The sequence below is a fragment of the Thermoactinospora rubra genome, from assembly GCF_002093975.1.
In the GTDB taxonomy this organism is placed as follows: Bacteria; Actinomycetota; Actinomycetes; order Streptosporangiales; family Streptosporangiaceae; genus Nonomuraea; species Nonomuraea rubra_A.
Window position 1 is genome coordinate 169,507 of the sequence record NZ_KZ084330.1, and the last position, 55,338, is coordinate 224,844.

Genomic DNA, 55,338 nt, shown 5'->3' on the forward strand with positions numbered 1-55,338 from the left:
CGACACCCGCGGTGCCGTCGACCTGGAACTCGCCGCCCTTGCCGGACTTGGCGGCCCACCACAGCAGGACGTCGTCGCAGTCGATGGGCGTGCCGTCGGACCAGACCGCCTTGTCGCTGATCGTGTACTTGACCGTGAGAGGGTCGTCGGAGGTCTTCTCGTAGGTGCCGAACTCGGTGTTCGGGGTGACCTTGCCGCCCTCGCCGAAGTCCCAGAAGCCACTCAGGACGTTCTGCATGATCATGCGGTTGGTCAGGTTGTTCACAGCGATGGAGTTGTAGCTGTTGAACTCCTGCGCCTCGGCGTAGGCGATCGTGTCGGCCGCCGCAGTGCCGCCCGTGGCCGCGGGAGACCCAGTGGGGGTGCCGGCCTGGTTGTTCGATCCGCAGGCGGCGAGTAGCAGTGCACTCACCGTCAGTCCCGCGATGAACCCGACTTGCTTGCGATTGCTCACAAGAGCGCTCCTTGTTGAGTCCGCCCATGGCGAGCGGTCCTTTAGGGGGATGTGGGGATCTGAGCAGTTCCGGGGCCGTTTCGACAAGGGAATGAGACCCCGAGTTGCAGACTTGTGACAGATTGGTGGCACAACGGGGATATTGGTGATGAATGCCCGATCGATTGGGAAAACTCAATCAACCACTCCGCGATCATCCGCTACGCTCCGTGATGGCCGCCCTGACGTCGCGGGGCTGTCCCAAACCGTCTTCCGGTACGGCGGAGCGCGCCGCGACCAGCGGGCCTGAGAACACCGCCGCGACCTGGAGCGGCGTCCGCGATCGTCTTGCGCGTCGTCACAGAGAGTGGCGCAAGTTGCACGTGATGCGCAATCCGCGCAATGGCTGGTTCGGCGTGTGAGGCATGTCACCGGCGTTCCTGGAATAGCTCCTGTCAAGGTGGCTGTTGTCGGGAACGTGAACGAGGCGAAGGCGACGTGTGCGGGCCCCATGGGCGGCCTGATGCGCCGCACCATGCGCGGAGGCCGAATGCCCTGCGTGTGCACAGCCGGCGAGATGTGTCGCCGCATGTGCCGCTGAATCCCCGTCCCGCCCGTTCTCCCCGAAGGTTCCCCAGCGCCGTGATCCGTCCCAGCTTCGTGCTGCGCAGGCTGTCCCACCTGCCCTTCCACCCCGGCACGCGCTAGCCGTACCCCTCGAAGACCCGACCTCGTCCGTCCGTCCATCCGTGGGGGAACTTCCGTGATCCAGGCTTGCGGCCTGCGCAAGGTGTACGGCTCCACCGTCGCTCTCGACGGCGTCGGCCTGCACGTGCGCCAAGGCGAGATCTTCGGCGTGCTCGGCCAGAGCGGCGCCGGCAAGAGCACCCTGCTGCGCTGCGTCAACCTGCTCGAACGGCCCGACGCCGGCACCGTGACCGTCGACGGCCAGGAGCTGACCGCCCTGGGACAGCGCGAGCTGAACCGGGCCAGGCGCCGCATCGGCATGGTCCACCAGCACTTCGCGCTGCTGTCGTCGCGGACCGTCGCCGGCAACGTCGCCTTCCCCCTGGAGGTGATGGGCGTGCCCCGCGCCGAGCGGCGGCGCCGCGTGGCCGAGCTGCTGGAGCTGGTCGGGCTGGAAGGCCGGGGCAAGGACCATCCGCGTCAGCTGTCGGGCGGGCAGAAGCAGCGCGTCGGCATCGCCAGGGCGCTGGCCGGCAACCCCTCTGTGCTGCTGTCGGACGAGGCCACCTCCGCCCTCGACCCCGGCACCACCGAGTCCGTCCTCGCCCTGCTCAGGCGGCTCAACCGCGAGCTGGGGCTGACCATCCTGCTGATCACCCACGAGATGAACGTCGTCAAGAGCATCTGCGACTCCGTGGCCATCATGGCCCGCGGGCGCATCGAGGAGTCCGGTTCCATCACCGAGCTGCTCAGGACGCCCGGCTCCCGGCTGGCCCGGGAGGTCTTCCCGCTGCCCGAGCCGCGGCCCGGGCAGGTCACCGTCACCTTCGCCGGGCACGCGGAGGAGCCGGTGATCTCGCAGGTCGTGCGCAAGTTCGACGTGGACGTCAACATCCTCGGCGGCGCCGTGGAGCAGCTGGCCGGGGGAGCGGTCGGGCGGCTGCGCGTCGAGCTGGCCGGTGGCGGGCGCGAGGCCGCGCTGGCCTACCTGCGCGAGCGGGGCCTGCTGGTGGAGGTGGCGTCATGACGTGGGAGGAGATCGCGCCGCTGCTGTGGCAGGCGACCGGCGAGACGGTGCACATGGTCGCCTGGTCCACGCTGTTCACCGTCGTGTTCGGCCTGCCTTTGGGTGTGGCGCTGGTGGCCTTCGACAAGGGCGGGCTGCGGCCGGCCCCCGTGCTGCAGAACGCGCTCGCCGCGATCGTCAACGTCGGCCGCTCGCTGCCGTTCCTCGTGCTGATGATCGCGCTCATCCCCTTCACCCGGCTCGTCGTCGGCGTCTCGATCGGCACGACCGCGATGATCGTGCCGCTCACCGTGGGCGCGGTGCCGTTCTTCGCCAGGCTGGTGGAGGCCGCGCTGCGGGAGGTCGGCAGGGACGTCGTCCAGGCCGCCCAGGCGATGGGCGCCGGCCGGCTGACGATCGTCGGCAAGGTGCTGCTGCCCGAGGCCCTGCCCGGCCTGGTGGCCGGGCTGACCGTGACCGTGGTCGCGCTGATCGGCTACTCGGCCATGGCCGGGGTCATCGGCGGCGGCGGGCTCGGCGACCTGGCCAAGCGGTACGGCTACGAGCGCTTCGAGACCGGCGTCATGCTCGCCACGGTCGTCGTGCTGATCGTGATCGTGCAACTGATCCAGAGCCTGGGCGACTTCGCCGCGCGCAGGCTGTCCCACAAGTAGCCATCCCCGAATACCCGCCACCCGAGTAAGGAAAAGATCATGAAGTTGAGGGCCATCCTGGGTGCCGTCGTGCTGTCAGTGTTGCTGACCGCATGCGGCACGTCACAGTCCGCGACGGACGCTGCCAAGCCCGAGGCCGCCGGCCAGACGCTCAAGGTGGGCGCCAGCCCCGTGCCGCATGCCGAGATCCTGACGTTCGTCAAGGACAACCTCGCCGCCAAGGCGGGGCTGAACCTGCAGATCGTGGAGTTCGGCGACTACGTGCAGCCCAACGTGCAGCTGGAGGAGGGCGAGCTCGACGCCAACTTCTTCCAGCACAAGCCGTACCTGGAGGACTTCAACGCCTCCAAGGGCACCAAGCTGAGCTTCCTCGCCCCGGTCCACCTGGAGCCGCTGGGCCTGTACTCCAGGAAGGTGACCGAGCTCGGCGCGCTGCCGAGCGGGGCCACCGTCGCCGTCCCGAGCGACGCCACCAACCTCGGCCGGGCCCTGAAGCTGCTCGCCGACAACGGCGTGGTGACGCTGAAGGAGGGGGTGGGCACCGCCGCCACCGAGCGCGACGTGGTGGGCAACCCGAAGAACCTCACCTTCAAGCCCATCGAGGCCGCGCAGCTGCCGCGCTCCCTGGAGGACGTCGACGCCGCCGTGATCAACGGCAACTACGCCATCGAGGCCGGGCTCAAGCCCGCCACCGAGGCGCTGGTGCTGGAGAAGACCCAGGGCAACCCGTACGTCAACGGGCTGGTCGTGAAGGCCGGCCACGAGCGGGACGCCACCCTGGTCAAGCTGGGCGAGCTGCTGCGGAGCAAGGCCGTGAAGGACTTCATCCAGCAGAAGTACCAGGGTTCGGTGATCGCCGCCGAATAGGACCGAATTTCAGCAAAAATTCGGAAATCATCGTTACCAGGGCGATTATTTTTCGTGATCGTCCGATGTAAGTCCTTTGTAAGCCGATGGCAATCCCCGGGGCATAGGAAGATCCCGATACAACCTCGTCCCGAGGGAGACCCAAATGCGACTCGTTTCGCGAATTCTCATCGGCGCCACGGCGGCCACCATGGTCGCCGTGGCCGCGCCCGGCGCGGCGACCGCCGCGCCGGCGAGCACCCAGACCCCGCCCGCCCACTTCCACGAGGCGGACTGGGGCCCCTACTTCTCCACCAACTACAAGTCCAAGGCGTTCGGCCACGTCACGGTGGACAAGCAGACCGTCAAGGTCAAGGTCTTCAAGAAGAAGTGGAAGAAGGTCCTCGCCTGCAAGAAGAAGGACGGCAAGCTGGTCTGCAAGAAGGTCTGGCGCCTGGTGAAGGTGCCGGTCTGGATCGACAAGACGGTTTACCCGTTCAAGGTCGACAGCACGCTGGCCAACTACAAGTGGTGGGGCAAGAGGCAGCCCTGCGCCTGGGAGACGTTCAAGGTCGTCGGCTTCGACGGCAAGACGTCCTACACCAGCTTCCGCAACTGCTCCAAGCACCCCAAGCACTTCTCCTTCACCGGCAAGGACGCCGCGCACATCTTCGTGAACGTCAGCAGGGGCGACTTCCACAAGCCGCGCAGCCACTTCTCCGGCTGGAAGGACGTCTACCACGCGGCCGCCTGACAGGCCGCAGCGCCGAAGCCGCGACCCTTTCCCTGGGTCGCGGCTTCGCCGTACCCGGGCGAGGCCTTACGCGGGAAGCGCCGAACCGAATACTGTTCGGTCATGTACCCGGGAGCCATCGCCGCCGTCAGCCCGGACAAGCCCGCCGTGATCATGGCGGGTTCCGGGGAGGTCGTCACCTACCGCAAGCTCGATGAGGAGTCCAACCGGCTGGCCCACCTGTTCCGGGCGGCCGGGCTCCGGCCGGGCGACCACGTCGCCTTCATGCTGGAGAACCATCCCCTGTTCCTCGTGGTCGCCTGGGCGGCCCACCGCTCCGGCCTGTACTACACCGCCATCAGTTCCCGCCTGCAGGCCGAGGAGCTGGCCTACATCGTCGAGAACTGCGGGGCGCGCGCCTTCATCACCTCCGCCCGGCTCGCCGAGGTGGCGGCGGCCGCGCCCGAGGTCGAGCTCAGGCTCATGATCGACGGGGTGGCCGACGGCTTCACCTCCTACGAGGAGGCCGTGGCCGCGCAGCCCACGACGCCGATCGAGGACGAGTGCCAGGGCGCGGACATGCTGTACTCCTCCGGCACGACCGGGCGGCCCAAGGGCGTCAAGCCGCCGCTGTCCAAGGCGCCGATGACCGAGCCGGGCGTGCTGCTCCAGCTCATCCAGTTCCTCTTCGCGCCCTCGGCCGACAGCGTCTATCTCTCGCCCGCGCCGCTCTACCACGCCGCCCCGCTGCGCTACAGCATGTGCTTCCAGAAGCTCGGCGCGACCGTCGTGGTGATGGAGAGGTTCGACCCCGAGCAGTACCTGGCGCTGGTCGAGCGCTACCGGGTCACGCACTCGCAGCTGGTGCCGACGATGTTCATCAAGATGCTCAAGCTGCCGGAGGAGGTCAGGACGAAGTACGACCTGTCCAGCCTGCGGTGCGCCATCCACGCCGCAGCGCCCTGCCCGGTGCCCGTCAAGGAGCGGATGATCGAGTGGTGGGGGCCGATCGTCCACGAGTACTACGCCGGCACCGAGGGCAACGGCTTCCTCTACGTCGGCCCGCAGGAGTGGCTGGCCCACAAGGGCACGGTCGGCCGCCCGCTGCTGGGCAAGGTGCACATCCTGGACGAGGAGGGCAACGAGCTGCCGCCGGGCGAGCACGGCACCGTGTACTTCTCCGACGGCCCGCGCTTCGAGTACCACGGCGACCCCGGCAAGACCCGCGCGGTGCAGGACCCGCAGGGCCGCGGCTGGACCACGCTCGGCGACATCGGCTACCTGGACGAGGAGGGCTACCTCTACCTGACCGACCGCCGCTCCTACATGATCATCTCGGGCGGGGTCAACATCTACCCCCAGGAGGCTGAGAACGTGCTGGCCGTCCACCCCAAGGTGGCCGACGTCGCGGTCCTGGGCGTGCCCGACGAGGAGATGGGCGAGCAGGTCAAGGCCGTCGTCCAGCCGGTGGACCCGGCCGAGGCCGGTCCGGCGCTGGAGGCCGAGCTCATCGAGTACTGCCGCTCGCGGCTGGCCCACTACAAGTGCCCCAGGTCGGTGGACTTCCGCGCGGAGCTGCCGCGCCACCCCACGGGCAAGCTGTACAAGCGGCTGCTGCGCGAGGAGTACTGGAAGTGATTCTCCTCACATCCCTACGGCGGGCGATGGGTTGCCGACGTGCGGTGATAAAGCGGCCGTGAGGCGTCTCAGCTTCCCCCGATCAAGGGCTTAACCAGGCTTAACGCTCGGGTTGCCAGCCTTGAGGCATCGGGAGTCGAGGAGATGAGATGAACGCGAACGAGCCTCGGGAGCACGGCGAAGAGCGCACGGAGCAGCTGCCCGCCTCGGGGGGCGGCTGGAGCCAGTTCGGCCCCACGCCGCCGTCGCCTGGGGCTTACGGCCGGGCGGGCGGCGACCCCGGCCAGGGCGCCGGCGGCGGCCCGGTCCAGGGAAGCCCAGCCCAGGGGAGCCCGGTTCAGGAGAGCCCGGCCGAGGGGATCCCGGCCCAGGGGACCGGCAGCCCGGCCCAGGGTGCGGGCGGCACGCCGCCGCCCCCGCCGCGGCCGGGTGACACCCTGATCCAGCCGGCCCTGCCCGGGCCCGGATCGAGGTCCGGCGCGTGGCGGTCGGGCGCGGGACGCAAGGCGATCGCGGGGCTGGCGCTCGCCGCCACGGCGCTGGGCGGCGGCGCGGCCGGCGCCCTCGTCGCCACCTCCGTCACCGCCGCCGGCCGCCCGGCCTCGGTCAGCGCCGGGAGCCCCACGTTCAAGGCCGCCTCCGGCCAGCTCACCGTGGCCGACGTGGCCGAGAGCGTCCAGCCGTCCGTCGTGATGATCCAGGGCAGGACGGGCGAGGGCTCCGGCGTGGTGCTGTCGGAGGACGGGCTGATCCTCACCAACAACCACGTCGTCCAGGGCGCGGGCGGGGAGATGACCGTCAAGTTCAGCGACGGCAAGTCGGCCAAGGCCTCGGTGGTCGGCACCGACCCCGAGACGGACCTGGCCGTCATCCGGGCCGAGGGCGTCTCCGGCCTGACCCCGGCCAAGCTGGGCGACAGCGACAGCCTACGCGTCGGCGACCCCGTGCTGGCCATGGGCAGCCCGCTCGGCCTGGAGGGCTCGGTCACCTCCGGCATCGTCAGCGCGCTGGACCGCACGCTGACCGTGGGCGGCGAGCAGGACCAGTCGCCCTGGGGCCGGCTCCAGCAGCAGAGCCAGGCCACCACCATCGGCGGCGCGATCCAGACCGACGCCGCCATCAACCCCGGCAACTCCGGCGGCGCGCTCGTCAACGCCGCCGGCGAGGTGATCGGCATCAACACGGCCATCGCCACCAACGGCGGCGGCAACGGCAACATCGGGGTCGGCTTCGCCATCCCCATCAACACCGCCAAGCAGGTCGCCGACCAGCTCATCAAATCCGGCAAGGTGAGCCACGCCTACCTGGGCGTGAGCGTCACCGACGCCACCGGCGACGTCCCCGGCGCGCTCATCCGGCAGGTGCAGGCCGGCAGCCCCGCGGCCGAGGCGGGACTGCAGGAAGGGGACCTGATCACCAAAATCGGGGACAAGACAGTTGACGGAGGCGATACCGTTGTCGGCGCGGTCAGAGGTTTCAAACCCGGCGAGAAGGTCAAGATCACGTATATGAGGGGTGGCCAGACCCAGGAAGCAGAGGTCACCCTGAAAGAGAAGACCTCCTAGAAAGAATCCCCCTCGCTGAACGGGTGTGCCGTCGAGATCGCTGCGGACTCGGCGGCACACCCCCTGCTGTCCTGGTCAGCTGAACCGCCGGCCCTCGTCCCGCCGGTAGGCCCAGGCGGCCAGCAGGCCCATCACCACCGTCCAGACGCCCAGCATCACGATCGGCAGCGTCTGCGTCGGCACGTCGGTGGTCGCCAGCCAGATCAGCTGCACCGCGCCCCTGCTCGGCATGTACGGCGCGACCACGTCGATGAAGGCCGGCAGGTCCATCGGATTGCCCAGCAGCCCGCCGAGGATCGCGATGGGGAAGAACAGCAGCTGCGACACGGCGATGGCGGCCTTGGACGGCAGCAGGTAGCCGATGAACAGGCCGATCAGCATGAACGGCACGGTCGTCGCCATCAGCGCGGCCACGCCCAGCAGCATCCGGACCGGCGTGATCGTCGCGTCGGTGAACAGCCACGCGATCACCACGACGGGCACGACCGAGATCAGGGCGATGACCATGAAGGTGAGGATCCGCGCCGCGAACCGCGGGAACGGCCCCGCGGGCAGCGTGCGCAGGTAGGGATCCCAGGGCAGCTCGCGGTCGGCCGCCACCCCGATGCCCAGCCCCATCATCGCCGAGGACATCGTGGCGAACAGGACCATGGAGGCCGTGGCCACCGTCGCGGCGACCGCTCCCTCCACGTTGGGCACGACGAAGGCGAGCATCGCCACGGCGGGGAAGAACGTGCTGGCGACCAGCGCGATCGGGATGCGGCGCTGCTCGGTGAGCTGCACCTTGGTGTGGGCCAGGACGAGCCGGGCGAGGCCGGGATGAGAAAGGCCGGGATCAGACATGAGCCGCCTCCGAAGCGGTCAGGGCCAGGAAGGCCTCCTCCAGTGACGTGGGCGCGATCTCCAGCCCGCCGAACGGCACGCCGCTGCCCACCAGCTCCCGCACCAGCGCGTCGGAATCGCTGACGACCAGGTGGAAGCGGCCGTCCTCCCGCCGCACGTCCAGGACTCCGGGCAGGTCGGGCAGCGTGTCGGCGCCGAAGGAGACCCGCCGCACGCCGACGATCTCCTTGACGGCCTGGACGGTGTCGTCGGCCAGCACCCTGCCACGCCCGATCACCACCACGCGCCTGGCCAGCGCCTCGACCTCCTCCAGGTAGTGGCTGGTCAGCAGCACCGTGCCGCCCTCGGCGTGGAAGGCCCTGATCCCCTCCCACAGCGCCCTGCGCGCCTCCACGTCCAGGCCGGTGGTCGGCTCGTCGAGGAAGACCAGCCGGGGGCGGCCCGCGAACGCCAGCGCCACGCCCAGCCGCCGCCGCTGCCCTCCCGACAGGGAGCCCACCTGGCGCTTGACGAGGTCTTCCAGGCCGAAGCGCGCCAGTAACTCCGCCTTGTCTGTCTTTTCCGGGAAATGTGCGGATACGAAGTCGACGATCTCGCCCACCCGCAACGCCTGCGGCAGGCCCGTCTCCTGGGGCGTGACGCCGATGCCCCGCCGTACCGCCGGATCGGCGGGGGAGCCGCCCAGCAGCTCCACCCGGCCGCTGGTGGGGCGGCGCAGCCCCACCAGCAGGTTGATGAGCGTGGACTTGCCGGCGCCGTTGGGCCCCAGCAGGCCCACCAGCTCGCCCTGGCGGATGTCCAGCGACACCCCGTCCAGCGCCAGCACCTCGCCGTAGCGCCTGGTGACCTCCACCGTCCTGGCCAGGACCGTCATGCCGTTCCTCCCGCCGAGTCGAGCAGTGCGCGCACCGCCGCCTTGTAGTCCTCGAACGCCGCCCGGCCGCGCCTGGTCAGCGCGACGTAGGTGACCGGCGTGCGACCCTTGTGGGTCTTGGTGATCTCGACGTAGCCCGCCTCCTCGAGCTTGCTGAGATGCACCGACAGGTTCCCCGCGGTCATCTCCAGCAGGTCCTTCAGGCTCGGGAAGGACAGGCGGTCGCCCTCGCGCAGGGTGCTGAGCGCCACCACCACGCGCAGCCTGGCCTGGGCGTGGATGACCGGGTCCAGCTCGACGCTCGTCATGCTGCCCGGTGCCTGTACACGATCCCGACGGCCGTGAAGGCGCCGCCCACCAGCACCGCGATCATCAGGTACGCCAGGCCGCCGCCCACCGTGGCCGCCACGCCGTCCACGATCGCCGTCCACGCGCCCAGCAGGAACATCCGCCAGTCCGTCCAGACCGCCGCGCCCGCCATGTAGAGGACGCCGACGACCAGGAGGGACACGGTGGTGAAGAGCAGGGGGATCTCGCTGTCCGGCAGGCGGGTGACGAAGTGTGAGCCGATGGCGCCCATCGCCACCATGCCGACGAACCACGCGAAGCCGTACATCATGCCCTGCTGGCTCGACCTGCCCTTGATCTGGAGGCTCGACCTGCTCAGCCCGGCCCCCATCACGACTCCCGCCAGGACCTGCGCGCCCATGAGGACGGCGAAGCACACCTGCCAGGGGATGGTGACGATCGGGGTGCCGTCGAGCCCGGTGGCCAGGAAGTACGTCACGAAGCCGACGATCCACGCCAGGCCCCACGGGGTGTAGACGACCAGCGGGTTCGGGACGAGCTGGCGGAAGGTGGCGGCCTCCTGGCGCTCGATGATCCGCAGCGTCTCCTCGGGGCTCGGCGTCTGATCCTCGTCCATGTCACCTCCATGCAAACTAGTTTGCAGTGTAAACCTGACTACGTTGCAAACTCAATCCCTCTGTGAAACAGGGGCTCAGGGGCCTCCGCCCGGCCGCAGGCCGCGGAACGGCTGAGCAGATGGTCGCGAGGGTGGCGAGGCGCGACGGGCCGCTTGATGGGCGCGCCGCGACGTCAGGCGACGTGGCGCTTCTCGCGGGGCCGCGTCATGCCGATCGGGTGAGCGCCTCCGACTCCCACAGGTCGCGGTAGTAGCCCGGCCGGTTGACGAGCTCCTCGTGCGTGCCGCGCTGGATCACCTTGCCGCCCTCCAGCACGATGATCTCGTCCACCTGCTCCAGCCCCCTGAGCCGGTGGGTGACCATGAGGGTGGTACGGCCGTGCGTCGCGTCGAGCAGGTCGGCCATGAGCTCGTCGGCCGTGGCCTCGTCCAGCGCCTCGGCGGGCTCGTCGAGCAGGAGGATCGGCGGGTCGTACAGCAGCGCCCGCGCCAGCGCCAGGCGCTGGAGCTGGCCGCCCGACACCGTGCGGGCGTCCTCGCCCAGCTCGGCGTCCCATCCCACGCTCTCCACCCAGGCGTCGAGCCTGGCCTGCCGTACGGCTCGCGCCAGCTCCTCATCATCCGCGTCGGGGCCGGCGAGGCGGAGGTTGTCGCGCAGCGTGGCCTGGAAGACGTACGGGTCCTGGGTCAGGCCGGTCATGAGCGTGCGGACGTCGTCGGAGCGCAGGTCGCGCACGTCGACGCCGTTGACGGTGATCGTCCCGCCCTCGGGCTCCACCAGGCGCATCAGCGTCGCCAGCAGGGTGGATTTGCCCGCTCCGCTGGGGCCGACGAGCACCACCCGCTTGCCGGGCGTGAGGGTGAGGCTGACGCCGTCCAGCGCCGGCCGGGTCATGGAGTCCGTCGCTTCGGGTGCGGCGTCGCCGGAGTCCCGGGGCGCGTGCCGTACCACCAGATCCCGGACCTCCACCGTCAGCGGGCCACGGGGGAGGGGCGCGGGGGCGGCGGGCTCGGTGATGGCCGGGGGAGTGGCGCGCACGTCCCGCAGGCGGCGGACGGCGGCCAGGATCCCGGCGAGCCGCTCACCGGCCGCGGCCAGCGGCAACACCGGCTCGAAGGCCACCAGCGACATCAGAGCGAGCACCGCGGTCCCCACGGTGTCGACGCCCGCGTTCTGCGCGAGCAGTACGATGGCGGCGACGGTCAGGCCCTGCGTCAGCACGCCGAACGACAGGGCGGCGGCATGGACGCGGGCCTGGCGGCGTTCGAGGGCGGCCAGCTGGTCGTCGGCGTCCAGGGCGGAGCGGAGGGCGCGGTCGCCGGCGCCGTAGGCGGCCAGGTCGGCGGCGCCGTGCACCAGGTCGGCGGTGCGGGCCGCCAGCGCCGCGCGGGCGGGGGCGATGCGGGCCGACCAGCGGCGCGTGGCGGCGGCCGTCCCGGCGGGCAGCAGCACTCCCGCGACCGCCAGGCCGGCGAAGAGCACGAGGGCCGCCGACGGCAGGACGCCCAGGCCGATGGCTACGGCCGCGACCGAGGTGATGAGCGCGGCGGCGGCGGGCAGCAGGCAGCGCACGAGCAGGTCCTGGACGGCCTCGGTGTCGTCGACCATCCGGCTCAGCAGGTCCGCGCCGCCCTGGCGGGGGGTGTGGGGCGGGATCAGGGACTCGTAGAGGCGCTCGCGCGTGGTGGCCTGGGCGCGCAGCGCCACGTCGTGGCCGGTGAGGCGCTCGGCGTAGCGGAAGACGCCCCGGCTGGTGGCGAACGCGCGCACGGCGACGATGGCGACGCTCAGCGCGGCGAGCGGCGGCTGCTCGGCGGCGCGTGTGATGAGCCAGGCCGCCGTGGCGATCAGGCCCAGCCCGGTCAGCTCGGCCGCCGCCCCCGCCAGCACGGCGTACGCCAGCCGCACGCCCATCCGCCGCTCTCGCCGCGCCGCCACCCGCTCCTGAGGCGTGTGCGTCATCGCCCGTCCTCCGCGCTCGGCCGCTTCCCGCCCGTGAGCTCCCGGCGCGGCGTGTCCGCGACCACCCGGCCCTCGTGGATCCGCACCACCCGGTCCGCGAGGTCGATCATGGCGGGGCGGTGCGCGACGATCACGGCCGTCCTTCCCTTGCTCAGCTCCGCGGTGGCCGCCACGATGGCCGCCTCGCTGCGCCCGTCCAGCCGCGCCGTCGGCTCATCCAGCACCAGCAGCGACGTGTCCGGGCGGCAGAACGCCCGGGCCAGGGCGATGCGCTGGCGCTGGCCCGCCGACAGGTTCGCCCCGCGCTCGCCCACCTGCGTCGCGTACCCCTCGGGCAGCGCGGCGACGAACTCCTCCGCGTGCGCCTGCCGCGCCGCCCGCCGTACCTCGTCGAGCGAGGCCCCGGGAGCGCCCAGCCTGATGTTGTCGGCGATCGAGACCGCGAACAGGTGGGGCCGCTGCGCCACGAAGGCGGTCTCCGCCCGCCAGGCCTCCAGGTCCAGCTCCCGCAGGTCGACCCCGTCGACGAGCACCCGCCCGTCGCCAGGGGACAGGAAGCCGAGGATGAGGTTGAGCAGCGTGGTCTTGCCGCCCCCGCTCTCGCCCACGAGGGCCACGCGCTCGCCGGGCGCGATGACCAGCGAGACGTCCTCCACCGCGGCGTCGTCGCGGCCGGGGTAGGAGGCCGTCACCCGCTCCAGGCGGATCTCCGGCGGCCGCGCGCCCCGCCCGGGCCGCCGCAGGCCGCCGGAGGGGGAGGGCGCATCCGCCGCGGGCTTCAGGAGCGCGAAGGCCGCGTCGGCCGCCGCCACGCCCTCCATCGAGGCGTGGAAGCGGGTGCCCATGACGCGCAGCGGCAGGTACGCCTCCGGCGCCAGCAGCAGCACCAGCAAGGCCGTGGACAGGTCGAGCGTCCCGCCGAGGAGGCGCAGCCCGATGGGGACGGCCACCAGCGCGAGCGACAGCGACGCGCACAGCTCCAGCACCAGCGCCGACAGGAAGGCCACGCGGAGCGTGCGCATGGTGGCGCCGCGGTGCGCGTCGGCCACGGCGCGCACGACGGTGGCCTGGTGGCGGGCCCGGCCGAAGGCGCGGAGCGTGGGCAGGCCCCGCACCACGTCGAGGAAGTGCCCGCCGAGCCGGGACAGCGCGTGGAACTGCCGCTCGGTGACGGCCTTGGTGTGCATGCCGACCAGCGCGCCGAAGACCGGGATGAGGGGCAGCGTGACCAGGACGATGACCGCGCTGCCCAGGTCGGCGGCGAAGAGCCGGATGAGGACGGCCAGCGGCACGACCCCCGCGACGGCGACCGCGGGCAGGTAGCCGGTCAGGTAGGGGTCGAGCCGGTCCAGGCCCCGGCCGACGAGCGTGACCAGCTCGCCGGAGCGGTGGCCGGCGAGCCGGACCGGGCCGAGGGCGCCGAAGCGCTCCAGCAGGCGGTGGCGCAGGGCGGACTTCAGCCCGGTGGCCATGCGCCCGCCGTACAGGCCCTGGACCCAGCCCAGCAGGCCGCGCAGCGCGAAGACGAGCACGAGCCAGCCCAGGGCCGCGGCGGTGAAGCGGCCCGACAGCACCCCGGCCAGCAGCTCGGCCTGGACCAGCACGAGCAGGCCGGCGAGCACGGCTGCGCCCACGGCGACCGCGAGGTGCGCGCGGACCGTCGCCCGCAGCAGCCGCATGAGGTCCTTGTGCACGTGCCCCCTACAAGCCCCTAGAAGAACGACGGAATGCGGTCGGAGGTGCGGAAGGCGCGCCACACCCACACCTGCGCCCCGACGATGACGGGTGCGAACGGCACCACCATAAGGCCCAGGGTGGTCAGCGTCGCCGAGGGGGCCGAGTGCTCCAGAAGGTATCCTGCGGCGCCGACAAGCACGATGATCGCGGGGGCGGCGGCCACGAGGCCGGACAGCAGCAGGTCGCGCCCGGAGCGGGTGACCCCGGCGAAGCCCTTGAGCCGCCAGCCGAGGAAGGTCCACCCGTGGAAGGCGAAGGCGAGGGCGACGAACGCCCCCACCAGGATGCCGATGGGATGGATCGGGCCGCTGCCGGTGGCCAGGGCGTACAGGGCCATGCCCCAGCCCATCGCCAGCCCCAGCGAGCCCCCCGCGATGGCCAGGTCCCACAGGGCGCGCCAGCCGTCGCCGTCGGCGCGGCGGCGGAACCACAGCCCCGCGTCCCGCAGCACCCAGGACACGAGCATGGCCACGACCAGCGGGTACAGCGAGAACAGGATCTCGCCCTCCAGGGCCGGATACACGCCGATCAGCGTGCCGGCGACGGCCACCAGCCACACCTCGTTGGCCAGCACGAAGGGCGCGACGGCGGCGACCATGCGGTCGCGCCGCTCCTGGGTGCGGCCCAGCACCGGCAGCAGCAGGCCCACCCCCAGGTCGAAGCCCTCCAGCGCGAAGTAGCCGGCGAGCAGCACGGCGAAGACGGCGAACCACAGCGTTTCCATCGAGGTCTCCTAGCGGGTCAGCGCGGGCGCGGCGCCCAGGGTGACGGCGGCGGGCCCGCGCCGCACGACGCGGGCGATGAGGGCGTAGTCGACGACGGCCAGCAGGCCGAGCACGCCGGCGAAGGCGGCGAAGGAGCCGCCGACCATGCCCGGGGTCAGCCCGGGCGACATCGCGTCGGCGACGGTGAGCTTGCCCCAGATCATCCAGGGCTGCCGCCCGATCTCCCTGGCCATCCAGCCGAGGATCACCGCCAGGAACGGCAGCGGCGTCATCAGCATGAGGATCGGATGGATCCAGCGCCAGCGCGGCAGGAAGGCGACCAGCGGCAGCATGACGAACGGCACGACGAGCATGAGCAGCTCGCCGATGAGGATCATGAACCCGAGCCCCAGCGCGGCGCCCGCGTTGCCCTCGAACTTGCCCTCGTGCACCCCGGCGAACTGGGCGAACCCGAAGCCGACGGTCAGCAGGACGCCGATGGCGGCCACCACCACGCCCAGCCTCATCGAGCGGGTGAACAGGGCCTGGTCGGGGGTACGGCGCAGCAGCTGGTAGGCGCTCGCGCCGACCATCACCATGCCGCCGGTGGTCAGGGCGGCCCCGATGATGTGGGGGAAGGCGAAGATGAGCGCCTCGTTCGTCATGAGCGCCCCGAAGTCGGTCAGCTCCAGCCGGTCGCCCAGGTCCCGGACGCCCACCGGGTTCTGCAGGAACGAGTTGCCGATCATGATGTAGAACGCGCTGGCGTAGGCGGTGGCGGTCACGAGCCAGATGCACGCCACGTGCAGCCACTTGGGCAGCCGCTGCCAGCCGAAGATCCACAGGCCGAGGAACGTCGACTCCAGGAAGAAGGCGACGAGCGTCTCCATGGCCAGGGGCGCGCCGAAGACGTCGCCCGCGTAGTGGGTCAGCCCGCTCCAGGTCAGCCCGAACTGGAACTCCATCACCAGCCCGGTGACGATGCCCACGGCGTAGTTGATGAGGTAGATCTGCCCCCAGAAGCGGGTCATCTGCGCGTCCAGGGGGTTGCCCGTGAGCGCCCAGCGGGTGTTCACGATCGCCACGAGCGGGGCCAGGCCCAGGGTGAGCACCACGAACAGGAAGTGCAGGTTTCCCGTGACCGCGAACTGCAGCCGGGCCAGGTCGACGACGTCCATGCGAACTCCGTAGTTATGTCTGCCTACATATAGAGAGTCTACATATAGCGTGCCTACATGAGTACGATGGTCGTGTGAATTCCGACGCCCTCCGCGGCCACATGGACGCGCTGATCCTGTCCGTGCTCGAAGACCGGCCGCTCCACGGCTACGCGATCATCGAGGCGCTCCAGGAACGCAGCGGGGGCGCGCTGAACGTGCCGACGGGCACGCTGTACCCCGCGCTGCGCAGGCTGGAGCGGATCGGCTACCTGACCAGCGAGTGGGCCACGGTCGGGGGACGCAAGCGGCGCACCTACCGGCTGACGGCCGCGGGCCGGCGGCAGCTCGCCGGGGAGCGGTCGGCCTGGCAGGCCTTCACCGCGGCGATCGGCAGCGTGCTCACGCCCAGAGGCGCCGGGTGAGCCGCTGGCACTGCGCCGCGACATAGATCTGGGCCAGCGTGAAGAGCCAGGAGGTCAGCGCCAGCAGCGTGCCGGGCAGGTAGTCGGAGAATCCCTGCGGCCCGTCGGCGCCCGCCGTCAGCGCCAGCGACAGCAGCCCGGAGCAGACCAGGAACGCCCAGCAGTACCACGCCAGGCCACGCGTCACCGGCAGGGCGCGGGAACGCCGCCGCAGCGCGACCAGTGCGGCGGCGCCCAGAGCGCCGGAGAGGATCTGCAGGATGTCCAGCGCGCGCGCCACGGGGACGAACCACTCCGGGCGGTTGGCCCAGTCGTTCACGTCGTAGGGGAAGGCCCGCCAGATCAGGCTCCACAGCAGGCAGATCAGCGGCGTGGACAGGAACATCAGCCACGCCAGCCGCCGTCCCGCGCAGATGACGAGCTCCTCCTGGAAGCCGGGCGCGATCTCGCCGACCGCGCCGAACTCCGCCACCGCCCTGCGCTCGGCCTCGGTCCTGTCGAGCCCGCCGGCCTGGTAGGCCTCCGCCGCGTCCAGCAGGCTGTGCCTGGCCTCGACGACCATATCCCGCTTCGGGCCGTGCGGTCCGCGGAGGGTCCGGGACAGATCGGCCACGTAGTCGTCGATGAGCATGCGGCCAAGTCTAGGAAGCGGCGGGCAGGGGGCGGATCAGGGTTGTCCCGGATTGTGTCCTGGGGGCTTCGCGTCCTGAGGACCCGCCGGTCAGGGGGCGGCCTCGGCGTCGCGGGGCTCCCTCCAGCCGCGCCGGCCGTACTCGTCGGCCAGGGTGGTCCGGCGGCGGGAGAACCACCGCAGCGGCGGCCACCTCAGCCCCAGCCGCAGCCCCCGCGGGGTGAGCGCGAAGACGCAGTCCCGCACGCGCAGCCCGGCCGGATGCGCCAGCTCCGCGAAGCGGCACGTGGACAGGTCCAGCCCGAACAGGGCCAGGTCCGGGGCCTCCACGCCGCGCAGGGAGTCGACGCCCGCCGCGCCGCGCCCGCTCACCGTGGCGCGCCCGCGCAGCACCGCGCCCTCCAGGTCGGCGCGGGCGTCCTGCAGCCGGACGGTCAGCGGGCCGGCCGTCTCCACGCCCCGCAGGCTGAGCGCCCCGCCGGTGACCGACACGTCGAGCGCGCCCTCGGCCCGCGCCCGGGCGGCCGACAGCCGGCCGGTGGCCGACAGGTAGGCGTCGCCGCAGAAGCGGGCGCCCTCGAACACCGCCTGGCCGCCGACCTTGCGAAACGACAGCGTGCGGCCGAACCTCGCGCCCCTGAACTGGGCGGACTCGCCCAGGAGCGCCCCGTCGAAGGACGCGAACCCCTCGAACCTCGCCCGCTCGCACGACAGCCCCCGCCCGAAGACCGCGCCGCTGAACAGCGCGTCGCGGCAGACCACCGCCCGGTCCAGGCAGGCGTGGCCGCCGACGCGGGCGCCGTGGAAGGACAGCTCCCGGGCGAAGCTGGCCCCGGCGAGCGAGACGTTGCCGAGGAAGCGGGTGCCGTAGAAGGAGGCCAGGCGGTCGAAGCGGGCCCCGTCCAGGGTCAGGTCGCCGGCGAACTCCATCTCCGCCAGCCGGGCCTCGCCGGTGAAGTGGGCCAGATCCAGCCGCGTCCGCCCGGGCCGGTAGGCCACGGCGGCCAGCACCCTGGACAGCAGCGCCTCGTCCAGCCGGGTCCCGCGCAGGTCGAGCAGGCGGCCGGGGACGAGCTTGCCGAGCTCCTCGTCGAGGCGCTCGGCTGGGAGGTGGAACAGGCAGAGGCCGTACGGCTGGCGCGCGATCCCCGTGCAGGCCGCCGAATGCGAGCAGGTGACCCAGTCCATGTCCTGGTCATACCCGTCCCAAGCAGCTGTCAAGGTCGTAGCAATTAACGGTCTATCCACCGTTTTGTCAAGAATTGTGAGGTCAATCGACCGTAAAGTGCCGGTCATGCGAGTTTTGTCGCGGGCGCTTGCCGCCCTGACCGCCGTCGGCCTGTCCGCCGCCGGCATGGCGGCGGTCTCCGCCGCGTCGACCCCCGCCGCCCTGGCCTCGGCCGCGCCGGGAACCGTGGTCATCAGCCAGGCCTACGGCGGCGGCGGCAACTCCGGCGCCCCCTTCGGCAACGACTTCGCCGAGCTGTTCAACCGCGGCCCGGCCCCGGTCTCGCTGGAGGGCTGGTCGCTGCAGTACGCCAGCGCCACGGGCACCGGCCACTTCGCGGCCAACGTCGTCACCCTGTCCGGCACGCTCGCGCCGGGACAGTACTACCTGGTCAAGCTCGCCGCGGGCAGCACGCCCGCCGGAGAGCTGCCCGCGCCCGACGCCACGGGCGCCATCGCCATGAGCGCCGGGGCCGGCAAGCTCGCCCTGGTCCGCTCGGCCACCGGCCTGGCCTGCAACGGCTCGGCCACGCCCTGCACCCCCGAGCAGACCGCGCTCATCGCCGACCTGCTGGGATACGGCACCGCGACCTTCCACGAGGGCCCGGCCGCCGCGCCCGGCCTGTCCAACACCACGGCCGCGCTGCGCAAGAACGGTGGCTGCGCCGACACCGACGACAACGCCGCCGACTTCACCGCGGGCGCGCCCACGCCGCGCAACACCGCCACCGCCAAGGCCCCCTGCGGCGGCGAGCCGTCGCCCTCCCCGTCGCCCTCCCCGTCGGTGACCGCCTCGCCCACCCCCACGGCCGACCCCTGCGACACCGCGCCGACCCACCAGATCGCCCAGGTCCAGGGCGCCGGCGAGGCCACCCCGCTGGCCGGCCAGACCGTGCGGGTCGAGGGCGTGGTGACCGGCGACTTCCAAAAGAGCGGCCAGCTGAGCGGCTTCTTCCTCCAGGACCCCACGCCCGACGCCGACCCGCGCACCTCCGAGGGCCTGTTCGCCTTCGCCCGCGACACCTTCAAGGACGTCAAGCCCGGCGACCGCGTGCTCGTCACCGGCCGGGCGACCGAGTTCAACGGCTGGACCGAGCTGTCGCCCGTCACCGCGGTGGACGTGTGCGGCACCGGCGAGGTCGCGGCCCGGCCGTACCCGCTGCCCAGGCCGGAGGGGGTCACCTTCGAGCCGGTGGAGAACATGCTGCTGACCTTCCCCGAGCGGCTGACGGTCACCGAGCACTACAACCTGGGCCGCTTCGGCGAGGTCACCGTGTCCTCCGAGGGCCGGCTGTACCAGCCCACCGACCGGCCCGGCGTGGACGGCGCCCTCAACGTCCGCCGCGCCCTGCTCCTCGACGACGGCTCGACCGCGCAGAACCCGGCGGCCGTGCCGTACACCAGCCCGCACGCGGTGCGGACCGGCGACTCGGCGGCCGGGATCACCGGCGTGCTGGGGTACGGCTTCGGCCTGTACCGCCTGCAGCCCACCGAGCCGATCGCCTTCCAGCGGACCAACCCGCGGCCCGAGCGGCCGGCCAGGGTCGGCGGCAACGTCACCGTGGCCAGCCTCAACACGCTCAACTGGTTCACCACGCTCGGCTCGCGCGGCGCCACCACCGCCGAGGAGCAGCGCCGCCAGCTCGCCAAGCTCGTGGCCACCCTCAAGGGCCTGGACGCCGACGTCGTGGGCCTCATGGAGGTGGAGAACAACGGCCAGACGGCGCTCCAGGCGCTCGTCGACGCCCTCAACGCCGAGGTCGGCGCGGGCACCTACGCCGCGCTGGCCCACCCCAACCCGGGCACCGACGCCATCCAGGTGGCGGCCATCTACAAGCCGGCCGTCGTCAAGCCGGTCGGGCAGGCCCTGTCCTCGCAGGATGAGGTCTTCAGCCGCCCGCCGCTGATCCAGACCTTCCGCCGGACGGGCGGCGGCATGCCGTTCACCGTGCTCGTCAACCACTTCAAGTCCAAGGGCAGCTGCCCCGACGGCGGCGAGGACGCCGACCAGGGCGACGGCCAGGGCTGCTGGAACGCGCTGCGGGTCAGGCAGGCCAAGGCCGTGCTCGGGCTCATCTCCTCCCTGGACCTGCCCCAGCCGCTGGTCCTGGGCGACCTGAACTCCTACGGCGAGGAGGACCCGATCGACACCCTCGAGGCCGGCGGGCTGACCAGCGTGACGAAGAGGTTCGTCCCCGCCGGGCAGCGCTACAGCTACCTGTTCGACGGGCTGGCCGGGGAGCTGGACCACGCCCTGGTGGGCAGGCAGCTGCTCAAGCGCGTCACCGGCGCGACGATCTGGCACGTCAACGCCGACGAGCCGCGCATCCTCGACTACAACACCGAGTTCAACCCGCCCTCGCTCTACCGGCCGGACGCCTTCCGCTCCTCCGACCACGACCCGCTGCTCATCGGCCTGCGGCTGCCGGGGAACTAGTTCCCCGGCGGATCCGGCCCCCTTCTTTGGGAGGGGGCCGGATCGACGCCCGGCCGATGCGCGGCCGGGCCGCCGGCCGCGAGCATGGGCGCATGGGATTCCTCGGCGTCATCCTCATGATCCAGGGCTTCGGCGGCTTCGTCGCCAGGCAGTTCTTCGACCGCGACTTCGGCCTGCTGCACCGCTGGCTGGACGGCGGCGCGCTGACGGCGGCCCACCTGGCGGCCGGGATACTGGGCCTGGTGCTGCTCCTGGCGTCCGGCCGCGAGAGCGGCAAGGGCTGAAGCCAGGCCCGAGCAGGTGCCGGGCCGGGAATGATAGGAATGCCACGGGCGGGTAGGTGGTTGATACCCGTGAACTTGCAGCCACCATGACGAGGAGCCACTTGTGGCGACCATCGAGGTAACCGAGCAGAACTTCAACGAGATCGCCGACAAGGGGATCGTCCTACTCGACTTCTGGGCGGCCTGGTGCGGGCCCTGCCGCATGTTCGCCCCGATCTTCGAGAAGGCTTCGGAGAAGCACGCGGACATCACCTTCGGCAAGATCGACACCGAGGCCCAGCCCGCTCTGTCCCAGGGCTTCGACATCACCTCGATCCCGACCATCATGGCCATCCGCGACGGGATCGTCGTCTACGCGCAGCCGGGCGCGCTGCCCGAGCCCGCGCTGGAGGACCTCATCTCGCAGGTGCGGGCGCTCGACATGGACGCCATCCGCGCCGAGCTGGCCGAGGAGATGAACAAGGCCGCCGAGCGGAACTGACCCGCGCCACCGGCTCCGTCCACCCGACCGGCGCCGCCGCGAGCCGTGCCCCTCGGACAAGGCCCCTCGGACAAGGCCCCTCGGACAAGGCCCCTCGGACAAGGCCCCGCCTTCGTGGGGCCTTCGCCGTGTCGGGAGTCCTGCCGAGCTCTCAGCGCTTCACGCCCACCCCGGCGTAGCCGACGGAGGACTCGCGCTCGGGCGGCGTGTCGGGACGCCAGTCCTTGGGGTAGACCAGCCCCGGCTCCACCAGCGTGTAGCCGTCGAAGAAGCGGGCGATCTCCTCCTTGGTCCGCAGGCTCAGCGAGGCGGTGGCATGCCGGTAGATCTCCAGCGCCTCCGGCGTGGTGTCCGGCCGGGCGTCGATCGCGTGGCTGACGACCAGGTGGCTGCCCGCCACGCCGGCCTCGCGCAGCCGCGCGACGATCTCGTAGGCCCCGGCGCCCTCCTCCGGCTCGTCCGGGATGAAGTGCAGGATCGCGAGCATCAGGAAGGCGACCGGGCGCCGCAGGTCGACCAGCTCGCGCAGGTCCTCCAGCAGCCGGTCCGGCTGCCGCACGTCCGCCTGCAGCACCGCCACGTTCGACCCCGCCAGCAGGGCGCGGGCGTGGGCGCACACCACGGCGTCGTAGTCGACGTAGACCACGCGGGCCTGCGGGGCGATCTCGTGGGTGTTGCCCTGCGTGGGCAGCCCGGAGCCGAGGTCCACGATCTGGTCGACACCCGCCTCGACCAGGTAACGCACCGCCCGGCGGAGGAACTCGCGGTTCTCCAGGGCCGCGGACCGCGTCTCGGGGAACAGCTTGAGGACCTGGTCGGCCGCGGCGCGGTCGGCCTCGAAGTTGTCCTTGCCGCCGAGGTAGTAGTCGTACATCCGGGCGACGTTGGGGATGGACGGGTCCACGCCCTCGGGGATCAGCTGGCTCACGATTTCTCCCGAAATTTCGGCATTTATCGGGGCGATCATAAGCGACATCCCCGGCGATCGACGGGCAATCACCGGGGATGACATGAGCCAGGCTCAGGAAGCCCGGTAGAGCTCGGCCACCCGGAAGGCCAGGTCGAGCGACTGGCTGCGGTTGAGCCGCGGGTCGCAGGCGGTCTCGTACCGCAGGGCCAGGTGGTCCTCGAGGATCTCCTCGGCGCCGCCGATGCACTCGGTCACGTCGTCGCCGGTGAACTCGATGTGGACGCCGCCGGGGTGGGTGCCGAGCGACCGGTGCACCTCGAAGAAGCCCGACACCTCGTCCAGCACGTCGTCCAGCCGCCGCGTCTTGTAGCCGCTGGGCGCCTCGAAGGTGTTGCCGTGCATCGGGTCGCAGATCCACGCCACCTGGGCGCCGCTGCTGGAGACCTTCTCCACCAGCGTCGGCAGCACGTCGCGGATCTTGGTGGCGCCCATGCGGGTGATGAACGTCAGCCGCCCCGGCTCGTTGTGCGGGTTGAGCCTGTCGATCAGCGCCAGCGCCTCCTCCGGCGTGGTCGTGGGGCCGAGCTTGACGCCGATGGGGTTGCGGATGCGCGAGAAGAACTCCACGTGGGCGCCGTCGAGCTGGCGGGTCCGCTCGCCGATCCAGACCATGTGGGCCGAGACGTCGTACGGCAGGCCGGTGCGGGAGTCGATCCTCGTGAGCGCCCTGTCGTAGTCGAGGATGAGCGCCTCGTGGGAGGAGTAGAACTCCACCGTGTGGAACTCCTCCGGGTCGGCGCCGCAGGCGCGCATGAACGCCAGCGCCTGGTCGATCTCCCTGGCCAGCTGCTCGTAGCGGCGCCCGGCGGGCGACTCGGCCACGAAGTCCTGGTTCCAGGCGTGGACCTGGCGCAGGTCCGCGTAGCCGCCCTTGGTGAAGGCCCTGGCCAGGTTCAGCGTCACGGCGCTGGAGTGGTAGGCGCGCAGCAGCCGCTGGGGATCGGGGGTGCGGGCCTCGGCGGTGAACTCGAAGCCGTTGACCATGTCGCCCCGGTAGGCCGGCAGCGTGACGCCGTCGCGCGTCTCCGTGGGCTTGGAGCGGGGCTTGGCGAACTGCCCGGCCAGGCGGCCGATCTTGACGACCGGCACCCGGCCGGCGTAGGTCAGCACGATCGCCATCTGCAGCAGCGTCTTGAGCTTGTTGCGCACGTTGTCGGCGGTCGCGCCGGCGAAGGTCTCGGCGCAGTCGCCGCCCTGCAGGACGAAGGCCTCGCCCCTGCCCACGGCCGCCAGCTCCGCCTTCAGCTGGTCGCACTCGCCGGCGAACACCAGGGGCGGCAGGCTGGACAGCTCGCTCACCACCCGGTCGAGGGCGGCGCGGTCGGGCCAGTCAGGCTGCTGTGCTGCGGGCAGGTCCCGCCAGGAATCGAGGTTGGTCAGTGCGCTCACGACATACGAGGGTATTCCACTGGGGCCGTCCGGCCGTTGTCGATGTCCACACTGTGGATGCGTCTTTAAACGCTGCTACCCCGCGATCGTCTCGAAGTCCCCCTAAAGTCCCACTAAATCGGCAAAGTGACGTGCTCGGGACGCACGCCGAGCCCGATGAAGCGGCGGACGATCCCGCTGAGGACCGGGACGCCCGACATGTCGGGCAGCGTCGGCACCGGGCGCACGCGACCCTCCAGAGCCGGCTTGATCAGCCGGTCCTGCGCCACCTTCTGGGCGAACTGCGTGACCTTGGTGGGCCACATCCGGCGGCGCTGCAGCAGGTGCAGGGTGGACTCGGGGATCGGCGCGCCCGACCGCAACGACCCCGCCAGCAGGTTCGCGGCGGCCACGGCGTCCTGGACGGCCAGGTTGATGCCCACGCCGAACACCGGCGACATGGCGTGCGCGGCGTCGCCGATGCACAGCAGGCCCGGCCGGTGCCAGCGCTCCAGCCGGTTGAGCGCGACCGTCAGCACGCTGACGTCCTCGAACCCGCCCAATTCGCCCAGCCTGGGCCGCAGGTACGGCAGCAGCCCGCCGACGTGCGCGCGCAGCGCCTCGATGCCCCCGGCGCGCAGCTCGTCGAACCCGCCCTTGGGGATGACGTAGGCCAGCTGCCAGTAGGTCTCGCGGTTGATCGCCACCATGAGGCCGCCGGCCGACACGCGCAGGAACGTCTCGTCGGGGTCGGTTCCGTCGCGGGAGATGCGGAACCACACCACGTCCATGGGCGCGCCCAGCTCGCGCGGTGTCAGCCCCGCGGCCCGCCGTACGTCGGAACGGCGGCCGTCGGCGGCGACGGTGAGGGCGGCGCGGATCTCGTGCTCGCCGCTCGGGTCGCGGTAGCGCAGGCCGCGCACCGCTCCGTCCTCCCTGATCACGTCGTAGGCCTCGGCGTTCATCAGCATGCGGAAGGTCGGCAGCTTGGCCGCCGCGGAGGTGATGAGGGTCAGGAAGTCCCACTGCGGGACGAAGGCTATGTAGTCGTACTTGCCCGGCAGGCCCCGCAGGCTGGCCAGCCGTACGGTGCCCCGGTCGGTCCACAGGCTCAGCTGGTGCGCCTTGCGGTGGGGCAGCCGGTGGAACTCCTCGCCCAGGCCCAGCTCGTCGAGGACCTGGAGCGTGGAGGGATGGATGGTGTCGCCGCGGAAGTCACGCAGGAAGTCGGCGTGCTTCTCCAGCAGCGTGACCTCCACGCCCGCCCGGGCGAGGATCAGCCCGAGGACGGCGCCCGCCGGGCCGCCGCCTGCGATGACGCATGTCATAATTCATCACCCGATGAAATTATTGCACGGCCGGCGGCCCGAGGGAAGACCGGGCATGGGTCGGGCACGGTCGGGCATGGGTCGGGCACGGTCAGAGCCGGTCGAGCGCCTCGACCAGCCAGGCGGTGGCCGCCGTCCTGATGCGGGCGTACTCCGCCTCGGGATACTGCCTCGGCCCGTTCTCCACGAGCAGGATCAGCGACAGGTACAGCCGGTAGAGGTCCAGCCGGATCCGCGCGGACGGCGTCAGCTCCAGCGGGCTGACCTCGCGGTAGCCGGCCAGCAGCGGGTCGTCCTCGCGCAGCTCACCGAAGACCGTGGGGGTGACGAACTCGGCCAGCGGATCGCCCCAGAAGGCCCGCTCGTGGTCGATGAGGGCCTGGATACGGGGCGGGCCGGACAGGTCGAGGAAGACGTTGCCCGGCCAGACGTCGAAGTGGACCAGGCGCGGCTCGCGCACCTCCTCCAGCGCCTCGGAGGCGGCCTTGACGGCCGAGCGCAGCTCCGGCACGGGCACCGGCAGCGGCGTGGGATAGCGCACCGTGTCGTCGAGCACCGCCCCGACCATGGCTAAGAACGCCTCCCGCCAGGTGGGCGCGGCCAGGCCGGCGTGCGGGTAGCCGAACTCGCGGCCCGTGACCGCGTTGAGCCGCGCCAGGTGCCGGCCCAGCTCCCGGCGCAGCCCGGCCTCGACGTCCGGATCGAGCCTGGCCTGGTTCCACGGCGTCCCGTCGAGCGCCGACAGGATGAGGAAGTCCCCGCCCAGCACGGGATCGTCGAAGACCGCCTTCAGCAGCCGCGCCACCGGGACCCCGGCGCGGGCCGCCAGCGCGTAGGCCTCGGCCTCCATCCGCAGCAGGTTGCGCTCGTAGGTCAGCTGCTCCAGCTCGGGCGGCGGCGCCAGCTTCAGCACCACCTCCCGGCCGTCGTCGAGGGCCAGCCGCCACACCGCGTTGGCGAACCCGTCGGTCAGCTCGGCGCAGGCCCGCACGCCTGCGCCGAGCACCCTTGCGATCAGCGCGTCGAGTTCGGGCGGCGCCAGGCGCCGCTTGGTCCTGCTGTCCACGGCGCGATCACACCACGCCCAGCGTCCAGCCGGCCCGGTGCCGCTCGCCGGGGGCCAGCCGTACCAGGTCGACGCCGGTGGAGAAGGCGTCGGGCGGGCAGGTCATGGGCTCCACGGCCACGCCCCGGTAGCCCAGCTGAGCGCCGGTGCAGACCTGCACCCACGGCAGCACATCGGGATCCCAGCTGATGCGCACGCCGCCGACCTGCGCCTCGCCCTTGGCCAGGCCGGTGAAGGCGTGGTCGACGTCGCCGGGCGCGCGGGGCTCGCGGAAGTCGTACGGCGTGCCCGCCACCTCCTCCAGTCGCAGGGGCAGCAGCGACTCGTCGGTGAGCAGCACCTGCGAGGCCGGCACCCACAGCTCCTCGCCCAGCAGCCACGGGTGGACGCCGCAGCCGTAGGGCGCGGTGCGCTCGCCGGTGTTCGCAGCCGTCAGCGTCGTGGTCAGCCCCTGCTCGCCGAGCCGGTGCGTGACCCGCAGCTCCAGCGTGAACGGGTAGCCCCGCACCGGCGTGATCGTGTGCGCGAGCTCCACGGCGTCGGCCGTCTGCTCCACCACCTCCCAGTCCACGCCGGCGACCAGGCCGTGGAGAGCGTGCCCCCGCTCGGGCTCGGTGACCGCGAGCCGGTGCTCCTCCCCGTCGAAGCGGTAGCGGGCGTGCCCGACGCGGTTGGGCCACGGCGCCAGGACGGTCCCGGCGTAGTAGGGGACGGGACCGCCCTCCGGCCAGCTGGTGATCAGGTCTCGGCCGCGGTGCCTGAGGGAGCGGACGGCGGCGCCACGGGGGCTGATCTCGGCAGAGTAACCGGCCGCGAGGAGGGGAGGCAGCTGCACCATGAAAGGATACCGGGAACACTCCGGCCCAGCTCAAGGCCGCAATCGACGTTTCTTCACAGGGTCTGCAGACGGGCCGTCGCGGTGGCGGTGGCCACGATCCTGCCGTCGGCGTCGGTGAGCGTGCCGGACAGGAAGCAGATCTCCCTGCCGCGTTTGACGACCTGGCCGTGGCCGTGGAGGCGGCCGGGGCGGGCCGGGCGGAGGAACTGGACGGTGAGCGCGAGCGTCGAGGCGAACCGGCCGGGCGGCAGGGTGGCGACCAGCGCGGGCCCCAGCGTGTCGTCCAGCATCGCCGCCAGGAACCCGCCCTGGATCACCCCGGCCGGGTTGAGGAACCGCTCCCCGGCCTCGAACGCCACCTCGATCGTGCCGGCCTCGGGGTCGGCGTGGACCAGCTCCCAGCCCAGCGTGACGGCGGCCGGGGGCGGCGGCATCCGCCCGGCCTGGATCTCCCAGAACATCCCCTGACGCGCTTCCATGCCCGGCAGTGAACCAGGCGGCACCGACAAAACCGCACCGACAAACAGCGTCGGCGGGATCAGGCGGACTCGCGGATCACCAGGTGGGTGTCGAGGATGACGACGGGATGCTGCAGCTGCTCGCCGTTGATGCGGGCGACCAGCAGGTTGGCCATCTGGCGGCCCTGCGCCTCCGACGGGTTGTGGACGGTCGTCAGCGCGGGGGAGGTGTGGGCGCCGGCGGGGGCGTCGTCGAAGCCGATCACCGCGACGTCGCCGGGGATGGCGCGGCCCCGGTCTTTCAGCACCCGCATCGCGCCCAGCGCCAGCGGGTCGGAGGCGGTGAAGACCGCGTCGAGGTCGGGGTGCTCCTCCAGCAGCCGCAGCATGGCGACCATCCCGCTCTCCTCGCTGAAGTCCTGGGCGACGACCACGATCTCGCTCAGTCCCTCCGACAGCACGACGTCGCGGTAGCCGGCCAGCCGGTCGACGCCCACGCCCATGTCCTGCGGGCCGGCGATGGTGGCGATGCGCCTCCTGCCCTTGCCGACCAGGTACTTCACCGCCTGCCGGGCGCCGCCGCGGTTGTCCATGTCGACGAAGCTGTAGGGCGTGATCCCGACCGGCCGGCCGCCCAGCACGGTCGGGACGCCCATGGCCTCCAGGCGCTCGGGCAGCGGGTCGGCGCCGTGCACCGAGGTCAGCAGCGCCCCGTCCACGTGCTGGCTGGTCAGGTATTGCTCCAGCCGCTTGTGCTGCTCCTTGGTCTGGGCCATGACGAGGATGAGCTGCAGGCCGGTCTCGGAGAGCACCGAGCTGATGCCGCGGATGATGCCGGCGAAGTACGGCTCGTCGAACAGCCGTTGCTGGGTCTCCGACACCACGAGGGCGACCGTGTCGGTGCGGCGCGTCACCAGCGTGCGCGCCGCCCTGTTGGGCACATAACCCAGCTCGTCGATGGCGCGCAGCACGGCCTGCCTGGCCTTCTCGCTCACCATCGGCGAGCCGTTGATCACCCTCGACACGGTGCCCCTGCCGACGCCCGCGAGGGCCGCGACGGCCTCCAGGGTCGGCCGGGCCGAGGCTTGGCGCTCCCCGCTCATGCGCTTATTCTGCCGCAACGCGCAGGCCGCCCCGCCTGATCGTCTCGGCGTACCAGCGCGCGCTGTCCTTGGGGACGCGGCGCATGGTGGCGCGGTCGACGTAGACCAGCCCGAACTTCTTGCCGTAGCCCCAGGCCCACTCGAAGTTGTCCATCAGCGTCCAGGCGAAGTAGCCCTGGAGCGGCACCCCGGCCGCGATGGCCTCGTGGCAGGCCCGCAGGTGCGCCTCGAAGTACGCGGTCCGCTCGGCGTCGTGGACCGCGTCGTCGGCGGTCAGCTCGTCGTCGAAGGCGGCGCCGTTCTCGGAGATCACCATGGGGATGCTGGGGTACTCCCTGGCCACCCGGGTGAGGATCTCCACCAGGCCCGGCTCGTCGATCTCCCAGCCCATGGCGGTGACCGGCCGGCCGCCGTTGACGAACGAGACGTGCTCGCTGCCCACCCAGGGCGAGCCGGTCTCCACGGGGGCCGCCGCCGCCGAGGCGCGCCCGCCCGGCCGGCCCGACACGGTGAAGCGGCTGTAGTAGTTCACCATGAGCAGGTCGATGGGCGAGGAGATGGTGCGCAGGTCGCCCTCGGCGATGAAGTCCAGGGCGGTGACCGCGCCGAGGTCGTCCAGGACGTCCTGCGGGTAGGCGCCCTTGAGCAGCGCGTCGAGGAAGAAGCGGTTCTGCAGCCCGTCGATGCGCCGCGCCGCGTCCAGGTCGGCCTCGCTGCCGGTCTGCGGGGAGACGGCGTAGAGGTTCACGGTCCCGGCGATCCGCGAGTCGTGCCCCTGCGCCCGCATCGCCTGCACGGCCAGGCCGTGGGCGAGGTTGAGGTGGTGGGCGGCCCGGACGGCGTTGGCCGGCTCCCGGCGGCCGGGGGCGTGCTCGCCGGAGGCGTAGCCGAGGAACGCGGCGCACCACGGCTCGTTGACGGTGCTCCAGTTGCGCACGCGGTCGCCCAGGGCGCCGTGGACGGCCTGCGCGTAGTCGGCGAAGCAGTAGGCGGTCTCGCGCGCGGGCCAGCCGCCGCGCTCCTCCAGTTCCTGGGGCAGGTCCCAGTGGTAGAGCGTCACCCACGGCTCGATGCCGTGGGCGAGCAGCTCGTCCACCAGCCGCCGGTAGAAGTCCAGGCCGCGCTGGTTGACGGGCCCCGATCCGGTGGGCTGGACGCGCGGCCAAGCGACGGAGAACCGGTAGGCGGTCAGCCCCAGCTCCGCCATGATCTTGACGTCTTCCCGGTAGCGGTTGTAGTGGTCGACCGCCACGGTGGCGTCGTCGCCGCCGATCACACGCCCCGGCTTGGTGACGAACACGTCCCAGATCGAGGTGCCGCGCCCGTCGGCGGTGACCGCGCCCTCGATCTGGTAGGCGGAGGTGGCCGCGCCCCAGACGAAGTCGGTGGGGAACCTGAGAAGGGTCGTGGCTTCAGTCTCCTGCGAGGTCACGCTTTGACCGCACCTTCCATGATGCCGCCGACGATCTGCCGGCCGAACGCGATGAATACGAGGACAAGCGGAATGATCGACAGCGCCGTGCCGGCGAAGATCAGCACATAGTTGGTGGAGAACCGCTCGTTGAGCGACTGGATCGCGATCTGCACGGTCGGGTTGTCCGGCGTCAGCACGATCATCGGCCACATGTAGTCGTTCCACATCAGCATGAAGGTGTTGATGCCGAGGACCGCCATGCCGGGCCGTACGGCGGGCAGCACCACGTTCCACCAGATGCGCAGGGTGGAGGCCCCGTCCACGCGGGCCGCCTCCACCAGCTCGTCGGGCACGGCCTGCTTGGTGTACTGCGTCATGAGGAAGACGCCGAACCCGTTGAGCAGGTAGGGGAGGATGACCGCCTTCAGCGTGCCGGTCCACTCCAGGCTGACCATCAGGCGGTACAGCGGGACCACGCCCATCTGCTGCAGCGGCACCATCATCGTCAGCAGGATGGTGAGCAGCAGCAGCGAGCTGCCCCTGAAGCGCAGCCGGGCGAAGGCAAAGCCGGCCAGCGTCGAGATGATCACCACGGAGACGGTCACGATGCCGGCCACGACGAAGGAGTTCGTCAGGCCGGTGAGGAAGTGGGCGTCCGGGTTGTTGATGACGGCCATGATGTTCTCGCCCAGCCTGCCGCCGGGCAGGAAGGGCGGCGGGACCGCGACGGCGTCGCTGTTGGTGCGCGAGGCGATGACGATCATCCAGTAGAGCGGGAAGATCGACAGCAGGATGGCGACGGCCAGCATCACCTTGGTCATCACGCTCGGGTGCCACAGACCCGGCGCGGACGGCTGCCGGCCGCGGCGCGCGGCGGTGGTCAGGACGGTCACTTGGTGCCCCCGATCCGGCGGATGAGCAGGAAGTTCACGAGCGCGCCGATGAGGATCAGCAGGAACAGCAGCCAGGCCGCCGCCGCGGCGTAGCCGTAGTCGAACTCGCGGAAGCCCTGCTTGACGATGAACATCGCCACGGTCTGGAACTGGCCGACCGAGCCGCCGTCGACGTTGCCCGAGTAGAAGGTGGTGGGCTCGGCGAAGAGCGTGAGCCCGCCGATCGTGGAGTTGAGCACCACGAAGATCATGGTGGGCCGCAGCATGGGCAGGGTGATCTGCCAGAACTGCCGCCGCTGGGAGGCGCCGTCGATGGCGGCCGCCTCGTACAGGTCGCGGGGGATCGTCTGCATGCCGGCCAGGAAGATGATCGCGTTGTAGCCGGTCCAGCGCCAGTCCACCATGGTGGCGATGGCCAGCCAGGACGGCAGCCGCTCGGCCCGCCAGTTGATCGGGTCGACGCCGAACAGGCCCAGGAACCAGTTCACCAGGCCCCAGTCGCGGGCGAACAGCTGGGTGAAGACCACCGCCACGGCGACCACGGAGGTCACCAGCGGCAGCAGCACGCTCAGGCGGATGGCCAGCCGGAAGCGCAGCCGCTTGTTGAGCGCGTTGGCCAGCATCAGAGCCAGGAGCATCTGCGGAACGGTGGCCAGCACGAACATGCCGACCGTGTTGACCACGGCGTTCCAGAACTTCTCGTCCGCCAGCAGCCCGGCGTAGTTGCCCAGGCCCGTCCACTCGATCGTGCCGGCCAGGTCGTAGTCGTACAGCGAGTAGTAGAGCGTGAAGGCCAGAGGGAACAGCCCGAAAGCCGCGAACAAGATGAAATACGGAGAGACCAGGACGTACGGCATGACCCGCAGGTCGAACACGGTACGCCAGCGGGAGGGCCGCTGGCGCCGCCGTGTCCTGGCCCCGGGAGCCGCCCGGCGCGTCGGCGGCGTGCCCCGGGTGTCGAGGTGGAGGCTCATAGCAGACCTTTCGTGGCGAAGGCAGGCGACCGGCCCGCCGGCGATGTGCCGCAGCGGCGGGCCGGTGCCGGCAGAGGGTCGGGCGCGTTAACCCGCGGCCTTCACCGCGTCGTCGACGAGCTGCTGCCAGGCCTTGTCCTGCGGGATGGAGCCGTCGTCCATGCCCTGGATCACAGACTCGACCGCGTTCTTGACCTGCGCGTGCTTGACGCCCAGGAAGACCGGCTGGAGCTGCTGGGCGGACTTGGCGAAGATCTGCCCGACGGGGGCGTCGTTGAAGTACTCGTTCTTCGCGTTCTGCACCGCCGGGTCCTGCAGCGCCTTCAGGTTGCTCGGCATGTTGCCGAAGTCGGTGAAGATGCTGACCTGGGTGGCGGCCTGGGTCAGGTAGTCGGCCACCATGGCCGCTTCCTTCGGGTGCTGGGTCTGCTTGGGCACGGCCAGCCACGAGCCGCCCCAGTTGCCGCCGCCGCCGTTGGGCGCCGAGGCGACGTCCCAGTTGCCCTTGTTCTCCTCACCGGCGCCGCCCGCGACCACGCCGAGCATCCAGGACGGGCAGCCCAGGGTGGCGAAGGCGTTCTTCTTCATGCCCGTCGTCCACTCCTCGGTGAAGTTGCGCAGCTTGGCGGTCAGGCCCAGCTGGGACATCTTCTGCGCGAAGTCGAAACCGGTCTTGATGGCCGGGTTCTTGTCGACGATGAGCTGGTTGCTCTGGTCGAAGTACAGGACGTTGCCGGCCTTGGCCGCCTCCTGGTAGGCCACCACCTGGTAGAGGGTGTTGGTGCCGTCGGTGAACTTGGCGTCCTTGACCTTGCTCTGGAACCGCTGGCCCACCTTGATGAAGTCGTCCCACGTGGGCCACAGGGCGCTGACCTCGTCGCGGCCGGTGGGCAGGCCCGCCTCCTTGAACAGCTTGGTGTTGTAGCAGATGCTCATGCCGCCGATGTCGGTGCCCAGGCCGAAGACCTTGCCGTCGGCCGCGACGCCGTTCTCCCACTTCCACGCCGGATAGTCGGCCTTGCGGGACTCCAGGCCGTGCTCCTTCAGGTCGACCCACCACTCCGAGCGCGCCTTGGCCAGACCCATGCCGCCCTCGTCGATGCCGACGACGTCGCCCGCGCCCTTGCCGGCCTGCAGCCACTGGATCATCTGCGGCCAGTAGACCTGCTCGAACTGGTCGGTGAGGACCTCCAGCTTGATCTGGATGTCCTTGTGCTCGGCGTTCCACTTCTGGACGGCGTTCTTGTAACCGAAGTTCTCGCCGCCGCCGAACACCTGCACCCGGATGGTGACGGGCTGGGCCGGCTGGGACGCCGCCTGCGAGCCGCCGGTCGACGGCGTGCCTCCGCCGGACCCGCAGGCGGTCAGGGCCAGGGTGGCGGCGGCGAGGAGCGCGGCGGCTCCGCCGTACTTGCTGATCGTCATGGGGGGACCTCTTTCGATGGGAGCTCTTTGGGAGCGCTCCCATGCAGAGTGGCCAGAATGCCGCCTCACGTCAACATGCCGAAATCCAATCGTGACAGTGAGAGCGTTTTCCGGTTTCTCAACGTGATGAAAGGGGGCAAAGATGCTAGATGGGATTTTGGGAGCGCTCCCAACCCTCTCGGTCATGAAACGGACCGGAGGGACTGTCAGAGGACGGCTTCGAGCAGCAGCGCCCCCGCGCCCAGCAGCGCCGCGTCCCGGCCGGCCCGGGCCGCCGCGATCTCCAGGTCGCGGGTGGCCAGCGGCAGGCACCGCTCGTACACCGCGGCCCGGATCGAGGTGATCAGCGGCTCGGCCGCCGACAGGCTGCCCCCGACGGCCACGACGTCGGGGTTGAAGAAGTTGACCAGGACCGTGAGAACCTCGCCGATGAGCCGCCCGGCGGCGCGCACCAGGCTGGTGGCCTCCGGTACGGCGTCGCCGACCAGCCCGACGATGCCGGCGGGGCGGTCCACGTGGATCCCCGCCTCGGCGAGCGCGGCCATGAGGGCGGCCCCGCTGGCGTAGGCCTCCAGGCAGTCGGGATGGCCGCAGGAGCACATCACCGAGGAGTCCGTGCGCACCCTGACGTGGCTGATGTCGCCCGCCGCGCCCCGGCCCCTGTGCAGCCGGCCGCCCACGATCACGCCGCACCCTATGCCGGTGCCCGCCTTGACCACCATGAGGTTGTCGGCCTCCGGCCAGTGGCGGGCCTCGCCCACGGCCATGAGGTTGGCGTCGTTCTCCACGAGCACGGGCAGGTCGAAGCGCCCGGCCAGGTGGTCGGCGACGGGGTAGTTGTTCCAGCCGGGCATCCGCGAGGGGCTGACCACGCGCCCCGTCGCGGGGTCGACGGGGCCCGGGATGCCGGTGCCCACCCCGCGCAGCGGCACGCCGGGCGGCGCGTGGGCGGCGACCAGGTCCTCGAACGCGCCGGCCAGCCAGTCCAGCACCGTCTCCGGCCCGGCCGCGATGTCGGTGACGTGCTCCTCGACGGCCAGCGGCGTGCCGCTGAGGTCCAGCAGGCCGAGCCTGGCGTGGTGGGCGCCCAGGTCGGCCACGGCCAGCACGCCGGCGCCGGGGGCCAGGCGCAGCCGGCGGGGCCGCCGCCCGCCGCGCGAGGTGCCGGGGCCCTCCTCCACCAGCAGGCGGGCCTCCAGTAGCTCCTCCACGCGCAGCGACACGCTGGAGGCGGCCAGGCCGGACAGCCGCGCCAGGTCGGCGCGGGACTCGGCCTGGCCGGTGGCCACGAGCCGCAGCAGTTCGCCCTGCGCCCCCGTCACGGGCAGCCGCTGAGTGCCAGACATGTGGAGATGAATACCACGGCCAAGCTTCGTACGACAACGTGTTGACTTATCCCGAAATCATCAAATACGGTCCCGCTTGTCTTCGATATCGAAGGAAGTTGCGATGATTCGGGTACGAGGGCTGAACAAATGGTTCGGCGACCACCACGTGCTGCGCGACATCGACCTGGACGTGGACCGGGGCGAGGTGGTCGTGGTGATCGGCCCGTCGGGATCGGGCAAGTCCACGCTGTGCCGCTGCCTGAACCGGCTGGAGGCGGCGCAGCAGGGCGAGATCGTCATCGACGGGACGCCCGCGCCGCTGGAGGGCCGGGCGCTGGCGCGGCTGCGCGCCGACGTCGGCATGGTCTTCCAGTCGTTCAACCTCTTCCAGCACAAGAGCGTGCTGGACAACGTCACGCTCGCGCCGATGAAGGTGCGCGGCGTCGGCCGGGCCGAGGCCGAGCGCACCGCCCGCGAGCTGCTGGAGCGGGTGGGCATCGCCGACCAGGCCGGCAAGCTGCCCGCGCAGCTGTCCGGTGGCCAGCAGCAACGCGCCGCCATCGCCCGGGCCCTGGCCATGCGGCCCAAGGTCATGCTCTTCGACGAGCCCACCTCGGCCCTGGACCCGGAGATGGTCGGCGAGGTGCTCGACGTGATGACCGGCCTGGCCGCCGACGGCATGACGATGCTCGTGGTCACCCACGAGATGGGCTTCGCTCGCCGGGCCGCCGACCGGGTGGTCTTCATGGCCGACGGCCGCGTCGTCGAGCAGGGCCCGCCCGCCGCCTTCTTCGACGGACCGCAGACGGACCGGGCCAGGGACTTCCTGGCCAAGGTGCTCACTCACTGAAAGCAAGGGATGGTGCCCATGAAGAAGATGGTCGCTGTCGTCGCCCTGTCCCTCCTCGGCCTGGCCGCCTGCGGCGGCACCGGCTCCACCGGCGGCTCGGCCGTACCTCCCGGTGACGCCCAGCCGGCGGCGAGCGACCTGCTGGCCAAGGCGCCGGTCGCCGACCCGGCCGCGATCCCGCCCGGCTCGACGATGGACAAGATCAGGAAGCGGGGCGAGCTCATCGTCGGCGGCTCGCTCGACGCGCCCCTGCTGTCGCAGCAGAACCCGGCCACCGGCCAGGTCGAGGGCTTCGACGCCGACCTGGGCAAGGCGCTGGCCAAGTACATCATCGGCGAGCCCAAGGTCAAGATCGTCAACTCGGCGTCGGAGACCCGGGAGGCGCTGCTCGCCAACGGCACGGTCGACGTGGTCTTCCAGACCTACACGATCACGCCCGAGCGGGCCGAGCAGGTCTCCTTCGCCGGGCCGTACTACGTCTCCGGCCTGTCCATCGCCGTCAAGAAGGGCACCACCGGCATCGCCAGGCCGCAGGACCTCAACGGCAAGAAGGTCATCGCCGGCGCCAACACCCCGGCCATCCCGGCGATCAAGAAGGTCGCGCCGCAGGCGGAGATCATCACCTTCGGCAGCGACCCCGAGTGCGTCCAGGCCCTCAAGCAGGACCGCGGCGTCGCCTACGTCCAGGACGAGACCCTGCTCGTCGCCAACGCCAAGAAGGACCCCGCCATCCAGGTGGTCGGCAACCCCTTCACCCAGGACCCCTACGGCATCGGCCTCAAGCACGGCGACGAGCAGTTCAAGGCGTTCGTCAACGACTGGCTGAAGAAGATCCAGGCCGCCGGGGTGTGGCAGCAGGCGTGGAAGAACTCCCTGGGCACCGTCGTCCAGGGCGAGGCACCCGCGCCGCCGCAGATCGGCTCGGTGCCGGGCTCCTGATGTCCGCCCTGCTGGATCACCTGCCCGAGCTGTGGCAGGGGTTGCTCGTGACGCTCCAGCTGACCGTCGCGTCCTTCGCGGGCGCGGCGGTCGCGGGGACGGTGATCACCGCCCTGCGGGTGAGCCCCGTCGCGGTGCTGCGCCTGCTCGGCACCGCCTACGTCGAGACCTTCCAGAACCTGCCGCTGCTGGTCCTGCTCGTGCTGGCGTTCTTCGGGCTGCCGGAGATCGGGATCAAGGCCGAGCCGCTGACCACCGCGATCGTGGTCATCGCGCTGTACGAGGCCGCCTACGTCGCCGAGGCGCTGCGCTCCGGCGTCAACGCCGTCGCCCGCGGGCAGGGCGAGGCCGCCCGGGCGCTCGGGCTGACCTTCGGCCAGTCGCTGCGGCACGTGATCCTGCCGCAGGCGCTGCGCACGGTCGTCCAGCCCCTCGGCAACATCTTCATCGCCACCACCATGAACACCGCGCTGGCGGGCGCGGTGAGCGTGGTGGAGCTGACCACCGCGGCCAACCGCGTCAACCTCGTGGAGGCCCAGCCCATCCCGATCTTCGTGGGCGCGGGGCTCGCCTACGCCCTCATCGCCGCCTGCGCGGGCTTCGTGACCGGGCGGCTGGAGCGACGGCTGGTGATGGTGCGATGAGCCTGCTGTTCGACGAGCCGGGACCGCGGGCCAGGCGGCGCATCAGGATCGCCACGGTCGCCGGCACGCTGGCCGCGCTCGCGCTGACGGCGCTGGCGATCCGGCAGTTCGGCGCCAACGGCCAGCTGGCCACCGAGCGGTGGGAGCCGTACGCGACCTGGCCCATGTGGCGCTACCTGCTCACCGGCCTGTGGTCCACCGCCCTGGCCGCGGTCGCCACCGCCGCGCTGTCCATGGCCCTCGGCCTGCTGCTGGCCCTCGGCCGGCTGTCGGACCGCCGGTGGGTGCGGGCCCCCTCGGCCGCCTACGTCGAGGTCGTCCGCGTGGTCCCCGCGCTGCTGCTGGTGTACGTGGTGCTGTTCGCCCTGCCCCGCTACGGGCTGGACCTGCCGCTGTTCTGGAAGCTCGTGGTGCCGCTGACGGTCTCCAACGCGGCGGCGTTCGCCGAGATCTTCCGCGCGGGCATCCTGTCGGTGGAGCGCGGCCAGAGCGAGGCGGGCCTCGCGGTCGGCCTCACCCGCGCGCAGACCATGCGGCTCATCGTGCTGCCGCAGGCCGCCCGCCGGGTGCTCCCGTCGATCGTCAGCCAGTCGGTGGGCCTGCTCAAGGACACCTCGCTGGGCTTCGTGGTCAGCTACGGCGAGCTGCTGTACTCGGGCCGGGTGCTGGCCAACTACAACGGCCTGCTCATCCAGACCTTCGTCGTCGTGGCGCTGATCTACCTGGCGGTCAACGCCTCGCTGTCCAAGCTGGCCAGGACCCTGGAGCGAAGGAGCGCCGCCCGTGCCTGACCATGCCCTGCTCGCCGAGGTCGTCCGCTCGGGATTCACCGAGAGCCTCCACTACGGCAGCGCCGTGGGCCTGGCTTCCGACGGCCGCGCCGAGGTCGCCGCAGGGCCGGTCGACGCGCCGGTCCTGCCGCGCTCGGCCGCCAAGCCGCTGCAGGCGCTGGCCTGCCTGGACGCCGGGGCGTCGCTGGCGGGCCCGGCGCTGGCCCTGGCCGCCGGCAGCCACACCGGCGAGGACTTCCACGTCCGGCTGGTGCTGTCGCTGCTGGAGCAGTACGGCCTGCGCCCGCAGGACCTGCGCTGCCCGCCGGACTGGCCGGAGGACGAGGCGACCCGGCACGGCCTCATCCGGCAGGGGCTGGGCAGGACGCGCGAGCGCATGAACTGCTCCGGCAAGCACGCCGCGATGCTCGCCGCCTGCGCCGCCTCCGGCTGGGACACCGGCTCCTACCTCGACGCCGCCCACCCGCTCCAGCGGCGGGTGCGGGAGGTCGTGGAGGAGCTGGCGGGGGAGAAGGCGGCGGCGGTGGCCGTCGACGGCTGCGGCGCGCCGCTGTTCGGCCTGTCGCTCACCGGCCTGGCCAGGGCCGTGCGGGCGCTGGTGCTGGCTTCGCCGGGCACGCGGCCCCGGCTGGTGGCCGATGCGATGCGGCGGCATCCGCAGTACGTCGGGGGGAGCGGGCACCAGAACACCGAGCTCATGCGGGCGCTGCCCGGGGCCGTGGTGAAGGGCGGCGCGGAAGGGGTGCTGGTGGCGGCGCTCGCGTCGGGCCACGCGGTGGCCGTCAAGGTCGTCGACGGCAGTCCCCGGGCCACGACCGCGGTGGCGCTGGCCGTGCTGGCGCGGATGGGCTGCGACGTGTCGGCCGCGTCGGCCTTCACGCGGGTGCCCGTCCTGGGCGGCGGCGCACCCGTCGGGGAGATCCGCGCCACCCTGTGACGCGCTTCCCGTGACGCCGTCTCCTGTGACGCCGTCTCCTGTGACGCCGTCTCCTGTGACGCCGTCTCCTGTGACGCCGGAGGGCGGCCTTCCGTGGGGAAGGCCGCCCTGGGGAGGCGTCAGGAGGCGCGCACGTCAGCCGGCGTACTGCGGGTAGCCGTAGCCGACGACGGTGCTCTTCGACCGCACCCGGCGCTCGACGGCGCCGTTGCCGGTGTTGCCCTCGATCGTGGTGATCGTGCCGTTGCCGTTGTCCTTCTCGACGAAGCCGACGTGCCTGATCGAGCTGAGGCTCTTGCTGCCGGACCAGCTGAAGAACACCACGGCGCCGGGCTTGGGGGTGTAGCCCCAGCGCTTGTTGGCCTTGAACCAGCGGGCGTAGGCGATCGTCCAGGCGTCCCAGCCGACGGTGTGCCGGGCGCCGGCCTGCTCGCCCACCCAGGAGACGAACATCGCGCACCAGGCGGCGTTGATGTAGGCGCGGGGGTTGCCGCCGTCCCGCTTGACGGTCTCCCAGGCGCGCCGGGAGGAGGCGTACCACTTCTGGAACTTGGTGCCGCCGCCGTAGGAGTTCTCCCGGACGCCGATCTGCTTGCGGGCCAGCTCCAGCACCTGGGCGGCGGTGACCTTGGCCGGGACGGACGGGTGGGCCCAGATGTTCTTGGACGCCGCGTTCCCGGGGGTGGCGTTCTTGGGGGCGGCGGCCGGCTTGACGGCGGCCTGCGCCTTCTGCGCCTTCTGCGCGGCCGGCTTGGCGGTGCGGGCTTCGGCCTTGGCGGCCTTGGCGCCGGGCTGGGCCGAGACGTTCTTGACCTGCTCGCTCTGCGGCGGGTTCGCCTGGGCGGCGTGGACGCCGAGAGCGGCGGTGAGGAGGGCGGTGCCGAGAGCGACCGAGTACTTGCGGGGCTGGGGGATGCGAACGCTACGGTGCTTGGGCATGGGTAAGGGGAGACTCCTTGCTTCATGCCGCTTACCGGGTTAGCTGACGGGTTCGGACGTGAAGCTGTCCTACGGGCGCGAAGGCCCGATACACCCCAAGGTTGGTGGGTCCCCGGTTCCGCACGAGGCGGATTCAGCGGTCACAGGACGGTCCTGTGATAAGGCGGTCATGGCAACGCCCGGGTTGGCCAGGCGTTTGCCAGAGATGGACAAAAGGTAATACACCCGGCAAGAGGCTTACAAATGGGTAAACGGTAAAAAGTCGGCTGACAGCGGTGACGGGCCCTGTCACGCGCGGCCCGCAGGCCCTCCCACCAGGGCGTGAACCTCCAGGTGAGGGCCATGACAGGCCGCTGCGCGCGATCTTGACGAGCCGGATGGGTAGATCTTTACGTCTTTACCGAAATCCGGGTTTCCCCGCCCGGTACGGTGCAGCGGCGACCACGCCCGCGTGGCCACCGCGCGCGGCGCGTCCTCGCTGGTGAAGCCGAAGTTCAGCCCCTTGCCCTCCGGCCAGCCGCCGGGACGATCCCGGTCTCGGTCATGAGCCGCCGGAGGTTCTCGACGGTGAGGTTCGACACACCGGTCGCCCGCACCCGCCCGCTCCACCGCCCATTGTTCACGCGCCGTTACCGGCCGCTTCAGGCACCCGGGCTACTGTCGGGCAGCGGTGAACAGCAAGCGGGAGCCGGCCTGGGTGGAATCGCCGCTCCAGATGATCTGCGTCGTCGAGGCCCACCACGCCGGAGTGCTGGGGCCCTCGACCCTCGTGGTGCCGCGCGCCGGGCTGAAGGCCCTGAAGGCCACGCGCCGCGAGCTGGCGCGCCTGGACCTGCCCGAGGGCCTGGAGCTCGACGGCCCCCGCCCCCGCATGCCCCGCCACGTCCGCGCCGTCGGCGACGCCTTCTCCGGCCGTGTCCAGCTGCGCTGGCTCACCGCCCGGCAGCCGCACATCGTCGTCGTCGACGACGGGCTGGCCACGATCCGGCTGCTGGAGCTGATCGCCGAGGGGCCCTTCCGCCCGCTCCTGCGCGCCCGCGCCACCCCCGGCCCGCTGCGCAAGGTGCTCGGCCTGGCCGCCGCGCTGCGGCTGCGCACCACCGAGGTGTCGGTCTTCACCGCCCTGGAGGTGCCCGACAAGCTGGCGCAAGCCGTACGGGAGGCCGGAGTCGAGCTCATCAGGCACGACTTCGCCTGGCTGCGCGCCCAGCCGCTGAGCGAGCCGCGGCCGCCGGAGCGGACCGTCGTGCTCGGCACCTCCCTGGTCAGGAACGGCCTGGTGCACCGCGAGCGCTACCTGAAGTGGATCGCCTCGCTGGCCGAGCAGGAGCCGCTGGCGTACTTCCCGCACCGCCGCGAGGATCCCGTCGACCTGGCCCTCATCCGCGAGCGCCCCGGGATCACCGTGCACGAGCCCGGCGTCCCGGCCGAGCTCAGCCTGCGCGGCCTGGCCGCCGGCCAGCGCGTCCTCAGCCTGCCGTCGACGGCGATCACCTCCCTGCGCGTGCTGCTGGGCCCGCGCGGGGTGGCCGTCGAGCCGGTCGAGGTGCCCGACGACTGGTGGACCAGCCGCGCGGCACCCTCCCTGCGATCCCACCTCACCGGAGCCGCCCGCACATGAAGATCCTGGCCGTCGCCGACTCCGACTCCTACCTGAAGTGGGCGGCCTGCCTGCTCGACGACCTGCCCTCCGGCTGCCGGACCGAGCTCGCCGTCGTGCGCACGCCCATCGCGCCCTCGCCCGCGCAGATCGCCGCCGCCGTGGGGGACCGGCCCGCGCCGCCGGTGCTGTCCGCCCGCGCGCTGCGGCGTACGGCGGAGCGGATGCGGCCCGACGCGATCCTCGTGGCCTGCACCGGCCCGGTCGTGGACGTGCTGGTGTCGCAGACGTTCAAGGACCTGCGCACGGTGTTCGTCACCGGCCTGCCGGGCATCGCGGTGCCCGCCTCCGAGCCGGCCTGGCGCTACCGCAGCGGCTGCCACCTGTTCGTCGCCCACAGCGGCAGGGAGGTGGCCGAGTTCCAGGCGCTGGCCGAGCGGCTGGGTGGGGGCGGCGCGGTGGGCCTGGCCCGGCTGCCGTTCCTGCGCCGGGCGGGCGAGCGGGTGGCCAAGGACCGGGTCGTGTTCGCCACCCAGGCCAAGGTGCCCAGGCGGCGCGAGGAGCGCGAGCGCATCCTGCTGGCGCTGGCCCGGCTCGCCGAGGCCCGCCCCGAGCTGGACGTCGTGGTCAAGCTGCGCGCGCTGGAGGGCGAGCGGCAGACCCACAACGAGCGCCTGCCGTACCCGCGGCTGTGGCGGGAGCTGGGCGAGCCGGGCCGGCTGCGGTTCGCGGCCGGGCCGATGGGCGAGCACCTCGCGTCGGCGGCGGGCCTGGTCACGGTCAGCTCCACGGCGGCGCTGGAGGCCATCGCCTGGGGCGTGCCGGTGCTGGTGCTGGAGGACTTCGGCGTGAGCGCCGAGATGATCAACCTGGTGTTCGAGGGCAGCGGGCTGCTCGGCACGCTGGAGGACCTGGCCGAGGGCGACTTCCGGCACCCCGACGCGGCCTGGTGCGAGGCCAACTACTTCCAGCAGGGCAGCGACTGGGTGGCGCTGCTGACCGCGCTGGTGACCGGGCCGCGCGGCCGGGCCCGCTCGCTGCTGGACGGGCCCGGCCACGCGGCGGCCCGCCGCCGGGCCCGGCTGCGGGTGGAGGTGCCGCCGCGCCTGCTGCGGGCCGGCTACCGCGCCAAGCGGAACGCCACTCGCCTGTTCAGGTGATCGCCCTGGCCAGGCGGCGGCGGATGCGCGCCAGCGTGCCCGGCCGGGGCGCCAGCTCCACCGCCGCCAGCCGCTGCCGCTTGAAGTACCTGTCCTGGCCGTGCCGCCGCAGGTAGGCGGCGGCGTCCGCCCGCAGGCCGGGATGGGCCTCCGGCTGCATGCAGTACCCGACGGCCCGCACCAGCGCGCCGAGGTCGGCCTGCGGCGGGTCGGCGAGCGAGCCGTCCTCCGCCAGCCGCGGGAACAGCGCGTCGGCGATCGTGGCCGGGATCCGGTTGCTGTTCTCGTACGGCTTGAGCCGCTCCAGCACCAGGCCGGTCCCGCAGGTGGCGACCGGCAGGCCGTAGAAGGTCCGCGCGGTCGCCAGGCCGGTGGAGAAGCAGCCCGTCACCAGCTTGGGCGGCGCCACGGCGAAGCACACCTCGGCGGGCACGGTCTCGTCCGGCACCACCAGGTGCGTCCCGGCCTCCTCGGCGGCGCGCCGCATCAGCCGGATCTGCCGCCGCCCCGAGGAGGGATGCGGCTTGAACGCCACGCTCCGGCAGCCGCGCGCCGCCAGCCCGCGCAGCAGGGCGAGGCAGATCCCGGCCTCCTCCTCGTCGGTGAGCAGGTCCAGGGCCGACAGGTACTGGCCCAGGATCATCGCCTCGGCCGCGGGCGGCTCGGGCAGCGTGTCGGCCACCTGCTCGACCACCCGCAGGAACGCCGGGCCCGACAGGCTCTCGGCGGCCACGCCGTACTCGGTCAGCAGCAGCGGCTCCAGCCCCGGCACCAGGTCCAGGTGGAGCAGGCGGGTGATGCGGCGGAAGATGTCGGCCGGCAGCGGGTCGCGGGTGGGGCCGTAGCTCATCAGGCCGTCGGCGTAGACGGTGATCGGGCAGTCGCGGATCAGCCCGGCGATCGTCCGCGCGGGCGGCACGGCGATCGACTCCAGGACCAGCTCCTCGACCCCGTCCAGGCGCAGGCGCGCCGCCAGCAGCCGCTCCAGCATGGGCACCTCGATCACGCGGGCCCGCCAGTCGGAGGGGTGCAGCGGGGCGATCAGCTCGTTCCAGGAGACCACCTCGTCGAAGCGCGACCGCAGCGCCGCGAACCCGGGCGCCTGGTCGACCGGCAGCACCGTTTCGGGGACGGCGGCGTTGGTCGAGACGATCAGCAGGCTCCGCCCGGAGCCGAAGCGGCCCTCGTCGATGCCCGCGGCCAGCGTCATGGCCCCGAACAGCGAGGAGGCGTAGTAGACGGTCGTCACAGCGGGTCCTCCCGGTCGCGCCTGACGCGGGGGCTCGGCGGGAGCTCCGGCACCAGCGTCCGCAGCGCCGCCTCGCGCTCGGGCGCCATCCCCGCCGCCGAGGCCGCCACCAGGTCCGGCGGTAGCCTCCTGACCATGTCGGCGCCGCGCTCGCGGAAACGGGCCCGCAGCGCGGGGGTGAAGCGCTCCTCCAGCGTCAGATGGTGGGCCAGCAGCGCGCAGAAGTTGCGCACCGCCTTGGGCAGGTAGACGTCCTCGACGTCCTTGAACACCAGCTCGAAGGCGTCGAAGAAGTGCAGCTGGCGCTCGTCGCCCACCTGGGTCAGCGACCCGGCCACCTGGCGGCGGTAGAACAGCCCGGCCAGGGGGACGGCGGCGAAGGAGACGGCCTCCCGGTGCAGCCGCCAGATCCACGGCCGGTCCTCGGCGGTGTGCAGCGAGCCGGGGAAGCGCAGCAGGTCGCCCAGGGACCTGCGGTAGATCCCCGCCCAGGCGTAGGGGTAGTCGACCATCGTTTTCACGCCCGCGGGCAGGATGTGGTCGCGCGGGTCGAGCACCACGCCCCGCCGCGCCACCGGGGCGCGGTGCACGACCCGCTTGCGTCCCTCGGCCTGCACGTGGTCGACGCGCACGAAGTCGCAGCCGAGGGCGTCGATGGCCTCGACCAGCCGCGCCAGGTAGCCGGGCGCGAGCCAGTCGTCGCCGTCCATGTACGTCACGTACTGCCCGCCGGCCAGGGCCAGCCCGGCGTTGCGGGCGTCGGCCAGCCCCACGGGCGTGTCGTGGTTGAGCAGGTGCAGCCCCGGCAGGCCGCAGTCCTCGACGATCTCCCGCGTGGCGTCGGCGGAGCCGTCGTTGACCACGATGACCTCGAAGTCGCCGCGGGCGTTGCGGGCCAGCGAGGCGAGCGCGTCGGGCAGGTAGCGCTCGCCGTCGCGGACGGGCACGATCACCGACAGCTTGACCATCAGACGGTGACGCGGCGCAGCCGGGCCTTGGGGGCCTCCTCGCCGGGGAAGACGCGCTTGATGCCGTCGCCCAGCGCCTGCTCGATGATCCGGATGTCGCGCACCAGGTGCTCCAGGCCGTTCGGCTCCAGCGAGGCGGCGTGGTCGGAGCCCCACATGGTCCGGTCCAGCGTGATGTGCCGCTCCACCGCGACCGCGCCCAGCGTCACCGCGGCCAGCGAGATCTGCAGGCCGCGCTCGTGACCCGAGTAGCCGACCGGCACGCCGTACCTCTCCTTGAGCGTGATGATCGCGCGGAGGTTGGCCTCCTCGGGCGGCAGCGGGTAGGTGGACGTGGCGTGCATCATGATCAGCCGGTCGGTGCCGAGGATCTCCACGGCCCGGTCGATCTCCTGGAGCGTGGACATGCCGGTCGACAGGATGACCGGCTTGCCGGTCGCCGCCAGCGCCCGCAGCAGCTCGTGGTCGGCGACGCTGGCCGAGGCGACCTTGTGCACGGGCACGTCCAGCCGCTCCAGGAACTCCACCGACGGCACGTCCCACGGCGAGGCGAACCACTGCAGCCCGCGCTTGTAGGCGTGCGTGGCGATCTGCTCGTACTCCTCCCGGCCGAACTCGGTCCGGATCTTGTACTCCAGGTAGGTCATCTCGCCCCAGGGCGTCTGCCGGATCTGGTCGCGCTGCTCGGCCGGCACGCAGATCTCGGGCGTGCGCTTCTGGAACTTCACCGCCTGGCAGCCCGCCTCGGCCGCCACATCGATCAGCCGCTTGGCGATCTCGACGTCGCCGTTGTGGTTGATGCCGATCTCGGCGATCACGTACACCGGCTGGCCGTCGCCGACGAGCACGTCGCCGATGGCCACCGGGCCCAGGTGCGGCCTGCTGACGGCGACGGGCGCCAGCGGCCGCTCCGGCCGCGCCGCCAGGATCCGGTCGCACAGCTCGCGTACGGCTCCCGCCCCGCCCGGCCGCGACAGCACCACCCGCGCCGCCGCCCTGACCTTGGGGTGCGCGTCCGGCACCGCGACCGGCCAGCCCACCAGCCCCATCGGCCCCAGGTCGTTGACGTCGTTGCCGACGTAGGCCACCCGCGCCGGGTCCAGCTTCTCGATGGCCAGCCAGTCGCGCAGCACCGTCCGCTTGTCGGTGAGCCCCTGCAGCACCGGCACGCCCAGCTTGCGCGCCCTGGCCGACACCACCGGGTTCTGCTCGGTCGACATGACCAGCACCTTCACCCCGGCCCGCTTCAGCAGCGACACGCCCATCCCGTCCGAGCGGCTCACCAGCACCATCTCGCGGCCCTCGGAGTCGACGTAGGCGCGGTCGTCGGTGTGCACGCCGTCGAAGTCGGTGATCACCGCGTCCACGTCGATCGGTTCCGGCACCGCCGCGAACGGCGCCAGCGCGCGGGCCATCTCCAGGTCCTCGGGCGTGTCGATCTCCAGCGCGTGCCTGGCCGGGACCTCCTGCACGGCCACCTCGCCGAAGAAGCGGTGCCCGTGCTCGCGCAGCCCCGCCGTCCGCATGACGTAGAAGGCGCCGGTCTCGCGGAACTGCGGCTCGCGGTCCTGGCGGCGCGGCCGGTCGGCCGGGTCGTGGTTGACGCCCGCGCCCGCCGTCGTCCACAGGAACTCGTGCGTCGGCGTGCCGGAGAACACCACGTCCGCCTCGCCGTCCAGCACCCTGCGCACGGCCGCGTCCAGGTCGCCCGGGTCGATGAACGCGCTGGTGCACTGGACCAGCAGCACCACGCCGGGATCGTCGCCGAGCTGGTCGAGCGCGTGCAGCACCGCCGACTCGCTGCTCGCCTCTGGCCCGCTCAGCTCGGTGGGCCGCTCGATCACCGCCGCCCCCTCCTCGCGCGCGACCTGGGCGATGCCGGCGTGGTCGGTGCTCACCACCACCTCGTCGATCAGCTTGGCACGCAGGCACGACCGCACCGCGCGGGCGACGAGCGGCACGCCGCCCACCGGGGCGAGGTTCTTCAGAGGAACGCCCGCCGAACCTCCGCGGGCGGGAATGACGGCCAGGACCTTCACAGTGGCTCCCTTCGAGGTGCCCCCTTACGAGGTGCCACGGAAACCTAGCCTCGCAATCCGACCGGCCCGCGTGTCCGGGCTGAACGACCCGTTAACTCTCCGTGGTGATCCGGTAGAGCAGCTCGGGCCTGCCCACCCCGCCGTACTGCGGCACGCGCGCCGCCACCCCGGTCTCCACCAGGTGCTCCAGGTATCGCCTGGCCGTCACCCGCGACACCCCCACCGCCTGCCCCACGGCCTGCGCGGACAGCCCCCCGGGGGTACGGCGCAGCCGCGCGGTCACGGCGTCGAGCGTGTCCTGCGTCATGCCCTTGGGCAGGGCCGTCGCGCTCGCGCCGCGCAGCCCCGCCAGCGCCCTGTCCACCTCGCCCTGCCCGGCGACCTGGCCTTCCGTCGCCCTGAACGCGGCATAGCGGGTGAGCTTCTCGTTCAGTGTCGCGAACGTGAACGGCTTGAGCAGGTACTGGGCGACGCCCATCGACACGGCCGAGCGCACCATCGCCAGGTCGCGCGCCGAGGTCACCGCGATCACGTCGCAGGCCAGCCCGGCGGCCTTGATGGCGCGGCAGACGTCCAGGCCGTGCATGTCGGGCAGGTAGAAGTCCAGCAGGACCAGGTCGACGGGGGTGTGCCGGAGGAAGCGCAGCGCCTCGCGCCCGGACCGCGCAACGCCGGCGACCCGGAAGCCCGGCACGCGCTCGACGTAGATCCGGTTGGCCTCGGCGGTGATCTCCTCGTCCTCGACGACCAGCACCGCGATCGTCTGCTCAGGCACGAGGTCACCCTACCCGCGCTGGGGTGAACCGTTCAGGGCCCGCGCTCCGTCACAGGAGCATGCGATGTCGCGTGCTTGCGCCGGTGGTCCTGTGCGTCCTGCTGTCCGGCTGTGAGAAGGACTGCACGCTCGTGGGCGCGCCCGCCGGCGTCTCCCTGCATGTCGAGGCTCCCGTCGCCGCGCGGGCGGACACGGCCGAGCTGACCGTGTGCTGGGACGGCGCCTGCCGTACACCGCAGGTCGTCCTGACGCCGGGCAGCGCGCCGGTCTCCTCCGGCTGCACGGGCGAGGCCTGCGCGGCTTCCATGCGGCCCACCGGGGACAAGCACGGGTTCGGAGATGTCGCCGGGCTGCCGAAGAAGCCGGTCGAGGTCCGGCTGCGCCTCCGCGACGCCGAAGGCCGTGCCGTGGTGGACACGCGGCTGGAGGTGACGCCCGAGGCGGTCTACCCCAACGGGCGCGACTGCGGCGAGGCGGGGCCGCAGGCCAAGGTGATCGTCGAGGGGGACGGGCGCGTCCACGGCTGACCGGAGGCTCAGGACGACCGCCGTCGCGGGAGCCGTACGGTGAACACCGCTCCCCGGCCGGAGGTCACCTCGATCGTGCCGCCCAGCCTGCGCACCGCGCGGCCGACCATCGCCAGCCCCAGGCCGCGGCCGTCGCCCTTGGTCGTCCAGCCCTTCTCGAACGCCTCCGGCGAGGGCAGGCCGGGGCCGTCGTCGGCGACGCGGATGAGCAGCGAGTCGCCCTCGGCCCGCACCAGCACCTCCACCTTGGCCGTCGCCGCCTCGATGGCGTTGTCCACCAGGTTGCCGACGATCGTGACGAGGTCGCTCGCGCCCTCGACCGTGTCGGGCAGTTCGCTGTCCTCGCTGATCGACAGCTCCACGCCCCGCTCGGCCGCCTCGGCGCTCTTGCCCAGCAGCAGCGCGGCCAGCACGGGTTCGCGGACCGAGCCCATGACCCGGTCGGTGAGCTCCTGGGCGGCCTTGAGCTCGGCGGTGGCGAAGGCCACGGCCTGCTCGGTACGGCCCAGCTCGACCAGCGTGATCACGGTGTGCAGGCGGTTGGCGGCCTCGTGGGCGGCGGCGCGCAGGGAGTCGGCGAAGCCGCGCTCCAGGTCCAGCTGGCCGGCCAGCGCCTGCAGCTCCGTGTGGTCCCGCAGCGTGAGGACCGTGCCCAGGCGGCTGGGCGCCCTGGTGACGGCGAGCACGCGGTCGCCGGCCAGGCGGATCTCGTCCTCCCGCGCCGGTTCGACGGCCCAGGGCAGCCCCAGCTCGGCGACCTGCCGGCCCTCGGCGTCGGCCGGCAGGCCGAGCAGCGCGCGGGCCGCGTCGTTGCACAGAATGAGCCTGCCGTCCTCGCCCACCAGCAGCAGGCCCTCCCGCACGGTGTGCAGGATCGCGTCGTGGTGGTCGTGGATGCGGGCCAGCTCCACCGGGCCCAGGCCGTGGGTCTGGCGGCGCAGCCGCGCACCCACCAGCCACGTCCCGCCCGCGCCCACCGCCAGGCCCAGCGCGGCGATCAGGCCCGTCCAGGCGATCTGCTCGCGCAGCCGGGCGGTGATCTTCTCGACCGTGATGCCGGCGCTGACCAGCGCGACGATCCGCCCTCCCGACCACACGGGCGTCACCGCGCGCACCGAGGGGCCGAGCGTGCCGGTGTAGGTCTCGGTGAACGTCTCCCCGCGCAGCGCGGGCTCGATGTGGCCGAGGAACCGCCTGCCGATCTGGGCGGGGTTGGGGTGGGTGTACCGGCGGCCCGAGGTGTCCATGATGGTGATGAAGTCGACGCCCGTGGCCCTTCTGATCCCCTCCGCGTACGGCTGGAGCCGCACGCTCGGGTCGGGCAGCCCGAGCGCGTCGAGCACGTCGGGCGAGGCGGCCACGCTGGTGGCCACGGCGCGAGCCGTACCCGCCGCCTCCTCATCCAGCACGTCGTGCACCTGGGCCAGCGCGAGCACCGCGCCGCCGGTCACGGTCACCGCCACGACCAGCAGCTGGAGGGCCAGCATCTGGGCGGCGAGGCTCCAGCGTCTCACAGCCGACCCCTCCCTCCGGTGAACGAAACTTACGCAATAGTGACCTGCGTCACGCTCGCGGCGCACTATCCCGAATCATCCACTAGCAGCGGGAGTGCCCATGCGTGACAAGACGCGCTACCTCTATCTGGCCGTGATCGTCGCGGTCCTGGCCGGCGTCGCCGTCGGCCTCCTGTGGCCCGACCTGGGCAAGGAACTCAAGCCGCTCGGCACCGGCTTCGTCAACCTCATCAAGATGATGATCAGCCCGATCATCTTCTGCACGATCGTGCTGGGCGTCGGCTCGGTGACCAAGGCCGCCAAGGTCGGCAAGGTCGGCGGGCTCGCGCTCGGCTACTTCCTGACCATGTCCACGGTCGCGCTGGTCATCGGCCTGGTGGTCGGCAACCTCCTCGACCCGGGCGCCGGGCTCCAGCTCACCGACGCCGCCAAGCAGGCGGCCGCCGCCGAGGCGGCCAAGGGCGGCGAGAGCGACACCGTCGCCTTCCTGCTCGGGATCATCCCCACCACGCTGGTCTCCGCCTTCACCGAGGGCCAGGTCCTGCAGACGCTGCTGGTGGCGCTGCTGGCCGGGTTCGCGTTGCAGGCCATGGGCTCGCGCGGCACGCCCGTCCTCAACGGCATCGCGCACATCCAGCGGCTCGTCTTCCGCGTCCTCGCGATGATCATGTGGGTGGCGCCCGTCGGCGCGTTCGGCGCCATGGCCGCCGTCGTCGGCTCCACCGGCGTCAAGGCCCTGCAGTCGCTCGCGGTGATCATGCTCGGCTTCTACGCGACCTGCGTGCTGTTCGTCGCCGTGGTGCTCGGGCCGCTGCTGTGGGCGGTCGCGCGGATCAACCTGTGGTCGCTGTTCCGCTACCTGGGCCGGGAGTTCCTGCTCATCCTGTCCACCTCCTCCTCGGAGTCGGCGCTGCCCCGGCTCATCGCCAAGATGGAGCACCTGGGCGTCAGCCGCCCCGTCGTCGGCATCACCGTGCCCACCGGGTACTCCTTCAACCTCGACGGCACGGCCATCTACCTGACCATGGCCACGCTGTTCGTCGCCTCGGCCACGGGCGCGCCGCTGTCGCTGGGAGAGCAGATCTCGCTCCTGCTCTTCATGATCATCGCGTCGAAGGGCGCCGCCGGGGTGACCGGCGCGGGCCTGGCCACGCTGGCCGGCGGCCTCCAGTCGCACCGCCCCGACCTGGTCGACGGCGTCGGCCTCATCGTCGGCATCGACCGCTTCATGTCCGAGGCGCGGGCGCTGACCAACTTCGCCGGCAACGCCGTGGCCACCGTGCTGATCGGCACGTGGACGGGCGGCTTCGACCGGGAGCGCGCGGCCGGGGTGCTGGCCGGACGGGACCCGTTCGACGAGGCGACGCTCGTGGACGAGCACGACGCCCCCGCCCCGGCGGAGGCGCCCGCGGCCACGCCGGCGCGCAAGGACCCGCAGCCCGTCGGGTGACCTCCGCGGGAAGGCGCGCCGCCGTGTCCGGCCGGGCACGGTAGCGTGCTGCGCACGCCGTCGCAGGGAGGTCTCGTCATGGGTGGGTTCACATCGCCGGTCGTCAGGGTACGGCCGGACCTGGCGGCGGGGGAGCGGGAAGCGCTCACCCGGCGGCTCGACTACGAGCGCGCGACGCTGCTGACCAAGCTGGAGGGGCTCGACGACGAGCGGCTGCGGCGGATCGGCACGCCTTCGGGCCTCAGCCTGCTCGGCCTGGTCAAGCACCTGACGGAGACCGAGCACGGCTGGTTCGTGCAGGACTTCGCCGGGATCGCCGAGCCCGACCCGTACTCCACGCCCGAGGACCGGGGCGCGGCCTTCCGCGTCCAGCCGCACGAGACCACGCGGGACATCGTGGAAGCCTACCTGGCGGTGTGCGAGCGAGCCCGCGAGATCGTCGCGCGGGCGCAGCTCGACGACCGGTGCGTCACCCCGTGGGGCGAGCAGGCGAGCCTGCGCGGCGTCCTGCTGCACATGATCGAGGAGACCGCCCGCCACAACGGGCACGCGGACGTGATCCGGGAGGCGATCGACGGGGTCACGGGTCTCTAGGCGCGCGCAGGGCCGTCGGTCAGGGCGTGGGCGTGGCCGAAGACTTCGGGGCCGACGCGGGCGAGGAAGTCGCCGGGGAAGCCGAGGGCGAAGCCGGTGGCGGCCTCCAGGCGCTCCATGGCCTCCTGCGGGAGGGCGACGTCGAGGGCGCCCAGGGTGTCGCGGAGCTGGCCGGCGGTTCGCGCGCCGACGACGGGGTGGACGGCGGGGGAGCGGTGCAGGGTCCACGCGATCGCCACCTGGGCCGGGGTGGCCCCGAGCGAGGCGGCGACCTCGCGGACCTCCCGCGCGACGGCATGCTGCTCGGGGCGGACGGACCGCAGGTCCAGGCGCGCGGGTGGCACAGCGGCCTGGGGCGAAGAGCCGCCGGAGCCGCGATGCGGGGTGTACTTGCCGGTCAGCACGCCGTGCCCCAAGGGGCCCCAGGCGGCCACCGTCATGCCGAGCGCCTCGGCCATGGGCAGCAGCTCGCGTTCGACGTCGCGCGTGAGCAGGCTGTAGGGCGCCTGGAGAGCCGCCAAGGGGGTCAGGCCGCGCCACTCGGCCAGCGTGGCGGCGCGGGCGGTGAGCCAGGCCGGGGCGTCGGAGATGCCGATGGCCAGCACCTTGCCCGACCGGACGGCGTCGTCCAGGGCCCGCAGCGTCTCCTCGATCGGGGTGTGCGGGTCGCGGAGGTGTACCCAGTACAGGTCGACATGGTCGGTGCGGAGCCGGCGCAGGCTCGCCTCCAGGGCGGCGCGGAGGTTCTTGCGGTGCGCCCCGGCCGCGTTGGGGTCGGCCGGGTCGCGTGTGACGCCGAACTTGGTGGCCACCACGAACCGGTCGCGCCGTCCTCGCAGGAGCTCGCCGAGGACCGACTCGCTGCGGCCGTCGCCGTAGAAGTCCGCCGTGTCGATCACGTTGCCGCCCGCCTCGCCGTACACGTCCAGCACGCGGCGCGCCTCCTCCGGGGAGCCGAACGTCATCGCGCCGAGGAACAGCCGGGAGACTCGCAAGCCGGTGCCGCCCAGCGGCCGGTACCGCATCAGCGCTCCCCGCGGTAGCCGTACAGGAAGACCCGGACGGCGGCGGCGACCAGTTCGGCCGTCCGCGACGACGACGGCGGCGGGTCGTGCGGCGACGGCGCCGCGGTGGCGATCAGCGCCATGAGGTGGCGGGCCGCCAGCTCTGGATCGGAGAGCGGGAGGAGCTCGCCGAGCCGCCGGGCCAGCTCCCGCTTGACGCGCCGCGGCCCGGCCTCCTGCCAGGCCTCGATGGCCTCCGGCGGGATGTGGCCGGCTTCGGCGTTGATCTGCCGGACCAGCGCGAAATGCGCCTCGTCGCCCGGCGAGGGAGCGGCCATGGCCACGCCGAAGTCGGTCAGGTCGGCCTCCAGGTCGGTGACCTTGCGCAGGAAGCGGTCGATGGCCGCCAGCTGGGTCTCGGCCGCGCGGGCGCCGCTGTCGCGGATGACGGCCTGGAAGAGCCCGGCCTTGTCGGTGAAGTGCTTGTAGATCGTGCGCGTGGACACGCCGGCCTCGGCGGCGATCGCGTCGATGCTCGCGCGGGTGTAGCCGTCGCGTGCGAACACCGTCAGCGCCCCGGTGAGGATCGCGCGGCGCTTGCCGGCGGTGCGGGTGGTCATCCGGCCTCCAGAAGTACAAGGATCGTTTTACAAACTACCACGATCGTTGTACTTTTGGGGCCATGACGATTCACATTGCCATCGTGGTGGGCAGCACCCGCCGTCCTCGGAGCCGTACGGCTGTCGCCGCCGAGTGGGTCCGCCAGGTCGCCGAGCGGCATCCCGACGTGGTGTCGGGCCGGGTCGCCCTCGGCCTGGTCGACCTGGCCGAGCACGACCTCCCGCCGCTGGACGAGCCCCTGCCCGCGCTGTTCGGCGACTACCGCCACGAGCACACCCGCCGGTGGGCGGCGACGGTCGCCTCCTACGACGGGTTCGTGTTCGTGACGCCGGAGTACAACCACTCCATGCCGGCCGCGCTGAAGAACGCCGTCGACTACCTGTTCGCCGAGTGGAACGACAAGGCGGCCGGGTTCGTGAGCCACGGCGTGGCCGGGGGAGTGCGCGCCGTGGAGCACCTGCGGCAGGTGCTGGCCGAGGTCAAGGTGGCGACGGTGCGCAGCCAGGTGGCGCTGTCGGCCTTCGCCGACTTCCAGGTCGCCGACCCGGCCGAGCCGGGGGTGATCGCGCCGGGGCCGCACCAGGAGCCGACGCTCATGGAGCTGCTGGAGGAGCTGTTCGCCTGGGCCGGGGCGCTGAAGGCGCTCAGGGAGACCGGCGCGGGGGCCCTGGCCGGCTGAGCGGCCGTCAGGACTCCGGCGGCGCGGTCACGGTGCGCAGCCGCAGCACGAAGCGGGCGTCGCGGTCGACGACGAGGGTCCCGTGGTGCGCCTCGGCCACCTCCCGTGCTATCGCCAGGCCCAGCCCGGTGCCGCCGCAGTCGCGGCTGCGCGCGCTGTCCAGACGGGTGAAGCGCTCGAAGATGCGCTCGCGGAAGTCCTCGGGAATCGGCGGCCCGTCGTTCTCGACGGCCAGCTCCGCCATGTCGCCGTCCAGGCGCAGCGTCACCTCGATCCGCGAGCGCGCGTGCCGCTCGGCGTTGTCCAGGACGTTGCCGACCAGGCGCTCGATCTGGAAACGCACCCCGTGGATCAGCACGCCGTCGGCGAGGGAGGCGCTGACCGGCACGCGGCTGTCGCGGTCCGACAGCAGCTTGCCCACCAGCATGCCCAGGTCCATGGTCTCCTTGACGACGTCCATGCGCGAGCCGATGCGGGCCAGCAGCAGCAGGTCGGTGATGATGGCCTCGACCCGGTCGGTGTCGCGCAGGGCGCTGCCGACGAGCTGCAGCAGGTCGGTGTCCTCCGGGTAGAGCTGGGCGCTCTCCAGCTGGGCGCGCAGCCCGGCGATGGGTGTGCGCAGCTCGTGCGAGGCGTCGGAGGCGAACTGGCGCTGCTGGTCGGCCGAGCGTTCCAGCCGGTCCAGCGTGCCGTTGATGGACCTGGCCAGCTGGGCGATCTCGTCGTCGCCCGGCGGCTGGGTGACCCGCTGGCTGAGGTCGGTGGCGTTGACGGTGTCGAGCTCGTCGCGCATCTGGCGCACCGGCCGCATGGCCCGGCCGATGCCGTGCCACATGAGCCAGGCGATCAGCGCGACGACGGCGACCACGTTGACCGCCATGACGACGTCCGCGATCGGCGTGGTGAGCAGCGGCGGGGTGTGCTGGGCGGCGTAGACCACGACGGAGTCGGGCGCGGGAGTAGCGCGGATGGCGCTGACGTGCAGGCATCCGATGCTCAGGCATTCTGTCGTGTCGGCGATCCGCTGGTCCGGCCGGGGCACGATGTCGCTCAACGGCGGCAGGCGTTCCGCGCCGTGGCTGGCTGCCACGACCCGGCGCTGCGCGGTGACGACCTGGATCAGGTCGGCCCGCGAGCTCACGGGAAGCACGCCGCCCTCCAGCTCCCCCGCGCGCACCCGGGCCGTGACCTGGGCGGCTGCGATCCGGGTCTCCGCCCAGACGTTCCCGGCCACGACATGGCGAGTGACGTGGACGGCGCCGATGCCGATGGGGATGAGCACGAAGGCGGCGATGCCTGCTGCGATGAGCGTGACCCGTGCACGGACGGTCTTCGCCCATGTGCGTGCCACGTGGCGACCTTACTGACGGGATCATCAAGGAAGGTTATTTATTAGGAAAAATCACCTCATTTCTTGAAACCGATCCCCGAATAGATCATCTTCGCCAGGTCCGGATCCCAGAACGGCGTGTCGGTCTCGTCGCCGAAGGGCCACACCGTCACCACGCCGTTGACCAGGCCCGGCGGGGTGAGCTCGAAGTCACCGAAGAAGCGCCGGACCTCGGCTTCCGATCGCGGGTTCATCGACGTGCCGGCGTGGCGGTACAGCTCCACGATCCGGTC

General features: G+C 72.0%; 54 protein-coding genes and 1 riboswitch (2 of these 55 cut by a window edge). Of the genes, 21 read left to right on the top strand and 33 right to left on the bottom strand.

Features of this window, described 5'->3' with window-relative positions:
- Positions 1-454 carry the 5' portion of an ABC transporter family substrate-binding protein gene (locus tag BSB02_RS10595; RefSeq protein WP_084958539.1) on the bottom strand. The gene continues 1,286 nt to the left of window position 1, outside the view, so 454 of the gene's 1,740 nt are visible here — the first part of the coding sequence; its start codon is at positions 452-454; its stop codon lies beyond the left edge, outside the window.
- A gap of 742 nt (positions 455-1,196) precedes the next feature.
- On the opposite strand from BSB02_RS10595, the gene BSB02_RS10600 reads away from it, so the two are divergent.
- From BSB02_RS10600 to BSB02_RS10625, 6 genes are all read left to right on the top strand, one after another.
- Entirely contained in the window at positions 1,197-2,147 is a 951-nt protein-coding gene (locus tag BSB02_RS10600; RefSeq protein WP_084958540.1) for a methionine ABC transporter ATP-binding protein, read from the top strand.
- Positions 2,144-2,800, top strand: a complete 657-nt coding sequence (locus BSB02_RS10605; protein WP_084958541.1) for a methionine ABC transporter permease — start codon at positions 2,144-2,146, stop codon at positions 2,798-2,800. Before BSB02_RS10600 ends, BSB02_RS10605 begins: the two co-directional genes overlap by 4 nt.
- A 39-nt stretch (positions 2,801-2,839) precedes the next feature.
- Positions 2,840-3,667 carry a MetQ/NlpA family ABC transporter substrate-binding protein gene (locus tag BSB02_RS10610; protein WP_084958542.1) on the top strand — a complete coding sequence of 276 codons (828 nt, stop codon included), beginning with the start codon at positions 2,840-2,842 and terminating at the stop codon, positions 3,665-3,667.
- A gap of 145 nt (positions 3,668-3,812) precedes the next feature.
- Positions 3,813-4,400, top strand: a complete 588-nt coding sequence (locus BSB02_RS10615) for a hypothetical protein (protein WP_084958543.1) — start codon at positions 3,813-3,815, stop codon at positions 4,398-4,400.
- 102 nt (positions 4,401-4,502) lie between these two features.
- Positions 4,503-6,017 carry an acyl-CoA synthetase gene (locus BSB02_RS10620; RefSeq protein WP_084958544.1) on the top strand — a complete coding sequence of 505 codons (1,515 nt, stop codon included), beginning with the start codon at positions 4,503-4,505 and terminating at the stop codon, positions 6,015-6,017.
- Between the two features lie 149 nt (positions 6,018-6,166).
- Entirely contained in the window at positions 6,167-7,582 is a 1,416-nt protein-coding gene (locus tag BSB02_RS10625) for a S1C family serine protease (protein ID WP_084958545.1), read from the top strand.
- A 75-nt stretch (positions 7,583-7,657) separates the two neighbouring features.
- Here BSB02_RS10625 and BSB02_RS10630 read toward each other — a convergent pair whose 3' ends face one another.
- From BSB02_RS10630 to BSB02_RS10665, 8 genes are all read right to left on the bottom strand, one after another.
- A complete protein-coding gene (locus tag BSB02_RS10630; RefSeq protein WP_084958546.1) occupies positions 7,658-8,425 on the bottom strand; it encodes an ABC transporter permease in 768 nt (255 codons plus the stop codon).
- On the bottom strand, positions 8,418-9,299 hold the full coding sequence (locus BSB02_RS10635) for an ABC transporter ATP-binding protein (RefSeq protein ID WP_084958547.1): 882 nt from the start codon (positions 9,297-9,299) through the stop codon (positions 8,418-8,420). The genes BSB02_RS10630 and BSB02_RS10635 overlap by 8 nt, the downstream gene beginning before the upstream one ends.
- Complete coding sequence (locus BSB02_RS10640; protein WP_084958548.1) at positions 9,296-9,607, bottom strand: winged helix-turn-helix domain-containing protein; 312 nt, start codon at positions 9,605-9,607, stop codon at positions 9,296-9,298. The genes BSB02_RS10635 and BSB02_RS10640 overlap by 4 nt, the downstream gene beginning before the upstream one ends.
- The gene (locus BSB02_RS10645) at positions 9,604-10,224 is read right to left on the bottom strand and encodes a hypothetical protein (protein ID WP_084958549.1); all 621 of its coding nucleotides are present in this window, start codon (positions 10,222-10,224) and stop codon (positions 9,604-9,606) included. Before BSB02_RS10645 ends, BSB02_RS10640 begins: the two co-directional genes overlap by 4 nt.
- Positions 10,225-10,429: 205 nt before the next feature.
- Complete coding sequence (gene cydC / locus BSB02_RS10650; RefSeq protein WP_240506336.1) at positions 10,430-12,187, bottom strand: thiol reductant ABC exporter subunit CydC; 1,758 nt, start codon at positions 12,185-12,187, stop codon at positions 10,430-10,432.
- Entirely contained in the window at positions 12,184-13,881 is a 1,698-nt protein-coding gene (cydD, locus tag BSB02_RS10655) for a thiol reductant ABC exporter subunit CydD (RefSeq protein WP_206184616.1), read from the bottom strand. The genes cydC and cydD overlap by 4 nt, the downstream gene beginning before the upstream one ends.
- A gap of 17 nt (positions 13,882-13,898) precedes the next feature.
- Positions 13,899-14,648 carry a cytochrome d ubiquinol oxidase subunit II gene (locus tag BSB02_RS10660; protein ID WP_084958551.1) on the bottom strand — a complete coding sequence of 250 codons (750 nt, stop codon included), beginning with the start codon at positions 14,646-14,648 and terminating at the stop codon, positions 13,899-13,901.
- A gap of 9 nt (positions 14,649-14,657) precedes the next feature.
- Positions 14,658-15,806 (bottom strand): cytochrome ubiquinol oxidase subunit I, encoded by a 1,149-nt coding sequence (locus BSB02_RS10665; RefSeq protein ID WP_084958552.1) that lies wholly within the window; start codon positions 15,804-15,806, stop codon positions 14,658-14,660.
- Positions 15,807-15,880: 74 nt separating this feature from the next.
- Between BSB02_RS10665 and BSB02_RS10670 the strand changes: the two genes are divergently transcribed.
- Positions 15,881-16,210 (top strand): PadR family transcriptional regulator, encoded by a 330-nt coding sequence (locus tag BSB02_RS10670; protein WP_084958553.1) that lies wholly within the window; start codon positions 15,881-15,883, stop codon positions 16,208-16,210.
- On the opposite strand, the gene BSB02_RS10675 is transcribed toward BSB02_RS10670, so the two are convergent.
- The gene (locus BSB02_RS10675) at positions 16,188-16,841 is read right to left on the bottom strand and encodes a permease prefix domain 1-containing protein (protein ID WP_084958554.1); all 654 of its coding nucleotides are present in this window, start codon (positions 16,839-16,841) and stop codon (positions 16,188-16,190) included. The two genes, BSB02_RS10670 and BSB02_RS10675, sit on opposite strands and share 23 nt — an antisense overlap.
- A gap of 90 nt (positions 16,842-16,931) precedes the next feature.
- Positions 16,932-18,029 carry a pentapeptide repeat-containing protein gene (locus BSB02_RS10680; protein WP_158088601.1) on the bottom strand — a complete coding sequence of 366 codons (1,098 nt, stop codon included), beginning with the start codon at positions 18,027-18,029 and terminating at the stop codon, positions 16,932-16,934.
- Positions 18,030-18,135: 106 nt separating this feature from the next.
- Between BSB02_RS10680 and BSB02_RS10685 the strand changes: the two genes are divergently transcribed.
- From BSB02_RS10685 to trxA, 3 genes are all read left to right on the top strand, one after another.
- Positions 18,136-20,505, top strand: a complete 2,370-nt coding sequence (locus BSB02_RS10685) for an ExeM/NucH family extracellular endonuclease (protein ID WP_084958649.1) — start codon at positions 18,136-18,138, stop codon at positions 20,503-20,505.
- 92 nt (positions 20,506-20,597) lie between these two features.
- Positions 20,598-20,789 (top strand): hypothetical protein, encoded by a 192-nt coding sequence (locus BSB02_RS10690; RefSeq protein ID WP_143590462.1) that lies wholly within the window; start codon positions 20,598-20,600, stop codon positions 20,787-20,789.
- A gap of 103 nt (positions 20,790-20,892) precedes the next feature.
- A complete protein-coding gene (gene trxA / locus BSB02_RS10695; RefSeq protein WP_084958557.1) occupies positions 20,893-21,270 on the top strand; it encodes a thioredoxin in 378 nt (125 codons plus the stop codon).
- 151 nt (positions 21,271-21,421) lie between these two features.
- Here the strand turns inward: trxA and BSB02_RS10700 are convergent, their stop codons facing one another.
- From BSB02_RS10700 to BSB02_RS10755, 12 genes are all read right to left on the bottom strand, one after another.
- Complete coding sequence (locus BSB02_RS10700; RefSeq protein ID WP_240506337.1) at positions 21,422-22,198, bottom strand: SAM-dependent methyltransferase; 777 nt, start codon at positions 22,196-22,198, stop codon at positions 21,422-21,424.
- A gap of 93 nt (positions 22,199-22,291) precedes the next feature.
- The gene (locus BSB02_RS10705; protein ID WP_084958559.1) at positions 22,292-23,629 is read right to left on the bottom strand and encodes a class II 3-deoxy-7-phosphoheptulonate synthase; all 1,338 of its coding nucleotides are present in this window, start codon (positions 23,627-23,629) and stop codon (positions 22,292-22,294) included.
- A gap of 113 nt (positions 23,630-23,742) precedes the next feature.
- Positions 23,743-24,936 carry an FAD-dependent oxidoreductase gene (locus BSB02_RS10710; protein ID WP_206184617.1) on the bottom strand — a complete coding sequence of 398 codons (1,194 nt, stop codon included), beginning with the start codon at positions 24,934-24,936 and terminating at the stop codon, positions 23,743-23,745.
- Positions 24,937-25,027: 91 nt separating this feature from the next.
- Positions 25,028-26,002 (bottom strand): phosphotransferase family protein, encoded by a 975-nt coding sequence (locus BSB02_RS10715; protein ID WP_084958561.1) that lies wholly within the window; start codon positions 26,000-26,002, stop codon positions 25,028-25,030.
- A gap of 7 nt (positions 26,003-26,009) precedes the next feature.
- Entirely contained in the window at positions 26,010-26,840 is an 831-nt protein-coding gene (locus BSB02_RS10720) for an aldose 1-epimerase family protein (RefSeq protein WP_084958562.1), read from the bottom strand.
- A 53-nt stretch (positions 26,841-26,893) separates the two neighbouring features.
- Entirely contained in the window at positions 26,894-27,319 is a 426-nt protein-coding gene (locus tag BSB02_RS10725; protein WP_084958563.1) for a PaaI family thioesterase, read from the bottom strand.
- 59 nt (positions 27,320-27,378) lie between these two features.
- The gene (locus BSB02_RS10730) at positions 27,379-28,401 is read right to left on the bottom strand and encodes a LacI family DNA-binding transcriptional regulator (protein WP_084958564.1); all 1,023 of its coding nucleotides are present in this window, start codon (positions 28,399-28,401) and stop codon (positions 27,379-27,381) included.
- A gap of 4 nt (positions 28,402-28,405) precedes the next feature.
- Positions 28,406-29,833, bottom strand: a complete 1,428-nt coding sequence (locus tag BSB02_RS10735; RefSeq protein ID WP_084958565.1) for a GH1 family beta-glucosidase — start codon at positions 29,831-29,833, stop codon at positions 28,406-28,408.
- Positions 29,830-30,708 carry a carbohydrate ABC transporter permease gene (locus BSB02_RS10740; protein ID WP_084958566.1) on the bottom strand — a complete coding sequence of 293 codons (879 nt, stop codon included), beginning with the start codon at positions 30,706-30,708 and terminating at the stop codon, positions 29,830-29,832. Before BSB02_RS10740 ends, BSB02_RS10735 begins: the two co-directional genes overlap by 4 nt.
- Positions 30,705-31,682: a carbohydrate ABC transporter permease gene (locus tag BSB02_RS10745; protein WP_084958567.1), complete on the bottom strand. Its 978-nt coding sequence runs from the start codon at positions 31,680-31,682 to the stop codon at positions 30,705-30,707. Before BSB02_RS10745 ends, BSB02_RS10740 begins: the two co-directional genes overlap by 4 nt.
- Positions 31,683-31,769: 87 nt before the next feature.
- Positions 31,770-33,107, bottom strand: coding sequence for an ABC transporter substrate-binding protein (locus tag BSB02_RS10750; RefSeq protein WP_084958568.1), 1,338 nt, complete (start codon positions 33,105-33,107; stop codon positions 31,770-31,772).
- Positions 33,108-33,313: 206 nt separating this feature from the next.
- A complete protein-coding gene (locus tag BSB02_RS10755; protein WP_240506339.1) occupies positions 33,314-34,453 on the bottom strand; it encodes an ROK family protein in 1,140 nt (379 codons plus the stop codon).
- 103 nt (positions 34,454-34,556) lie between these two features.
- Between BSB02_RS10755 and BSB02_RS10760 the strand changes: the two genes are divergently transcribed.
- From BSB02_RS10760 to BSB02_RS10780, 5 genes are read left to right on the top strand one after another with little or no spacing between them, the layout of a single operon-like run.
- Complete coding sequence (locus BSB02_RS10760; RefSeq protein WP_084958569.1) at positions 34,557-35,285, top strand: amino acid ABC transporter ATP-binding protein; 729 nt, start codon at positions 34,557-34,559, stop codon at positions 35,283-35,285.
- 18 nt (positions 35,286-35,303) lie between these two features.
- Positions 35,304-36,224, top strand: coding sequence for a glutamate ABC transporter substrate-binding protein (locus BSB02_RS10765; protein ID WP_240506340.1), 921 nt, complete (start codon positions 35,304-35,306; stop codon positions 36,222-36,224).
- Complete coding sequence (locus BSB02_RS10770; RefSeq protein WP_084958571.1) at positions 36,224-36,868, top strand: amino acid ABC transporter permease; 645 nt, start codon at positions 36,224-36,226, stop codon at positions 36,866-36,868. Before BSB02_RS10765 ends, BSB02_RS10770 begins: the two co-directional genes overlap by 1 nt.
- Positions 36,865-37,659 (top strand): amino acid ABC transporter permease, encoded by a 795-nt coding sequence (locus BSB02_RS10775; protein WP_084958572.1) that lies wholly within the window; start codon positions 36,865-36,867, stop codon positions 37,657-37,659. Before BSB02_RS10770 ends, BSB02_RS10775 begins: the two co-directional genes overlap by 4 nt.
- Positions 37,652-38,596: an asparaginase gene (locus BSB02_RS10780; RefSeq protein WP_084958573.1), complete on the top strand. Its 945-nt coding sequence runs from the start codon at positions 37,652-37,654 to the stop codon at positions 38,594-38,596. Before BSB02_RS10775 ends, BSB02_RS10780 begins: the two co-directional genes overlap by 8 nt.
- Positions 38,597-38,731: 135 nt before the next feature.
- On the opposite strand, the gene BSB02_RS41345 is transcribed toward BSB02_RS10780, so the two are convergent.
- The gene (locus BSB02_RS41345) at positions 38,732-39,535 is read right to left on the bottom strand and encodes a CHAP domain-containing protein (protein ID WP_084958574.1); all 804 of its coding nucleotides are present in this window, start codon (positions 39,533-39,535) and stop codon (positions 38,732-38,734) included.
- Positions 39,536-39,548: 13 nt separating this feature from the next.
- Positions 39,549-39,684, bottom strand: a riboswitch (cyclic di-AMP (ydaO/yuaA leader).
- 521 nt (positions 39,685-40,205) lie between these two features.
- Here BSB02_RS41345 and BSB02_RS10795 point away from each other — a divergent pair.
- A complete protein-coding gene (locus tag BSB02_RS10795) occupies positions 40,206-41,156 on the top strand; it encodes a hypothetical protein (protein ID WP_240506341.1) in 951 nt (316 codons plus the stop codon).
- Positions 41,153-42,295, top strand: coding sequence for a DUF6716 putative glycosyltransferase (locus BSB02_RS10800; RefSeq protein WP_084958575.1), 1,143 nt, complete (start codon positions 41,153-41,155; stop codon positions 42,293-42,295). The genes BSB02_RS10795 and BSB02_RS10800 overlap by 4 nt, the downstream gene beginning before the upstream one ends.
- On the opposite strand, the gene BSB02_RS10805 is transcribed toward BSB02_RS10800, so the two are convergent.
- From BSB02_RS10805 to BSB02_RS10820, 4 genes are all read right to left on the bottom strand, one after another.
- Positions 42,288-43,544: an alpha-2,8-polysialyltransferase family protein gene (locus BSB02_RS10805; protein ID WP_206184618.1), complete on the bottom strand. Its 1,257-nt coding sequence runs from the start codon at positions 43,542-43,544 to the stop codon at positions 42,288-42,290. The genes BSB02_RS10800 and BSB02_RS10805 overlap by 8 nt on opposite strands.
- Complete coding sequence (locus BSB02_RS10810) at positions 43,541-44,512, bottom strand: glycosyltransferase family 2 protein (protein ID WP_084958576.1); 972 nt, start codon at positions 44,510-44,512, stop codon at positions 43,541-43,543. The genes BSB02_RS10805 and BSB02_RS10810 overlap by 4 nt, the downstream gene beginning before the upstream one ends.
- Positions 44,512-46,551 (bottom strand): N-acetylneuraminate synthase family protein, encoded by a 2,040-nt coding sequence (locus BSB02_RS10815; RefSeq protein WP_084958577.1) that lies wholly within the window; start codon positions 46,549-46,551, stop codon positions 44,512-44,514. Before BSB02_RS10815 ends, BSB02_RS10810 begins: the two co-directional genes overlap by 1 nt.
- Before the next feature lie 91 nt (positions 46,552-46,642).
- A complete protein-coding gene (locus tag BSB02_RS10820; RefSeq protein ID WP_240506342.1) occupies positions 46,643-47,326 on the bottom strand; it encodes a response regulator in 684 nt (227 codons plus the stop codon).
- Positions 47,327-47,397: 71 nt separating this feature from the next.
- Between BSB02_RS10820 and BSB02_RS10825 the strand changes: the two genes are divergently transcribed.
- Entirely contained in the window at positions 47,398-47,853 is a 456-nt protein-coding gene (locus tag BSB02_RS10825) for a hypothetical protein (protein ID WP_143590464.1), read from the top strand.
- 8 nt (positions 47,854-47,861) lie between these two features.
- Here the strand turns inward: BSB02_RS10825 and BSB02_RS10830 are convergent, their stop codons facing one another.
- Entirely contained in the window at positions 47,862-49,367 is a 1,506-nt protein-coding gene (locus BSB02_RS10830) for an ATP-binding protein (RefSeq protein WP_240506343.1), read from the bottom strand.
- A 100-nt stretch (positions 49,368-49,467) separates the two neighbouring features.
- On the opposite strand from BSB02_RS10830, the gene BSB02_RS10835 reads away from it, so the two are divergent.
- Together BSB02_RS10835 and BSB02_RS10840 are read left to right on the top strand one after the other, a co-directional pair.
- On the top strand, positions 49,468-50,817 hold the full coding sequence (locus BSB02_RS10835; RefSeq protein ID WP_084958580.1) for a cation:dicarboxylate symporter family transporter: 1,350 nt from the start codon (positions 49,468-49,470) through the stop codon (positions 50,815-50,817).
- A gap of 78 nt (positions 50,818-50,895) precedes the next feature.
- Positions 50,896-51,411 (top strand): DinB family protein, encoded by a 516-nt coding sequence (locus BSB02_RS10840; protein ID WP_084958581.1) that lies wholly within the window; start codon positions 50,896-50,898, stop codon positions 51,409-51,411.
- Here the strand turns inward: BSB02_RS10840 and BSB02_RS10845 are convergent.
- Together BSB02_RS10845 and BSB02_RS10850 are read right to left on the bottom strand one after the other, a co-directional pair.
- The gene (locus BSB02_RS10845; protein WP_084958582.1) at positions 51,408-52,436 is read right to left on the bottom strand and encodes an aldo/keto reductase; all 1,029 of its coding nucleotides are present in this window, start codon (positions 52,434-52,436) and stop codon (positions 51,408-51,410) included. The genes BSB02_RS10840 and BSB02_RS10845 overlap by 4 nt on opposite strands.
- The gene (locus BSB02_RS10850) at positions 52,436-53,035 is read right to left on the bottom strand and encodes a TetR/AcrR family transcriptional regulator (RefSeq protein WP_084958583.1); all 600 of its coding nucleotides are present in this window, start codon (positions 53,033-53,035) and stop codon (positions 52,436-52,438) included. The genes BSB02_RS10845 and BSB02_RS10850 overlap by 1 nt, the downstream gene beginning before the upstream one ends.
- Before the next feature lie 62 nt (positions 53,036-53,097).
- Between BSB02_RS10850 and BSB02_RS10855 the strand changes: the two genes are divergently transcribed.
- Positions 53,098-53,715: an NADPH-dependent FMN reductase gene (locus BSB02_RS10855; protein WP_084958584.1), complete on the top strand. Its 618-nt coding sequence runs from the start codon at positions 53,098-53,100 to the stop codon at positions 53,713-53,715.
- Positions 53,716-53,722: 7 nt separating this feature from the next.
- Here BSB02_RS10855 and BSB02_RS10860 read toward each other — a convergent pair whose 3' ends face one another.
- Complete coding sequence (locus BSB02_RS10860; RefSeq protein ID WP_084958585.1) at positions 53,723-55,066, bottom strand: sensor histidine kinase; 1,344 nt, start codon at positions 55,064-55,066, stop codon at positions 53,723-53,725.
- 56 nt (positions 55,067-55,122) lie between these two features.
- Positions 55,123-55,338 carry the final stretch of an SAM-dependent methyltransferase gene (locus BSB02_RS10865; protein WP_084958586.1) on the bottom strand. Its footprint extends 600 nt past the window's final position, so the window shows 216 of its 816 coding nt (coding positions 601-816); its start codon lies beyond the right edge, outside the window; its stop codon occupies positions 55,123-55,125.

Excerpts from the sequence above, each read along its gene's own strand:
- BSB02_RS10680 (WP_158088601.1), bottom strand. The coding sequence starts at position 18,029 with ATGGACTGGGTCACCTGCTCGCATTCGGCGGCCTGCACGGGGATCGCG.
- BSB02_RS10660 (WP_084958551.1), bottom strand. The coding sequence starts at position 14,648 with ATGGAAACGCTGTGGTTCGCCGTCTTCGCCGTGCTGCTCGCCGGCTAC.
- BSB02_RS10840 (WP_084958581.1), top strand. The coding sequence starts at position 50,896 with ATGGGTGGGTTCACATCGCCGGTCGTCAGGGTACGGCCGGACCTGGCG.
- BSB02_RS10755 (WP_240506339.1), bottom strand. The coding sequence starts at position 34,453 with ATGTCTGGCACTCAGCGGCTGCCCGTGACGGGGGCGCAGGGCGAACTG.
- BSB02_RS10850 (WP_084958583.1), bottom strand. The coding sequence starts at position 53,035 with ATGACCACCCGCACCGCCGGCAAGCGCCGCGCGATCCTCACCGGGGCG.
- BSB02_RS10640 (WP_084958548.1), bottom strand. The coding sequence starts at position 9,607 with ATGACGAGCGTCGAGCTGGACCCGGTCATCCACGCCCAGGCCAGGCTG.
- BSB02_RS10645 (WP_084958549.1), bottom strand. The coding sequence starts at position 10,224 with ATGGACGAGGATCAGACGCCGAGCCCCGAGGAGACGCTGCGGATCATC.
- BSB02_RS41345 (WP_084958574.1), bottom strand. The coding sequence starts at position 39,535 with ATGCCCAAGCACCGTAGCGTTCGCATCCCCCAGCCCCGCAAGTACTCG.
- BSB02_RS10625 (WP_084958545.1), top strand. The coding sequence starts at position 6,167 with ATGAACGCGAACGAGCCTCGGGAGCACGGCGAAGAGCGCACGGAGCAG.
- BSB02_RS10675 (WP_084958554.1), bottom strand. The coding sequence starts at position 16,841 with ATGCTCATCGACGACTACGTGGCCGATCTGTCCCGGACCCTCCGCGGA.
- BSB02_RS10800 (WP_084958575.1), top strand. The coding sequence starts at position 41,153 with ATGAAGATCCTGGCCGTCGCCGACTCCGACTCCTACCTGAAGTGGGCG.
- cydC (WP_240506336.1), bottom strand. The coding sequence starts at position 12,187 with ATGACGCACACGCCTCAGGAGCGGGTGGCGGCGCGGCGAGAGCGGCGG.
- BSB02_RS10855 (WP_084958584.1), top strand. The coding sequence starts at position 53,098 with ATGACGATTCACATTGCCATCGTGGTGGGCAGCACCCGCCGTCCTCGG.
- BSB02_RS10725 (WP_084958563.1), bottom strand. The coding sequence starts at position 27,319 with ATGGAAGCGCGTCAGGGGATGTTCTGGGAGATCCAGGCCGGGCGGATG.
- BSB02_RS10620 (WP_084958544.1), top strand. The coding sequence starts at position 4,503 with ATGTACCCGGGAGCCATCGCCGCCGTCAGCCCGGACAAGCCCGCCGTG.
- BSB02_RS10690 (WP_143590462.1), top strand. The coding sequence starts at position 20,598 with ATGGGATTCCTCGGCGTCATCCTCATGATCCAGGGCTTCGGCGGCTTC.
- BSB02_RS10685 (WP_084958649.1), top strand. The coding sequence starts at position 18,136 with ATGCGAGTTTTGTCGCGGGCGCTTGCCGCCCTGACCGCCGTCGGCCTG.
- BSB02_RS10630 (WP_084958546.1), bottom strand. The coding sequence starts at position 8,425 with ATGTCTGATCCCGGCCTTTCTCATCCCGGCCTCGCCCGGCTCGTCCTG.
- BSB02_RS10845 (WP_084958582.1), bottom strand. The coding sequence starts at position 52,436 with ATGCGGTACCGGCCGCTGGGCGGCACCGGCTTGCGAGTCTCCCGGCTG.
- BSB02_RS10710 (WP_206184617.1), bottom strand. The coding sequence starts at position 24,936 with ATGACATGCGTCATCGCAGGCGGCGGCCCGGCGGGCGCCGTCCTCGGG.
- BSB02_RS10720 (WP_084958562.1), bottom strand. The coding sequence starts at position 26,840 with ATGGTGCAGCTGCCTCCCCTCCTCGCGGCCGGTTACTCTGCCGAGATC.
- BSB02_RS10730 (WP_084958564.1), bottom strand. The coding sequence starts at position 28,401 with ATGAGCGGGGAGCGCCAAGCCTCGGCCCGGCCGACCCTGGAGGCCGTC.
- BSB02_RS10765 (WP_240506340.1), top strand. The coding sequence starts at position 35,304 with ATGAAGAAGATGGTCGCTGTCGTCGCCCTGTCCCTCCTCGGCCTGGCC.
- BSB02_RS10770 (WP_084958571.1), top strand. The coding sequence starts at position 36,224 with ATGTCCGCCCTGCTGGATCACCTGCCCGAGCTGTGGCAGGGGTTGCTC.
- BSB02_RS10745 (WP_084958567.1), bottom strand. The coding sequence starts at position 31,682 with ATGAGCCTCCACCTCGACACCCGGGGCACGCCGCCGACGCGCCGGGCG.
- BSB02_RS10835 (WP_084958580.1), top strand. The coding sequence starts at position 49,468 with ATGCGTGACAAGACGCGCTACCTCTATCTGGCCGTGATCGTCGCGGTC.
- BSB02_RS10635 (WP_084958547.1), bottom strand. The coding sequence starts at position 9,299 with ATGACGGTCCTGGCCAGGACGGTGGAGGTCACCAGGCGCTACGGCGAG.
- BSB02_RS10760 (WP_084958569.1), top strand. The coding sequence starts at position 34,557 with ATGATTCGGGTACGAGGGCTGAACAAATGGTTCGGCGACCACCACGTG.
- BSB02_RS10665 (WP_084958552.1), bottom strand. The coding sequence starts at position 15,806 with ATGGACGTCGTCGACCTGGCCCGGCTGCAGTTCGCGGTCACGGGAAAC.
- BSB02_RS10615 (WP_084958543.1), top strand. The coding sequence starts at position 3,813 with ATGCGACTCGTTTCGCGAATTCTCATCGGCGCCACGGCGGCCACCATG.
- BSB02_RS10775 (WP_084958572.1), top strand. The coding sequence starts at position 36,865 with ATGAGCCTGCTGTTCGACGAGCCGGGACCGCGGGCCAGGCGGCGCATC.
- BSB02_RS10750 (WP_084958568.1), bottom strand. The coding sequence starts at position 33,107 with ATGACGATCAGCAAGTACGGCGGAGCCGCCGCGCTCCTCGCCGCCGCC.
- BSB02_RS10605 (WP_084958541.1), top strand. The coding sequence starts at position 2,144 with ATGACGTGGGAGGAGATCGCGCCGCTGCTGTGGCAGGCGACCGGCGAG.
- BSB02_RS10810 (WP_084958576.1), bottom strand. The coding sequence starts at position 44,512 with ATGGTCAAGCTGTCGGTGATCGTGCCCGTCCGCGACGGCGAGCGCTAC.
- BSB02_RS10610 (WP_084958542.1), top strand. The coding sequence starts at position 2,840 with ATGAAGTTGAGGGCCATCCTGGGTGCCGTCGTGCTGTCAGTGTTGCTG.